This window comes from Thermovibrio guaymasensis (assembly GCF_003633715.1).
Taxonomy (GTDB): domain Bacteria; phylum Aquificota; class Aquificia; order Desulfurobacteriales; family Desulfurobacteriaceae; genus Thermovibrio; species Thermovibrio guaymasensis.
In genome coordinates, this window is the sequence record NZ_RBIE01000001.1 from 1 (window position 1) to 56,098 (window position 56,098).

Annotated in this window: 59 protein-coding genes and 2 tRNA genes (1 of these 61 cut by a window edge); 38 read left to right on the top strand and 23 right to left on the bottom strand. The window is 44.8% G+C overall.

Translation table 11 applies throughout. From position 1 onward, the window contains the following. From C7457_RS00005 to rpoC, 11 genes are all read left to right on the top strand, one after another. Positions 1-92 (top strand): EF-Tu C-terminal domain-related protein (locus C7457_RS00005; RefSeq protein ID WP_144444011.1); only part of this gene is annotated, 92 nt, incomplete at its 5' end. Between the two features lie 17 nt (positions 93-109). Then, a complete protein-coding gene (rpmG, locus tag C7457_RS00010) occupies positions 110-274 on the top strand; it encodes a 50S ribosomal protein L33 (protein WP_121169299.1) in 165 nt (54 codons plus the stop codon). Positions 275-295: 21 nt separating this feature from the next. Beyond that, positions 296-371 (top strand) — tRNA-Trp (locus C7457_RS00015). A gap of 89 nt (positions 372-460) precedes the next feature. Continuing rightward, positions 461-643, top strand: a complete 183-nt coding sequence (gene secE / locus C7457_RS00020) for a preprotein translocase subunit SecE (RefSeq protein ID WP_121169300.1) — start codon at positions 461-463, stop codon at positions 641-643. A gap of 10 nt (positions 644-653) precedes the next feature. After that, positions 654-1,394, top strand: coding sequence for a transcription termination/antitermination protein NusG (gene nusG / locus C7457_RS00025; RefSeq protein WP_121169301.1), 741 nt, complete (start codon positions 654-656; stop codon positions 1,392-1,394). Positions 1,395-1,407: 13 nt separating this feature from the next. Beyond that, on the top strand, positions 1,408-1,833 hold the full coding sequence (gene rplK, locus C7457_RS00030; RefSeq protein WP_121169302.1) for a 50S ribosomal protein L11: 426 nt from the start codon (positions 1,408-1,410) through the stop codon (positions 1,831-1,833). 58 nt (positions 1,834-1,891) lie between these two features. After that, on the top strand, positions 1,892-2,614 hold the full coding sequence (gene rplA, locus C7457_RS00035) for a 50S ribosomal protein L1 (RefSeq protein WP_121169303.1): 723 nt from the start codon (positions 1,892-1,894) through the stop codon (positions 2,612-2,614). A gap of 184 nt (positions 2,615-2,798) precedes the next feature. Continuing rightward, positions 2,799-3,338 (top strand): 50S ribosomal protein L10, encoded by a 540-nt coding sequence (gene rplJ / locus C7457_RS00040; protein WP_121169304.1) that lies wholly within the window; start codon positions 2,799-2,801, stop codon positions 3,336-3,338. A 39-nt stretch (positions 3,339-3,377) separates the two neighbouring features. Beyond that, positions 3,378-3,755 carry a 50S ribosomal protein L7/L12 gene (rplL, locus tag C7457_RS00045; protein WP_121170621.1) on the top strand — a complete coding sequence of 126 codons (378 nt, stop codon included), beginning with the start codon at positions 3,378-3,380 and terminating at the stop codon, positions 3,753-3,755. Between the two features lie 114 nt (positions 3,756-3,869). Then, a complete protein-coding gene (gene rpoB / locus C7457_RS00050; RefSeq protein ID WP_121169305.1) occupies positions 3,870-8,204 on the top strand; it encodes a DNA-directed RNA polymerase subunit beta in 4,335 nt (1,444 codons plus the stop codon). Positions 8,205-8,258: 54 nt separating this feature from the next. Beyond that, positions 8,259-12,680, top strand: coding sequence for a DNA-directed RNA polymerase subunit beta' (gene rpoC / locus C7457_RS00055; RefSeq protein WP_121169306.1), 4,422 nt, complete (start codon positions 8,259-8,261; stop codon positions 12,678-12,680). 96 nt (positions 12,681-12,776) lie between these two features. On the opposite strand, the gene gatA is transcribed toward rpoC, so the two are convergent. The 3 genes from gatA to C7457_RS00070 are packed head-to-tail and all read right to left on the bottom strand — an operon-like array spanning position 12,777 to position 14,857. Then, a complete protein-coding gene (gatA, locus tag C7457_RS00060; protein WP_121169308.1) occupies positions 12,777-14,240 on the bottom strand; it encodes an Asp-tRNA(Asn)/Glu-tRNA(Gln) amidotransferase subunit GatA in 1,464 nt (487 codons plus the stop codon). A 9-nt stretch (positions 14,241-14,249) separates the two neighbouring features. Beyond that, positions 14,250-14,540 carry an Asp-tRNA(Asn)/Glu-tRNA(Gln) amidotransferase subunit GatC gene (gene gatC / locus C7457_RS00065; protein ID WP_121169310.1) on the bottom strand — a complete coding sequence of 97 codons (291 nt, stop codon included), beginning with the start codon at positions 14,538-14,540 and terminating at the stop codon, positions 14,250-14,252. After that, the gene (locus C7457_RS00070) at positions 14,537-14,857 is read right to left on the bottom strand and encodes a cyclic-phosphate processing receiver domain-containing protein (protein WP_121169311.1); all 321 of its coding nucleotides are present in this window, start codon (positions 14,855-14,857) and stop codon (positions 14,537-14,539) included. The genes gatC and C7457_RS00070 overlap by 4 nt, the downstream gene beginning before the upstream one ends. Positions 14,858-14,883: 26 nt before the next feature. Between C7457_RS00070 and C7457_RS00075 the strand changes: the two genes are divergently transcribed. From C7457_RS00075 to C7457_RS00120, 10 genes are all read left to right on the top strand, one after another. After that, positions 14,884-15,090: a thiamine biosynthesis protein ThiS gene (locus C7457_RS00075; RefSeq protein ID WP_121170623.1), complete on the top strand. Its 207-nt coding sequence runs from the start codon at positions 14,884-14,886 to the stop codon at positions 15,088-15,090. Between the two features lie 3 nt (positions 15,091-15,093). Further along, a complete protein-coding gene (gene ruvX, locus C7457_RS00080; protein WP_245939549.1) occupies positions 15,094-15,519 on the top strand; it encodes a Holliday junction resolvase RuvX in 426 nt (141 codons plus the stop codon). Positions 15,520-15,724: 205 nt separating this feature from the next. Beyond that, the gene (gene mnmA, locus C7457_RS00085) at positions 15,725-16,774 is read left to right on the top strand and encodes a tRNA 2-thiouridine(34) synthase MnmA (RefSeq protein WP_121169312.1); all 1,050 of its coding nucleotides are present in this window, start codon (positions 15,725-15,727) and stop codon (positions 16,772-16,774) included. Continuing rightward, entirely contained in the window at positions 16,759-17,196 is a 438-nt protein-coding gene (locus tag C7457_RS00090) for a F0F1 ATP synthase subunit B (RefSeq protein ID WP_121169314.1), read from the top strand. Before mnmA ends, C7457_RS00090 begins: the two co-directional genes overlap by 16 nt. An 8-nt stretch (positions 17,197-17,204) precedes the next feature. Then, positions 17,205-17,678 carry a F0F1 ATP synthase subunit B gene (gene atpF, locus C7457_RS00095; protein ID WP_121169316.1) on the top strand — a complete coding sequence of 158 codons (474 nt, stop codon included), beginning with the start codon at positions 17,205-17,207 and terminating at the stop codon, positions 17,676-17,678. Positions 17,679-17,692: 14 nt separating this feature from the next. Continuing rightward, complete coding sequence (gene atpH / locus C7457_RS00100) at positions 17,693-18,226, top strand: ATP synthase F1 subunit delta (protein ID WP_121169317.1); 534 nt, start codon at positions 17,693-17,695, stop codon at positions 18,224-18,226. A gap of 27 nt (positions 18,227-18,253) precedes the next feature. Further along, positions 18,254-19,762 (top strand): F0F1 ATP synthase subunit alpha, encoded by a 1,509-nt coding sequence (atpA, locus tag C7457_RS00105; protein ID WP_121169319.1) that lies wholly within the window; start codon positions 18,254-18,256, stop codon positions 19,760-19,762. A 14-nt stretch (positions 19,763-19,776) separates the two neighbouring features. Further along, complete coding sequence (gene atpG, locus C7457_RS00110) at positions 19,777-20,637, top strand: ATP synthase F1 subunit gamma (protein ID WP_121169320.1); 861 nt, start codon at positions 19,777-19,779, stop codon at positions 20,635-20,637. 14 nt (positions 20,638-20,651) lie between these two features. Further along, positions 20,652-22,091 carry a F0F1 ATP synthase subunit beta gene (gene atpD, locus C7457_RS00115; RefSeq protein ID WP_121169321.1) on the top strand — a complete coding sequence of 480 codons (1,440 nt, stop codon included), beginning with the start codon at positions 20,652-20,654 and terminating at the stop codon, positions 22,089-22,091. 13 nt (positions 22,092-22,104) lie between these two features. Continuing rightward, the gene (locus tag C7457_RS00120; RefSeq protein WP_121169323.1) at positions 22,105-22,530 is read left to right on the top strand and encodes a FoF1 ATP synthase subunit delta/epsilon; all 426 of its coding nucleotides are present in this window, start codon (positions 22,105-22,107) and stop codon (positions 22,528-22,530) included. Here C7457_RS00120 and C7457_RS00125 read toward each other — a convergent pair. Further along, positions 22,527-22,856, bottom strand: a complete 330-nt coding sequence (locus tag C7457_RS00125; RefSeq protein ID WP_121169324.1) for a hypothetical protein — start codon at positions 22,854-22,856, stop codon at positions 22,527-22,529. The genes C7457_RS00120 and C7457_RS00125 overlap by 4 nt on opposite strands. 40 nt (positions 22,857-22,896) lie before the next feature. On the opposite strand from C7457_RS00125, the gene C7457_RS00130 reads away from it, so the two are divergent. From C7457_RS00130 to thrB, 8 genes are all read left to right on the top strand, one after another. Next, positions 22,897-24,192 carry an APC family permease gene (locus C7457_RS00130; protein WP_121169326.1) on the top strand — a complete coding sequence of 432 codons (1,296 nt, stop codon included), beginning with the start codon at positions 22,897-22,899 and terminating at the stop codon, positions 24,190-24,192. A gap of 38 nt (positions 24,193-24,230) precedes the next feature. Further along, positions 24,231-24,306: transfer RNA gene (locus tag C7457_RS00135), tRNA-Gly, on the top strand. A 28-nt stretch (positions 24,307-24,334) separates the two neighbouring features. Continuing rightward, positions 24,335-25,069, top strand: coding sequence for an energy transducer TonB (locus C7457_RS00140; RefSeq protein ID WP_121169327.1), 735 nt, complete (start codon positions 24,335-24,337; stop codon positions 25,067-25,069). Beyond that, on the top strand, positions 25,056-25,667 hold the full coding sequence (locus C7457_RS00145; RefSeq protein WP_121169329.1) for a lysophospholipid acyltransferase family protein: 612 nt from the start codon (positions 25,056-25,058) through the stop codon (positions 25,665-25,667). The genes C7457_RS00140 and C7457_RS00145 overlap by 14 nt, the downstream gene beginning before the upstream one ends. A gap of 1 nt (position 25,668) precedes the next feature. Beyond that, entirely contained in the window at positions 25,669-26,436 is a 768-nt protein-coding gene (locus tag C7457_RS00150; protein WP_121169331.1) for an SAM hydrolase/SAM-dependent halogenase family protein, read from the top strand. Between the two features lie 9 nt (positions 26,437-26,445). Continuing rightward, the gene (gene mnmG, locus C7457_RS00155) at positions 26,446-28,353 is read left to right on the top strand and encodes a tRNA uridine-5-carboxymethylaminomethyl(34) synthesis enzyme MnmG (RefSeq protein WP_121169333.1); all 1,908 of its coding nucleotides are present in this window, start codon (positions 26,446-26,448) and stop codon (positions 28,351-28,353) included. Further along, on the top strand, positions 28,340-28,957 hold the full coding sequence (gene rsmG / locus C7457_RS00160; protein ID WP_121169334.1) for a 16S rRNA (guanine(527)-N(7))-methyltransferase RsmG: 618 nt from the start codon (positions 28,340-28,342) through the stop codon (positions 28,955-28,957). The genes mnmG and rsmG overlap by 14 nt, the downstream gene beginning before the upstream one ends. 34 nt (positions 28,958-28,991) lie before the next feature. Further along, on the top strand, positions 28,992-29,885 hold the full coding sequence (thrB, locus tag C7457_RS00165) for a homoserine kinase (RefSeq protein ID WP_121169336.1): 894 nt from the start codon (positions 28,992-28,994) through the stop codon (positions 29,883-29,885). Here the strand turns inward: thrB and C7457_RS00170 are convergent. From C7457_RS00170 to C7457_RS00190, 5 genes are all read right to left on the bottom strand, one after another. Next, positions 29,882-30,655, bottom strand: coding sequence for a metal ABC transporter ATP-binding protein (locus C7457_RS00170; RefSeq protein WP_121169338.1), 774 nt, complete (start codon positions 30,653-30,655; stop codon positions 29,882-29,884). The genes thrB and C7457_RS00170 overlap by 4 nt on opposite strands. After that, a complete protein-coding gene (locus tag C7457_RS00175) occupies positions 30,655-31,560 on the bottom strand; it encodes a DsbA family protein (RefSeq protein WP_121169340.1) in 906 nt (301 codons plus the stop codon). Before C7457_RS00175 ends, C7457_RS00170 begins: the two co-directional genes overlap by 1 nt. Positions 31,561-31,659: 99 nt before the next feature. Beyond that, the gene (ppdK, locus tag C7457_RS00180; protein ID WP_121169342.1) at positions 31,660-34,347 is read right to left on the bottom strand and encodes a pyruvate, phosphate dikinase; all 2,688 of its coding nucleotides are present in this window, start codon (positions 34,345-34,347) and stop codon (positions 31,660-31,662) included. 13 nt (positions 34,348-34,360) lie between these two features. Continuing rightward, entirely contained in the window at positions 34,361-36,427 is a 2,067-nt protein-coding gene (glyS, locus tag C7457_RS00185) for a glycine--tRNA ligase subunit beta (protein WP_121169343.1), read from the bottom strand. Further along, on the bottom strand, positions 36,402-37,274 hold the full coding sequence (locus C7457_RS00190) for a glycine--tRNA ligase subunit alpha (RefSeq protein ID WP_121169345.1): 873 nt from the start codon (positions 37,272-37,274) through the stop codon (positions 36,402-36,404). Before C7457_RS00190 ends, glyS begins: the two co-directional genes overlap by 26 nt. A 97-nt stretch (positions 37,275-37,371) precedes the next feature. Between C7457_RS00190 and queC the strand changes: the two genes are divergently transcribed. The 4 genes from queC to C7457_RS00210 are packed head-to-tail and all read left to right on the top strand — an operon-like array spanning position 37,372 to position 41,677. Then, complete coding sequence (gene queC, locus C7457_RS00195; protein WP_121169347.1) at positions 37,372-38,079, top strand: 7-cyano-7-deazaguanine synthase QueC; 708 nt, start codon at positions 37,372-37,374, stop codon at positions 38,077-38,079. Beyond that, the gene (gene selD, locus C7457_RS00200; protein ID WP_121169349.1) at positions 38,072-39,109 is read left to right on the top strand and encodes a selenide, water dikinase SelD; all 1,038 of its coding nucleotides are present in this window, start codon (positions 38,072-38,074) and stop codon (positions 39,107-39,109) included. Before queC ends, selD begins: the two co-directional genes overlap by 8 nt. A 10-nt stretch (positions 39,110-39,119) precedes the next feature. Next, entirely contained in the window at positions 39,120-40,418 is a 1,299-nt protein-coding gene (gene rimO, locus C7457_RS00205) for a 30S ribosomal protein S12 methylthiotransferase RimO (protein WP_121169351.1), read from the top strand. Between the two features lie 44 nt (positions 40,419-40,462). After that, positions 40,463-41,677: a homocysteine biosynthesis protein gene (locus C7457_RS00210; RefSeq protein WP_121169352.1), complete on the top strand. Its 1,215-nt coding sequence runs from the start codon at positions 40,463-40,465 to the stop codon at positions 41,675-41,677. A gap of 8 nt (positions 41,678-41,685) precedes the next feature. Here C7457_RS00210 and C7457_RS00215 read toward each other — a convergent pair whose 3' ends face one another. From C7457_RS00215 to C7457_RS00235, 5 genes are read right to left on the bottom strand one after another with little or no spacing between them, the layout of a single operon-like run. Beyond that, the gene (locus C7457_RS00215) at positions 41,686-42,381 is read right to left on the bottom strand and encodes an ankyrin repeat domain-containing protein (protein ID WP_121169354.1); all 696 of its coding nucleotides are present in this window, start codon (positions 42,379-42,381) and stop codon (positions 41,686-41,688) included. Beyond that, on the bottom strand, positions 42,347-45,550 hold the full coding sequence (gene mfd, locus C7457_RS00220; RefSeq protein ID WP_121169356.1) for a transcription-repair coupling factor: 3,204 nt from the start codon (positions 45,548-45,550) through the stop codon (positions 42,347-42,349). The genes C7457_RS00215 and mfd overlap by 35 nt, the downstream gene beginning before the upstream one ends. A gap of 4 nt (positions 45,551-45,554) precedes the next feature. Further along, positions 45,555-45,797 (bottom strand): hypothetical protein, encoded by a 243-nt coding sequence (locus C7457_RS00225; protein ID WP_121169357.1) that lies wholly within the window; start codon positions 45,795-45,797, stop codon positions 45,555-45,557. A 1-nt stretch (position 45,798) separates the two neighbouring features. After that, entirely contained in the window at positions 45,799-46,641 is an 843-nt protein-coding gene (accD, locus tag C7457_RS00230; protein WP_121169359.1) for an acetyl-CoA carboxylase, carboxyltransferase subunit beta, read from the bottom strand. 4 nt (positions 46,642-46,645) lie between these two features. Next, the gene (locus C7457_RS00235; RefSeq protein WP_121169361.1) at positions 46,646-46,957 is read right to left on the bottom strand and encodes an ArsR/SmtB family transcription factor; all 312 of its coding nucleotides are present in this window, start codon (positions 46,955-46,957) and stop codon (positions 46,646-46,648) included. Between the two features lie 164 nt (positions 46,958-47,121). Here C7457_RS00235 and C7457_RS00240 point away from each other — a divergent pair, with 164 nt between their 5' ends. Then, positions 47,122-47,502, top strand: coding sequence for a Rid family detoxifying hydrolase (locus C7457_RS00240; protein WP_121169363.1), 381 nt, complete (start codon positions 47,122-47,124; stop codon positions 47,500-47,502). Further along, positions 47,481-48,326 carry a 16S rRNA (cytidine(1402)-2'-O)-methyltransferase gene (gene rsmI / locus C7457_RS00245; protein ID WP_121169365.1) on the top strand — a complete coding sequence of 282 codons (846 nt, stop codon included), beginning with the start codon at positions 47,481-47,483 and terminating at the stop codon, positions 48,324-48,326. The genes C7457_RS00240 and rsmI overlap by 22 nt, the downstream gene beginning before the upstream one ends. Before the next feature lie 20 nt (positions 48,327-48,346). Here rsmI and C7457_RS00250 read toward each other — a convergent pair whose 3' ends face one another. From C7457_RS00250 to C7457_RS00285, 8 genes are read right to left on the bottom strand one after another with little or no spacing between them, the layout of a single operon-like run. After that, the gene (locus C7457_RS00250; protein WP_121169367.1) at positions 48,347-48,874 is read right to left on the bottom strand and encodes an S-adenosylmethionine decarboxylase family protein; all 528 of its coding nucleotides are present in this window, start codon (positions 48,872-48,874) and stop codon (positions 48,347-48,349) included. A gap of 24 nt (positions 48,875-48,898) precedes the next feature. After that, positions 48,899-49,351: a 50S ribosomal protein L9 gene (gene rplI / locus C7457_RS00255; RefSeq protein ID WP_121169368.1), complete on the bottom strand. Its 453-nt coding sequence runs from the start codon at positions 49,349-49,351 to the stop codon at positions 48,899-48,901. Continuing rightward, the gene (locus tag C7457_RS00260) at positions 49,332-50,123 is read right to left on the bottom strand and encodes a hypothetical protein (RefSeq protein WP_121169370.1); all 792 of its coding nucleotides are present in this window, start codon (positions 50,121-50,123) and stop codon (positions 49,332-49,334) included. The genes rplI and C7457_RS00260 overlap by 20 nt, the downstream gene beginning before the upstream one ends. Positions 50,124-50,128: 5 nt before the next feature. Beyond that, complete coding sequence (rpsR, locus tag C7457_RS00265) at positions 50,129-50,368, bottom strand: 30S ribosomal protein S18 (RefSeq protein WP_121169371.1); 240 nt, start codon at positions 50,366-50,368, stop codon at positions 50,129-50,131. A gap of 11 nt (positions 50,369-50,379) precedes the next feature. Beyond that, the gene (locus tag C7457_RS00270) at positions 50,380-50,757 is read right to left on the bottom strand and encodes a single-stranded DNA-binding protein (RefSeq protein ID WP_121169373.1); all 378 of its coding nucleotides are present in this window, start codon (positions 50,755-50,757) and stop codon (positions 50,380-50,382) included. After that, the gene (rpsF, locus tag C7457_RS00275) at positions 50,757-51,140 is read right to left on the bottom strand and encodes a 30S ribosomal protein S6 (RefSeq protein ID WP_121169374.1); all 384 of its coding nucleotides are present in this window, start codon (positions 51,138-51,140) and stop codon (positions 50,757-50,759) included. Before rpsF ends, C7457_RS00270 begins: the two co-directional genes overlap by 1 nt. A 1-nt stretch (position 51,141) precedes the next feature. Next, positions 51,142-51,717, bottom strand: a complete 576-nt coding sequence (gene pth, locus C7457_RS00280) for an aminoacyl-tRNA hydrolase (protein WP_121169375.1) — start codon at positions 51,715-51,717, stop codon at positions 51,142-51,144. Then, entirely contained in the window at positions 51,717-52,310 is a 594-nt protein-coding gene (locus C7457_RS00285; RefSeq protein WP_121169376.1) for a 50S ribosomal protein L25, read from the bottom strand. Before C7457_RS00285 ends, pth begins: the two co-directional genes overlap by 1 nt. Before the next feature lie 227 nt (positions 52,311-52,537). On the opposite strand from C7457_RS00285, the gene C7457_RS00290 reads away from it, so the two are divergent. The 3 genes from C7457_RS00290 (at position 52,538) to C7457_RS00300 (ending at position 55,601) form a co-directional block, all read left to right on the top strand. After that, positions 52,538-52,744, top strand: a complete 207-nt coding sequence (locus C7457_RS00290; RefSeq protein ID WP_121169378.1) for a cold-shock protein — start codon at positions 52,538-52,540, stop codon at positions 52,742-52,744. Between the two features lie 93 nt (positions 52,745-52,837). Beyond that, the gene (locus C7457_RS00295; protein ID WP_121169379.1) at positions 52,838-54,094 is read left to right on the top strand and encodes a DEAD/DEAH box helicase; all 1,257 of its coding nucleotides are present in this window, start codon (positions 52,838-52,840) and stop codon (positions 54,092-54,094) included. Between the two features lie 187 nt (positions 54,095-54,281). Continuing rightward, positions 54,282-55,601 carry an HD-GYP domain-containing protein gene (locus C7457_RS00300; protein ID WP_121169380.1) on the top strand — a complete coding sequence of 440 codons (1,320 nt, stop codon included), beginning with the start codon at positions 54,282-54,284 and terminating at the stop codon, positions 55,599-55,601. Here the strand turns inward: C7457_RS00300 and C7457_RS00305 are convergent. Then, a protein-coding gene (locus C7457_RS00305) for an acetyl-CoA carboxylase carboxyltransferase subunit alpha (RefSeq protein ID WP_121169382.1) crosses the window boundary here: on the bottom strand, positions 55,588-56,098 show its 3' portion. The gene runs 416 nt beyond the window's last position; the window shows 511 of its 927 coding nt (coding positions 417-927); its start codon lies off the right edge, out of view; it ends in the stop codon at positions 55,588-55,590. The two genes, C7457_RS00300 and C7457_RS00305, sit on opposite strands and share 14 nt — an antisense overlap.

Below are 56,098 nucleotides of genomic sequence, written 5' to 3' on the forward strand. Positions count from 1 at the left end.
AGCCGGTAGCTATAGAGGAAGGATTAAGGTTTGCTATCCGTGAGGGTGGAAGGACAGTAGGTGCTGGTGTTGTTACTGAAATTCTTGACTAATTAATGGGAGAGAGGAGATGGCAAAGAAAGGACCCCGTGAAGTAATACAGCTTGCCTGTACTGAGTGTAAGAGAAGGAACTACTCTACAACAAAGAATAAGAGGAATACTCCGGACAGACTTGAACTGAGGAAGTACTGTCCTTGGTGCAATAAACATACCTTGCACAGAGAGGTGAAGTAGGCTATATTTTCTACTGTAGGTAGGCCAGTAGCCCAATTGGTAGGGCTCCGGACTCCAAATCCGGCGGTTGGGGGTTCGAGTCCCTCCTGGCCTGCCACTTATTTTTTCCTTTTAAAAAAAGAAAAAATTTGTTAAAATCCATCCATCAATTCTAAAAATCCCCTGAAAATTTAAAGAGGTTTTACTATGTCTCCTTTTCAATTTTTAAAGGAAGTAAGAGAGGAACTCAGTAGGGTTACGTGGCCAGGTAAAGAAGAGGTAATAGAGGCGACCTTCGGTGTAGTCGTTTTCTGTGCTTTTGTTGCAGTTTACTTCTGGGTACTTGATCTGTTCTTCTCTAATGTCCTTGAGTTAATAATCGCAAAGTAAGGAGAAACCGATGGCAGAGAAAAAGTGGTACAGCCTTCACGTTCAGTCAGGCTTTGAGCACAGGGTAAAGGCTAATATAATGAAGGCTCTTAAAGAGGCAGGTCTTGAGGATAAGGTTGAGGAGATTTTCATTCCGGCAGTTGAGAAGGTTGTTTTTAAGGTAAAAGGTAAGGAAAAGGGGGAGCTCCCTTTAAGAGCTGAGGAACCAAAGGTTTTTGAAGTAGAAGGTGAGGATGGAAAGAAGGTCGTTTTTAGAGTTGAGGATGGAAAAGTTTGGGTTGAAGAGTGTCAGTGTGAGAAGAAGAAGTGTGAGCCGGAGAAACCTATAGAGAAGATAGGACAGAAGATAAAGTGTCCTGAAAATAAAGTTGAGGCTAAAATTGAGCTCCGCGACCGTCTTTACCCAGGCTACATCTTTATAAAGGCTGACCTTAACGAAGACCTTCAGGGGATAATAAGGAGAGTTCCTAGGGTTTTAGGCTTTGTAAGTGCAGGTGGAAGGCCCGTTATCGTTCCTGAGAGAGAGATTCAGGCAATTAGGGAGAGGATTAAGAAGGGAGTTCCGAAAGTTAGGAAGCTTAAGTACGATATCGGAGACAAGGTTAAAATCAAAGAGGGGCCATTTATTGGCTTTGAAGGGACAATTTCAGAGATTGACCCTGAGCATGGAAAGCTTATAGTTTTGGTGAACATTTTTGATAGGCAAACTCCGGTTGAACTTGAGTTTGACCAAGTAGAGAAAATAAGTTAATTCGGAGGAAGTCATGGCAAAGAAGGTAGTAGCTGAAGTAAAGCTGCAGCTACCTGCCGGAGAGGCCACTCCAGCGCCACCAGTAGGACCGGCTCTCGGTCAGCACGGCGTTAACATTATGGAGTTCGTTAAGGCCTTCAACGCGGCAACTGCAGACAAGAAAGGTTTAGTAATTCCTGTAATTATCACAATCTACGCAGATCGTTCCTTTGACTTCGTCCTCAAAACTCCACCGGCTTCAGTTCTCATCAAGAAGGCTGCCGGTATTGAGAAGGGAGCTCACATGCCAAAGAGGGAGTGGGTAGGACAGATTACAAAGGAGCAGCTCAGGCAGATTGCAGAGACAAAGATGCCTGACCTTAACTGTTACGACATTGAAACTGCAATGAAGATCATTAAGGGAACCGCTGAGAACATGGGAGTTAAGGTAGTTGACTAATCCTTTAAACCTACCACCGGTAGAGGTGGAAGGCTAAAAAGCCGACGGGAGGTAAGAGATGCCAAAGCACGGAAAGAAGTATATGAACGCTCTAGCTCTGGTTGACAGGAAAAAGCTCTATCCACTTAAGGAAGCTTTAGAGCTTGTTAAGAAGATGGCTGACGTTACAAAGAGGAACTTTGACCAAACTGTTGAAATGGCCGTAAGGTTAAACGTTGATCCGAAGTACCAAGACCAAATGGTTAGGGGAAGCGTTGTTCTGCCCCACGGTTTAGGAAAGGAGAGGAAAGTAGCTGTAATTGCTCAAGGTGAGAAGTTGAACGAGGCTAAGGAGGCCGGCGCTGATTTCGTAGGTGGTGATGACCTTATTCAGAAAATTCAGCAGGGTTGGTTAGACTTTGACGTCCTAATTGCTACTCCTGACATGATGGGTAAGGTCGGTAGACTTGGTAGAATCCTCGGTCCAAGGGGATTGATGCCTAACCCGAAGACGGGAACTGTTACTTTTGACGTAGCTAAAGCAGTAAAAGAAGCAAAGAGCGGTAAGGTAGACTTTAAGGTTGAAAAAGCTGGTATCGTTCACGCTCCGATAGGAAAGGTTTCTTTTGACGCTGAAAAACTCTATGAGAACGCAGTAGCCCTTATGAAGGCAATCTTGGCTGCTAAACCTTCAGGTGCTAAAGGACAGTACATTAAGACGATTGCTGTAGCTGCAACGATGGATCCTGGTGTTAAAGTTGACGTTTTTGATGCAGTTAACGCTGCACAGCAAGCAGAATAGGGTTGACACTTAGGAAAATTTCCATAGAATTACCGCCAGCGTTTACTGGCCGGTTGAAGAGGGTAGGTGCATAGGCTTAAACGCTCGTAAGAGCGGCCTACTGAGACCGGGAGAGATTCATTCCCGCCAACCTATGCCCTCCCTCTTCAAAGAACCGCCTTAAACCCCCAAAGGAGGGAGTCCGTTGAAAACGAGGAAATATAAAGAACAGATAGCAAAGGAACTTAAGGAGAAGTTTGAAAAGGCTTCCCTTGTTGTCCTTACAAACTTTCAAGGTATGACTGTTGCTGAAACAAACCAGTTAAGGCGTAAGCTAAGGGAAGCAGGTGCCGAATATAAGGTAGTAAAGAACACCCTTATGAGGTATGCATACCCTGGAACTCCTGTTGAGCAGATTAAGGACGCCTTTGTAGGACCTACAGGAATTGTCTTTGCATATGAGGATATCGTTTCTGCTGCCAAAGCTCTCAAGGAGTTCATGAAGGGAGAAGGTAAGGAGGAGCCTAAACTCAAGTTTAAGGCAGCCGTTGTTGAGGGTAAGGTTGCTGACTTTGAAATGATTAATCAGCTTGCTGAACTTCCATCAAGGGAAGAGCTCCTCGGTCAGCTTGCCTTTACCCTTAAGTACCCTGTTAACGCTATGGCGTGGAGCCTTGAAAACCTATTTACAAAGCTTGTTGCAGTCCTTGAAAACGTTAAGTCTGAAAAAGAAGGAGCAGCTTAAAAACTTTAAAAATATTAAGGAGGAAGTAAGATGGCTGAAATCACAAAAGAGCAGATCATTGAAGCTATCAAGAACATGACTGTACTTGAGCTAGTTGACCTCATCAACGCTATTAAAGAGGAGTTTGGCGTTTCAGACATGCCTGTAGTTGCCGCAGGTGCTGTTGCAGCTCCAGGTGCTGCTGGTGGAGCGGCTGCTGAGGAGAAGACTGAGTTTGACGTTATCCTCAAGTCTCCAGGTGCTAAGAAGATCAACGTTATTAAGGTTGTAAGAGAGATTACAGGACTTGGCCTTAAGGAAGCTAAGGAGCTTGTAGATAACGCTCCAAAGCCAGTTAAGGAAGGGGTTTCCAAGGAAGAAGCTGAGGAGATCAAAAAGAAGCTTGAAGAGGCTGGAGCCGAAGTAGAAATTAAGTAACCACTTGAAATTTTGCCTAGAAGGTAATATAATTTATCAGCTGGGAGACTGCCTTATGGGGTAGTCTCCCTTCTGCTATTTAACCCCAAAAAACTCTCGCAGGAAGAGGAGACTATGGGAAAAGTTCAAAAAACCACCCCCACGCCACAAAAAGAAAGAATAACTACCTTCCCAAGAAAAAGTTTCGCAAAAAGGGAAGAGATTTATCCGGTTCCAGACCTTCTTCAGTTTCCCTTTGAGTCTTACGAAAGGTTCTTACAGTTAAACAAAGCTCCCCATGAAAGGGAAAATGTAGGTCTTGAGTCTGCATTTAGACAGGCTTTCCCGATTATTGATGAATCAACGGGAGTTGAGATTCACTATAAAGGATACGAAATCGGTGACTGGTACTGTAAGTGTGGAAGGTTTCAGGGGCTTGGCGGAAAAGGAGTTGTCTGCCCCAAGTGTGGAATGGAAGTTGTGTTCAGACCTAAGTACACTCCCGATGAGTGTAAGGAGAGGGGAATTACTTACAGTGCTCCTTTAAGGGTTCTCTTTGAGCTACACGTATGGCAAAAGGATCCAAAGACGGGAGAGAAGATAGCTCCAATCATCAAAGAAAATAAGATGTACTTTGGGGAAATTCCCCTTATGACCGATAGGGCCACCTTCATAATCAACGGAACCGAGAAGGTGGTCGTAAGTCAGCTCCACCGTTCTCCAGGTCTGTTCTTTAAAAACGAAGTTTCAAAGACAACCCAGGTTGCAAGGATTATTGATATAGCAAGCATTATCCCTGCAATGGGATCCTGGCTTGAGTTTGAAATTCCTTACAACGATATTCTCTACGCAAAGATAGATAGGAAGAGAAGGTTTATCGGTACTTACCTTCTTAGGGCTTTTGGCCTTAAGACTGATGAAGAGATATTGAGCGTCTTCTACGGTGATGCTATAGAGACTCTCAGGGTGGAGAATGGCGAAATAGTTGACGCTGAAACTGGAGAGGTTAAGAAACCTGAGGAACTTACAGATTATTACCTGGTTTCAGACGTAGTTGATCCTGAAACTGGAGAGGTTATTCAGGAGGCCTACGAGGAGCTCTCAACGAGTTCAAGGAAACTTCCTGAAGGAGCCGAGTTTAAAGCAATAAGTAAGAAGAAGACTCCATACGGAGCCGTAATAGTTAATACCCTTAGAAAAGAGAAAAGGGATAGGGTTCGCGAGAAGATAGAGGACCCTCTCATTGCCGCTTACGTTGAGATCTTCAGGAAGGTTCGTCCTGGGGATACTGCAACTGTTGAAGGAGCGAGGAAGCTCTTTGAATCAATGTTCTTCAGCACTAAGAACTACGACCTATCAAGGGTTGGTAGGGCCAAAATTAACGAAAAGGTCTATCCAAAGGAGAAGTTAGAAAAATTAACCAAAGAAGACCTTAAACAGATAGAGTGGTTACCTCCTCTAAGGCTTGCAGAGGACATCCTTAACGAAGAAGGAGACATCGTTGTTCCTAAGGGAACCTTAATAACCCCTGAAGTTGCCCTTAAACTTGCCGCTCAGGATAAGGAAGAGTTTAAAGTAGAGCCAGATTACGATGATGCTGGAAGGATTCTCCACAAGGCGGATATTGTAGGTGCAGTTAAGGCTTTAATGGAAGTTCATGCTGAAATCCGTCCCTACGACGACATTGACCACCTCGGAAACAGAAGGGTAAGGGGTGTTGGAGAGCTTGCAGAGATAGCCTTTAAATCGGGACTCTTTAAGCTTGAAAAAGCGGTAAAGGAGAAGTTGGCAGTTGCAGATATTGATTCTGTAATGCCTCAGGACTTAATAAATCCAAGGACTGCCCTCAATCCCCTTAAGGAGTTCTTCACTTTAACCTCCCTTTGCCAGTTTATGGACCAGACGAACCCCCTTGCCGAGACGACCCACAAGAGGAGGCTTTCTGCTCTAGGTCCTGGTGGACTAACGAGGGAAAGGGCAGGATTTGAGGTCCGTGACGTTCACCCCTCACACTACGGAAGGATCTGTCCAATTGAGACTCCCGAAGGCCAGAACATCGGTCTTATTAACTCACTTACAACTTACGGAAGGATTAACTGGCTCGGCTTTTTAGAGACTCCTTATAGGAAAGTTGTTAACGGAAAGGTTACTGATGAAATCGTTTACATGACTGCCGACGAGGAGGAGAACTACGTAATAGCTCAGGCTAACGCTCCTGTTGATGAGAACGGCTACATTAAGTCTGATACTGTAATGGCCCGCCATAAGGCGGAGTTTAAGCTGGTTAAGAGGGAAGAAGTCCAGTTCATGGACGTTTCTCCAAAGCAGGTATTTTCCGTTTCTTCTTCGTTAATTCCATTCCTTGAGCACGACGACGCAAACAGGGCCCTTATGGGTTCTAACATGCAGCGTCAGGCAGTTCCGCTCATTAAGACAGAGGCTCCCTTTGTTGCAACTGGAATGGAGAAAGAGGTTGCACTCTACAGCCGTAGTGCTGTAGTTGCCAAGCGTTCAGGTGTTGTAGAGAGCGTTACTGCAGACAAGATAATTGTCAAGGTTGATCCAGAGGAGATTGAGGAGAGCGGTCTTTCTGTTGATACCGGATTTGACGTTTACAACCTCAAGAAGTTCCAGAAGTCAAACCAGAAAACCTGTATAAACCAGAGGCCAATAGTTAAGAAGGGTCAGAGGGTTAAGAGAGGTCAGATTATCGCCGACGGACCTTCAATGGAAAATGGAGAGCTGGCCCTCGGTAAGAACGTCCTTGTAGCCTTCATGCCGTGGAGAGGTTACAACTTTGAGGACGCCATCTTAGTTAGCGAAAGGCTCTTGAAGGACGACGTCTATACCTCTATACACATTCAGGAGTTTGAGTGTGAAGCAGTAGAGACGAAGTTAGGAAAAGAGGAAATTACCAGAGACATTCCTAATGTTTCTGAGTCGGCCCTTAGGCACCTTGATGAGTCTGGAATAGTTAGGATTGGAACTTACGTTAAGCCTGGAGATATTCTCGTCGGAAAGGTTACTCCTAAAGGTGAGCAGGTCTTAACTCCTGAGGAGAAACTCCTTCAGGCAATCTTTGGAGAGAAGGCTAAAGGAGTTAAGGATACCTCCTTAAGGGTTCCCCACGGAGTTGAGGGAGTTGTAATTGACGTAAAGATCCTCTCTAGGAAAGGAGAGGAGAAGGATCCTAGAACTCAGCTTATTGAGGCTGAAGAGAAGGCAAAGCTTGAGAGGGAAAAGCAGGAAGAGATTAACCTTATTAAAAAGGACAGGGATAGGAAGGCGGCTGAGCTTATTCTCGGTAAGAGGGTAAGAGAGGACGTTTACGATGCTGCTGGAAACCTCTTAATCTCCGCTGGTGAGGAAATTACAGAGGATAAAGTTGATGAGCTTGTCTTCTTTGCCCTCAGGAAGCCTTCAATAATTGACGATGAGAAAGTAGTTGAGGAGCTTAAGAAGATTAGGCTCAGGGCCGTTGATAAGATTGCCTTAGTGGAGAACATCTACGAAGAGAAGAAGGCAGCAATTGAGATGGGTCATGAGCTGCCGGCAGGCGTTAACAAGAAGGTTAAGGTTTACATAGCCACAAAGCGTAAGCTGACGATCGGTGATAAGATGTCAGGTCGCCACGGAAACAAAGGTGTTATTTCCCAAATTAGGCCTGTTGAGGATATGCCCTTCCTTGAGGATGGAACTCCTGTAGACATTGTTCTTAACCCTCTCGGCGTTCCCTCACGTATGAACGTTGGACAGATACTTGAAGTTCACCTTGGGCTTGCTGCTAAAGAGCTTGGAAAGAAGATAGAGAGGTTGATGAAAGAAGGTTTAGATAAGGTTCGTCAGGAGATTAAGGCTATCTACAACGATGAGAGGATTAACAAGCTGATTGATAGCCTTTCTGATGATGAGCTTAGAGAGGTTGCTAAGAAACTCTCTAAGGGAATCAGGTTTGAGTCTCCGATATTTGACGGAGCTACAGAGGAGGAGATTAAAGCTCTACTTAAGAGGGCAGGGCTTCCTGAAACAGGACAGCTTACCCTCTACGATGGATTAACCGGAGAGCCTTTTGACCAGGACGTTACAGTTGGTTATATGTACATGCTCAAGCTAATTCACCTTGCTGACGATAAGATTCACGCCCGTTCAACGGGTCCTTACTCCCTCATTACACAGCAGCCTCTCGGTGGTAAGGCTCAGTTTGGAGGACAGAGGTTCGGTGAGATGGAGGTGTGGGCACTTGAAGCTTACGGTGCAGCCTACACCCTCCAGGAGATGCTAACCGTCAAGTCTGACGATGTTGAAGGACGTTCAAGAGTTTACGAGGCAATTGTTAAAGGTAAGTACTCCTTTGAGCCGGGACTTCCTGAGTCCTTCAACGTTCTTGTTAGAGAACTCAAAGCTCTCGCCCTTGACGTTAAGTTCATAAAGGAGCTTGAGGAAGAAGAGGGCGAAGGAGAGGTTAACTAAGAACTTTTCGGGGGCTTTGTCCCCCTTTTAAACCCCCCTTAGGAGGAGCTCAAAGTGAGCAAAAGAGAAATCGTTTTTAGTGAAGAGCCGAAAACTTTTGACTTTGATGCAATTGAGATAGGTCTTGCTTCTCCCGAAAAGATTAGGGAGTGGTCTTACGGTGAGGTTAAGCTTCCTGAGACTTTAAACTACAGGACTTTAAAGCCTGAGAAGGACGGTCTCTTCTGTGCGAGGATTTTCGGTCCTGTAAGGGACTGGGAGTGTCTGTGTGGAAAGTACAGGGGTTCTAAGTACGCAGGAGTTATCTGTGATAGATGTGGTGTTGAGGTAACCCTTTCAAAGGAAAGGAGAAGAAGGTTCGGTCATATAGAGCTTGCTGCTCCCTGTACACATATATGGTACGTAAAATCTGTTCCAAGTAAGATAGGAGCTCTTTTAGGGCTCTCCGTAAGGGAAGTTGAAAGGGTTGTTTACTTTGAAAGCTACATCGTTCTTGACCCTGGAGATGAGGAGGAAACAGGCCTCAAGAAGTTCCAGCTCCTTACTGAAGAGGAGTACAGGGAAAAGGTTGAGGAGCTCGGAGAAGAGGCCTTTGAGGTTGGAATAGGTGCTAAAGGTATAAAGGAAGCCCTTAAGAGGGTTGACCTTGAGGAGCTTGCCGAGGAGCTGAGAGAAGAGATTAGAATGTACTCCGGTGAGATTTCCTCAATTAACGCTGACCTTCAGAAGAAGCTCCCTAACGTCTTTAAGGCGGCAGTTGAGACCCTTTCCTACTACACAGGTCTATCTGAAGACACGATTATAGGTATCGTTAAGAACGTTTTAGTTGTAGTTACAGATCCAGGGGATTCTGGACTTGAGAAAGGCCAAATCATTGAGTATAACGACTTTAAGAAGCTTAAAGAGAAGTTCAACATAGAGGTAGAAAAGGGCGGTAAGGCTCTTGACTGGTACGTTGACTTCCTAGTTGAACAGGGAAAGATTCAGAGTAAAGAGCTTGTAAAAGAAGAGATTAGGAGGGCTACGAGGAAGGATACAACAGAGGCAAAGCTTAAGAAGTTAGTTAGAAGGTTAAAGATTGTTGAGTCCTTCCTTGGCTCAGATAACAAGCCGGAGTGGATGGTCCTTGAGGTTCTTCCCGTTCTTCCTCCAGAGCTCCGTCCCTTAGTTCCTCTTGAGGGGGGAAGGTTTGCAACTAGTGACCTTAACGACCTCTACAGGAGAGTTATAAACAGGAATAACCGTTTAAAGAGGCTCCTTGAGCTTGATGCGCCTGAGATAATCGTTAGGAACGAAATGAGGATGCTCCAGGAGGCAGTAGATACCCTCATAGATAACGGCAGGAGGGGAAGGCCGGTTAAGTCCTCAAAAGGACATCCTCTTAAGTCCCTCTCTGACGTTTTAAGGGGTAAGCAGGGAAGGTTCAGGCAGAACCTTTTAGGTAAGAGGGTTGACTACTCTGGTCGTGCCGTAATCGTTGTTGGTCCAGAGCTTAAAATGCACCAGTGTGGCCTTCCTAAGATTATGGCACTTGAGCTCTTTAAGCCCTTTGTTTACAGGCGCCTTGAAGAGAAGGGTTACGCCAATACGATTAAACTTGCAAAGAAGATGGTTGAGAAGCAGGAGCCTGAGGTTTGGGAGTGTCTTGAGGAGGTTATTAAGGAACACCCAGTTCTCCTTAACAGGGCTCCTACACTTCACAGGGTTTCTATTCAGGCATTTGAACCTGTTTTAGTTGAAGGTAAGGCTATTCAGCTTCACCCTCTTGTGTGTACTGCTTTCAACGCCGACTTTGACGGCGACCAGATGGCGGTTCACGTTCCGCTCTCTCTGGAGGCACAGTTAGAAGCCTATACCCTGATGCTTTCAACTCAGAACATTCTTTCTCCTGCCCACGGTAAGCCTCTAGCAGTTCCATCTCAGGATATGGTTCTTGGCCTTTACTACATGACCCTTGAAAAACCTGGTGCAAAGGGTGAAGGTAAAGAGTTTGCTGACTTTGATCAGGTTCTAAAGGCCCTTGAGCTTGGAGAGATAGAGCTCCACGCCCGCATAAAGGTAAGGGTACCTGCCAATAAGACTGAAAGTGGAAAAGAGGAAGTAGTTACTACAACTGCAGGAAGGGTAAAGTTCAACACCTTACTTCCTGAGAACTATCCTTTTGTAAACAAGGTAATGACAAAGAAAGCAGTTGCTGCCCTCATTGCAGATGTCCATAAGAAGTTAGGTAACGAAGTAACTATTGACATGCTAGACAGATTAAAGGAGGCCGGTTTCGTTCAGGCTACCCTTGGTGGTCTCTCAATTGCTATTGACGACCTCCACATTCCACCTACTAAGAAAGAGCTCATTGAGAAGGCAAGGAAAGAGGTCCTTGAGATTGAAGAGGGCTACAGGAAAGGCCTCCTTTCAAAGGATGAGCGTTACAACAAGATAGTTGATATCTGGACGAGGGTTACCGAGCAGCTTACAAAGGACATGATGGATTACATGAGGAGCCACGATATTAACTCTAGGGGAAGGTTGCCAAACGACGGTACTTTTAACCCTGTGTTCATGATGCTTTCCTCAGGAGCCCGTGGTAGCCAGACGCAGATTCGTCAGCTTGCCGGAATGAGGGGTCTTATGGCTAAACCTTCCGGTGAGATTATTGAGACCCCGATTATCTCCAACTTCCGTGAAGGACTAACGGTTCTTGAGTACTTCATCTCAACCCACGGAGCTAGGAAAGGTCTGGCCGACACAGCTCTTAAGACTGCAGATGCCGGTTACCTTACGAGGAGGCTTGCCGACGTTGCTCAGGACGTAATTATCACGATGGAAGACTGTGGTTGTGAGGACGGAATAGAAGTTTCAGCCCTAATGGAAGCCGGTGAAGTTGTAATTCCCCTTTCTAAGAGAATTGCAGGCCGCTACGCCGCCGAAGATGTGGTTGATCCAATAACTGGAGAAGTTTTAGTAAGGAAGAATGAGGAAATTACGGAAGATATAGCTCAGAGAATTGAAGACCTTGGTATAGAAAGTGTTAAGATACGTTCAGTTCTTACCTGTAGAGCTCCATTTGGAGTATGTTCAAAGTGTTACGGTAGAGACCTTGCAAGACAAAGACCAGTCCAGCTTGGAGAGGCTATCGGTATTATTGCAGCCCAGTCAATCGGTGAGCCCGGTACTCAGCTTACGATGCGTACCTTTCACATCGGTGGTATTGCTATGAGGGGTGCTGAGGCTTCTGAGTACAGGGCAAAGCACGATGGAGTTGTAAAGATTATCAATGCCAACACAATTACCGACTCTGAAGGTAGAGTTATCGTTATAAACAGGGCTGGGAAGATAGCCGTTATTGACGAAAAGACCGGGAAACACCTTGAAAGGTACGATATTCCTTACGCTGCGGTCCTTAAAGTTAAAGATGGTGATAAGGTAGTAAAAGGACAGATACTTGCAGAATGGGATCCTCATGCCATTCCGATACTTGCCCTAAGGAGTGGAATCGTAAGGTTTAAGGACGTTATCCCCGGCGTTACAGTCTCTGAGACGGAGCCTGTTGTCCTTGAGTACAGGACTCTTCCTTACGAGCCTACCATTGAGCTCCTTAACGATGAAGGGGAAGTCGTTGACTTCTACCCGCTACCCGTTGGTGCAAGGATCATGGTTGAAGAGGGTCAGAGGGTTGAGATTGGAGCTCAGCTTGCGAGACTTCCGAGGAAAATCGGAGGAACAAAGGACATTACAGGAGGTCTTCCAAGGGTTGCTGAGCTCTTTGAGGCCAGGAGGCCTAAGGATGCAGCAATCCTTGCAGAGATCAGCGGTAAAGTCTACGTAGAGACAGAGAGGAACAAGATAATAATTACAATCGTTGACCCTGAAACAGGGGTTAAGAGGGAGTACGAAGTTCCAAAGGGTAAGTACATCTACGTAAGGACTGGAGACTACGTTAAAGCCGGTGAACCTCTAACCGACGGACAGTTCAACCCTCACGATATACTCAACATCCTTGGAGAGAGGGCAGTTGCAAGGTTCCTCCTTGACGAGATTCAGTCGGTTTACCGCGCTCAGGGTGTTGACATTAACGATAAGCACTTTGAAGTAATTATTAAGAAGATGCTCTCTAAGGTTAGGATTGAGGACTCTGGAGATTCTAACTACCTCGTTGAGGAAGTTGTTGACAGGGATGAGTTTGAAAGGGTAAGGGAGCAGCTCTTTAAGGAGGGTAAGAGGCCTCCAAAGGCAAGGCCGGTCCTTACAGGTATCACAAAGGCCGCCCTCTCTACACCTTCATTCATCTCTGCAGCCTCCTTCCAAGAGACTACAAGGGTTCTCTCTGAGGCTGCAATTGCAGGTAAGAGGGATTACTTAAGGGGCCTCAAGGAGAACGTTATTATCGGTAGGCTAATTCCCGCTGGAACCGGAAGAAAAGAGTATAGAAAGGTTACCTGGGACTACTGCGAGAAGGAAGAACAGGGAGTTAGCGAATAACCGAGAAGTTTGAAGCTAAATTCAGCCCCGCCTCGCGCGGGGCTTTTTTATTTTATAGTGAACCTGCACGGAAGGAAGAGTACGGGGCGAGTATAGTTAAAGGGATGGAGTAAGGTTAAGGGAGAGCTCCTTTTCTACTGTGTGGGCAACTTTTAGAATTGTTTCTTCATCAAAAGCTTTTCCGATTAGCTGGAGTCCAATTGGAAGGTTCTTACTATCAAATCCGCAGGGAATAGATATCGCCGGAAGTCCTGCAAGGTTCACGGCAATCGTGAAGATGTCTGAGAGGTACATCTTTATAGGGTCGTCCGTCTTCTCTCCTATTTTGAATGCGGTTTCTGGAGTTACTGGGGTAATGAGGAAGTCTACCTCCTCAAAGGCCTTTTGGAAGCCCTGGTAAATTAGAGTTCTAACTTTTTGAGCCTTTAAGTAGTAGGCGTCGTAGTATCCGGCGCTTAGAGTGTAGGTTCCTATCATTATTCTCCTTTTAACTTCGTTTCCAAAACCTTCAGCCCGGGTCTTCTTGTACATGTCTATCAAGTCTTTGTAGTCTTTTGCTCTGTAGGTGTACCTTACTCCGTCAAACCTTCCCAAGTTTGAAGAGGCCTCTGCTGGGGCAATTATGTAGTAGGTCTCTACTGCGTACTTCGTATTAGGTAGGGAAACTTCAACTATTTCAACTCCGAGGGATTCCAGCTTCTTTACTGCGCTTAAAACGGCCTCTTTAACTTCAGGATCAACTCCCTCTATGAAGTACTCCTTTGGTAGACCTGCTTTAAGGCCTTTTACCTCCCCGTTAAGAGCCTCAAGGAAGTTGGGAACCGGAACTTTTGCTGAAGTTGCATCCTTTGAGTCCTGACCTGAGATAAGGTTTAAAAGGTATGTTGCATCCTCTACGTTCTTGGTTATAGGGCCTATCTGGTCAAGTGAGGATGCAAAGGCGGTAAGTCCATATCTTGATACCCTGCCGTAAGTCGGTTTTAGACCTACAACTCCGCAGAACGCAGCCGGCTGTCTGATTGAACCTCCGGTGTCTGAACCTAAAGAAGCAATGGCAGAGCGGGCGGAAACTGCTGCGGCGCTACCTCCCGAAGAACCTCCAGGAACCCTTTCTAAGTCCCAGGGGTTTTTTGTAGGGCCGAAGTATGAAGTCTCGGTTGAGGAACCCATTGCGAACTCGTCAAGGTTGTTCTTACCTACAAATATTGCTCCTCTTTCCCTTAACCTTTTAACGACTGTAGCATCGTAGGGAGATACGAAATTCTCAAGCATCTTTGAGGCGCAGGTCATCCTTACGCCTTCAACGTTTATGTTGTCCTTTATTGAGATTGGGATTCCAAAGAACTCCGGCACTTCATCTTCATTGAGTCTTGTAAGTTCTTCATCAAGGATTTCAGCCTTTTTGCGGGCTTTCTCTTCAAAAACGGTTATGTAGGCGTTGAGCTTAGATTCTGTCTCCTCTATTCTTTTAAGGAGCTCCTCCAAAACCTCGCTAGGCTTAACCTCTTTTTTCTTTATAAGTGTGTGGAGCTCTGTCAAACTCTTATTTATAAGTTCCATTTCCTCCTCCTATTTCTTAACAACTTTTGGAACTATGAAGTACTCACCGTCGGTTTCAGGTGCGTTCATAAAAACTTTTTCCCTTGGTAAAGACACAGATGGGACGTCTTCCCTGAGTACATTTTCAGGTGGAATAACGCTGAACTTCGGGTCAATTCCCTCTGTGTCAAGCTCGTTTAACTTCTCAACGAAGGAAAGAATTTCTGACAGCTCCTTCCTAAACTTTTCAACTTCTTCTTCCTTTAATTCAATTCTTGCAAGGTGGGCGATGTGTAGAACTTCCTCTCTACTCAGCTTCATCTCCTACTCCTTAAATAGGCTTTTATCCTCCTTCCGACCTCTTCAATCTCGTATCTCATGATAGGGTCGGAGGAGTGGCTAACAATTTTAACATCAGGGTTAAGTTCAACCTCTCCGGTGTATACTGCCTCTTCAAGCCACTTAATGAAGTCTATTCCGTTTCCTCCAAAGTAAGAGTACTCCTCAAGGTAGTTATCAAGGTCAAGGACTTCTATCTCCTTCCCGTATCTCTTTACTAAATCTTTTAGCTGATTTACCGTCTTAACTCCTGTGTAACCTGGGGGTGGTTCTCTCCAGTCATCAAGGTATACTTTCAATGAAAACCTCCTTAAGGGAGTTAACCGTGGGAAAAATTTTAGTTGAACTTGAAGGAAAAGAAAGGGAAGTTGAGTTTAAAGGGAAGAGGATAAGGGTTGATAGGTTGCTTGACCTCCTTAACATCTACCCTGAGACGGCGGTTGTAGTAAAGGGGAAAGAGCTCCTTTGTGATGACGACCTCCTATCGGACGGGGAGAGAGTTAAGGTAGTAGTAGCAACCTCAAAGGGGTAGAAAATGAGGGTAATGGCCCTTGATGTCGGTTTTAAAAGGATAGGAGTGGCCATTTCAGACCCTCTGGGCCTTACAGCTTCACCCTACACCATTATACATAGGAAGAGTAATAGGGAGACTTTTAAGGAGCTCTTAAGGATAATTGATGAAAAGGGAGTTGGAAAAATAGTTGTAGGGATTCCTGTTAATAGGGAAGGGAAAGTTACTCAGATCGGCCAGAAGATAAAGAAATTTGCCTCAAAACTTGAAGAATTCTTAAAGGAAGAGGGAAGAAAAGTTGAGATAACCTTCTGGGATGAAGCTTACTCTACAAAGGAGGCTCAAGAGATCGCAAGGAGCTTGGGAAAGAAGAAAGAGGAACTTGACGACTACGCGGCAGCTCTAATTCTAAGGGAGTTCCTTGAACAATTGCAGTCTAAAGGGCAGTAGCATAGATTAATAATCCCTAACTTTACCTCCTTATGGGGTTGACAAAACCGATATTGATAACTATTATTATTAACAGACACCCCCTATCCCCCTCCCTCCTCCCCATAAGTCTTTAAGGGGCGCCTCAGGCGCCCCTTCTTTTTTTCTCTCTTGGGAAAGTTCTATAAAATTCTGCACTAATAAATTGAGAAATTAGGTTATAAGTATGGGAAAGAGAGTTTTACTTGGGTTCAGCGGCGGAGTTGATAGCTTTTACAGTGCCTATCTACTGAGAGAGAAGAGTTTTGACGTCCACTTGATTTACTTTAAGCTCCTTAAAACGGCAAATCCAGAGAGGGTTAGAAAGAGTGCTGAACTCCTTAAACTTCCTCTAACAGTTATAGACCTATCAGATGAGTTTAGAAAGGCGGTAATAGATTACTTCATCCGTTACTACAAGTTGGGTCTAACTCCGAACCCCTGTGCAGTGTGTAATAGGGAAATAAAGTTAAAGTACCTGTACAGGTTGATGAAGGAGCTCTCCTTTGACTTTATTGCAACCGGCCACTACGCAAGGGTAGTTTACGTTCCGGAGTTTAGGAGGAACCTAATTTCAAGGGGAGTAGATAGGAGGAAGGAGCAGTCTTACTTCCTTTCCCTTGTAGAGAGAGAAGTTTTTGATTCTTTACTCCTCCCTTTAGGTGATTTTACTAAAGAAGAAGTTGTAAAGAGGGCAAAAGAGCTAGGGTTTGAGTATAGGGGGGAGAGTCAGGATATATGCTTTATTCCTGGAGAGTATACAGAGTTCCTTAAAAGGTTCATAAAGCCAAGACCCGGTTACTTTAGGCTCAGAGATGGAACCGTTCTTGGAAGGCACAAAGGCCTCTTTTACTACACCGTTGGTCAAAGGAGAGGACTTGGAATTCCCTATAAACATTCCCTCTACGTCCTAGAACTCTTACCGGAGGAGAATGCTGTAGTTGTTGGAAGTAAGGAAGAGATTCTGAAGGATGAGATTTTAGTTTGGAAGTTAAACTGGCACGTAAAACCTGAAGAACTTGTGGGTAGAGAAATTGAAGTTCAGATAAGGTATAGGGCGAAACCGGTAAAAGTTAGAGAATTAAAGTATTTAAATTCTGACTTTTATTGTGTAAAATTAGCGGCGAAAGTAGAAGCTCCTGCTCCGGGGCAGGTCTGCGCCTTTTACAACGGAGATCTGCTTATCGGAGGGGGAGAAATTACAAGGGAAGGAGCCGGGAGATGGAAGGAAGCATAGTATCAATAGACTGGACGCTGGCCGTCCAAGCAGTCAACTTCCTGGTTTTTATGGTTTTAATTAACAAGTTCCTCTTTAAGCCCCTCCTTGAGCTTATGGAGGAGAGAGAGAGGGAAGTTGGGGCTGTTTACTCTGAAGTTGAAGCTTTGAAAGAGAAGGCAAATTCCCTCTTTTCACAGGTTGAGGAGCTCCTAGCAAGGGCAAAGGAAGAGGCTAAAGCGAAAATTGATGAGGCCGTAAGGGAAGCAAGAGAGGAGAGGGAAAAGATACTTTCTGAAGCTCAAGAAGAAGCTCTCAAGAAGGTAGAGAAGGCTAAGGAAGAGATTTGGAAGTCCTTTGAGGAAGAGAAGGCTAAGCTTGAGAAGGAAGCTGAAAGGATAGCAGAGGAGATAGTTAAGAAAATTCTTGGAAAAGTTGCTTAGGGGGAGATATGGAACACGGAGGACACCTTCTATTTTGGAAGACCGTAAACACTATAATCCTCTTCGCAATCCTCTATTGGCTTCTTAGGAAACCTGTTTCAAACTTTATTTCAAACGGTATTGATTCAATAGTTAATAAGTTTGAAAAGGCAAAGAAAGAAAAAGAAGAAGCTTTAAACTTGCTTAAAGAAGCTGAGAAGAAGCTAGAAGAGGCTAAAGAGGAAGCTCAGAGGATAGTTTCCTACGCTGAAGAAGTGGCTCAGAGGGAGAAGGAACAGATAATAAGTGATGCGAAGCAGACTGCCGAAAGGGTTATAAAGATGGCAGACGAGGAGATTGAAAAGGAAGCTTACAAGGCCAAAGAGGAGCTTAAGAAGTTTGCAGTTCAGAAGGCAATTGAGATTGCCGAAGGAAGGATAAAGTCGTCTATTACTCCTGAGCTCAATAAAAAACTTATAGAGTCAAGTCTTGAAAAGCTTTAGGAGGGGTCAAGTAGATGAGACCGGAAGTTAGAATCGCCAGAAGGTACGCTAAAGCCCTGGCAGAGGTTTTACCAGACGAGAAGTTGGAGAAAGTTTTAAAGGAGGTTGAAGCTCTCCTTCAGTTCTTTGACGAGAAGGCTCTAAAGTACTTTAAGAGCCCCGTTGTGCCGGTTGAGAAGAAGAGAGTTCTCCTTGAGCAGGTCCTTTTAAAGGTTGAAGTTACTGACGAGCTAAAGAAAATCCTCCTCTTGATGGCTCGGAGAAACAGGTTAGGCCTTCTAAAGGACTTCAAAGAGGAGTTTGAGAGCTTCGTAAACTCTAGACTCGGTATCGTAAAGGCAGAGATTACTTCAGCCTCTGAACTTGACCAAGAGACTCTGGACAAGATAGCGAAGAAGATAGAGGAGCTCTTCGGTAAGAGAGCAGAGATAGTTGTAAAACTTGACCCCTCCATAATAGGTGGTTTCATAGTTAAAGTCGCCGATAAAGTCCTTGATGCTTCAATAAAGACTCAGCTGGAAAACTTAAAGAAAGCTATTGCAGATTAACATAAAAACAGATAGCGAGGTGGAAAGATGCAACTGAGGGCAGAAGAGATTTCAGAGTTAATAAGGAAGCAGATTGAAGAGTTTGAATCCTCTGTAAAGCTTGATGAAACGGGAATCGTTATCAAGGTCGGTGACGGAGTCGCAAGGGTTTACGGTCTTGAGAACGTTGAATTTGGAGAAGTTGTAGAGTTTGAAGATGGCACGGAAGGTGTTGCTTTTAACCTTGAAGAGGACAACGTAGGTGTTGTTCTCCTTGGTGAAGGAAGAGGTATCGTTGAAGGAGGAAAGGCTAAGAGGACTGGAAGAATCCTTGACATGCCTGTTGGTGACGGCCTCATTGGAAGGGTTCTTGACCCTCTAGGAAATCCGATAGATGGAAAGGGAGACATTGAGTACGTTGAAAGAAGAGCAGTTGAGCGTATTGCTCCTGGAATTGTTACGAGAAAGCCGGTTCATGAACCTCTCCAAACGGGTATTAAAGCTATAGACGCCCTGATTCCAATCGGAAGGGGACAGAGAGAGCTTATCATTGGTGACAGGCAAACCGGTAAAACAACCATTGCCGTAGATACAATCCTCAACCAGAAGAGGGAAGGGGTTATCTGCGTCTACTGTGCAGTAGGCCAGAAGCGTTCAACTGTTGCCCAGACTGTTCAGCTCTTAAAAGAGCTTGGCGCTATGGATTACACAATAGTTATTTCTGCTACTGCATCTGACCCTGCTGCCCTCCAGTACCTTGCTCCTTACGCAGCCTGTACTGTTGCCGAGTACTTTAGGGATACAGGAAGGGCAGCTCTCATAGTTTATGACGATCTCTCAAAGCAGGCAGTAGCCTACCGTGAAATGTCACTCCTCCTCAGGCGTCCACCTGGAAGGGAGGCTTACCCTGGAGACGTCTTCTACCTTCACTCAAGGCTCCTTGAAAGGGCAGCAAAGCTTAACGATGAGCTTGGAGCAGGTTCTCTTACAGCTCTTCCAATAGTTGAAACGAAGGCTGGAGACATTTCAGCTTACATTCCAACAAACGTAATTTCAATTACGGACGGACAGATCTTCCTTGAAACAGACCTCTTCTACAAGGGTCAAAGGCCAGCCATTAACGTTGGTCTTTCTGTTTCAAGGGTCGGTGGTGCTGCTCAGATTAAGGCTATGAAGCAGGTTGCAGGTAAGCTGAGACTTGAGCTTGCAAGGTATAGGGAACTTGAAGCCTTTGCCCAATTTGCTTCCGACCTTGACCCTGCTACAAGGGCACAGCTTGAGAGGGGTAGGAGGTTAATGGAGCTCCTCAAGCAGCCTCCTCACAAGCCAATTCCCGTTGAAAAGCAGATTGTTGCTTTCTTTGCTGCTATTAACGGCTACCTTGATGACCTTCCTGTTGAGGCAGTTACGAAGTTTGAGTGGGAGCTCTACGCATTTATGGATGCTAAGTACTCTGACGTTCTAAACGAGATTCTTGAGAAGAAGCAGCTTGACGATGAGCTTACGGAGAAGCTCCACAAGGCTATTAAGGAGTTTAAGGCCACCTTCACCGCTTAATTGGAGAGGTAAAAATGCCTGGAATGAGAGAAATTAAAGCTAAGATAAAGAGCCTTAAGGGGACTAAGCGGATTACTGCCGCTATGAAGGCAGTGTCCGCTGCTAAACTCCGTAAGGCTCAGGATGAGCTCTTTAACGTTCGCCCTTACGCTGAAGTAATGAAGGGGATAACAGAAGGGCTCTACTTGAGGGAAAACCCAGCCATCCACTCAATCTTTAAGGTAAGGCCTGTTAAGAGGATAGAGCTTGTCGTTATCTCTTCCGATAAGGGACTCTGTGGTGCCTTTAATGCAAATATAATAAGGAACGTTAACAGATTTGCCCGTCAGAAGATAGAAGAGGGCGTTGAAGTCAGCTTAACTACCGTCGGTAATAAGGCGACTCAGTTCTTTACGAAGTACTCTGATTTAAATGTGAGGAAATCTATTAAGGATATCTTTAGGCGTATAGGCCTTCCTCTAGCTCAGGAGATAGCTTACGACCTTTACCTCGGCTATACTTCTGAGTACTTTGATGAGGTTTTCCTCGTATATAACAAGTTCTACAACGCCTTAAAGCAGGAAGTTACTTTTGAAAAGATTATGCCCCTTTCTGTAGAGGTTGAGGAGGGAACTCCCGTAGCTGAGTATACGGTAGGTCCCGATGAGAAGGTAGTTGAAGAGGCAGTTAAGGCGTACGTTTCCGCCGCTGTTCTAAGGGCCCTTAAGGAGTCTGAGACTTCTGAACATGCAGCTAGAATGACAGCAATGGATAACGCTACGAAGAACGCAGAGGATCTAATTAGGAAGTTGACTATCTCCTTTAACAAAGCACGTCAGGCTGCAATCACTAAGGAGCTCATTGAAATTACAACTGCAATAGAGGCAATGAAATAATTGGGAGGATAGATATGGCTGAGCACAAAGGTAAGATTGTTCAGATAGTTGGTCCGGTTATAGACGTTGAGTTCCCCGACGGAAAGCTCCCAGAGATCTACCACGCCCTTAAAGTTCCCAACGTCAAGCAGATTACTTGGGACGGTAAGATTGAAGAAGGTGACCTTATGCTTGAGGTTCACCAGCACTTAGGAGAGAACAGGGTAAGGTGTGTTGCCTTCGGTGCTACTGAAGGTTTAAAGAGGGGAATGGAGGTTATTGATACCGGTGATTACCTGAAGGTTCCTGTAGGTCACGCTACAAGGGGTAGGATTTTCAACGTTGTAGGAAAGCCCATTGACGGCCAAGGGCCAGTTGAGGCTGAAGAATACTGGCCTATCCACAGACCTGCTCCGCCTCTTACAGAGCAGAAGACCGTCGCTGAGATCTTTGAGACGGGAATTAAGGTTATTGACCTTCTAGAGCCTTACGCAAAGGGTGGTAAGACGGGACTCTTCGGTGGTGCTGGAGTTGGAAAGACGGTTCTCCTTATGGAGCTAATCCACAACGTTGCTATGAAGCACGGTGGTTTCTCTGTATTTGCCGGAGTTGGAGAAAGGACCAGGGAAGGAACAGACCTCTGGCTTGAGATGAAGGAGTCCGGAGTTCTTGAGAATACAGTTCTCGTATACGGTCAGATGAACGAGCCTCCTGGAAACAGGTGGCGTGTTGCGATGACCGGCGTTACCATGGCCGAGTACTTTAGGGACGTTGAAGGCCGTGATATGATGTTCTTCGTTGACAACATGTTCCGTTTCATTCAGGCAGGTTCAGAGGTTTCAGCTCTACTTGGAAGGATTCCTTCTGAGGTTGGTTACCAGCCGACTCTAGCAACTGAGGTAGGAGCAATTCAGGAGAGGATTACTTCAACTAATAAAGGTTCTATTACATCTGTTCAGGCTATTTACGTTCCTGCTGACGACTTTACAGACCCAGCTCCGTTTACTCTCTTTGCTCACCTTGACGCTACAACTGTTCTTTCAAGGGCACTTGCAGAGCAAGGTATCTACCCAGCCGTTGACCCACTTGAGTCAACCTCCCGTATGCTTGACCCCCACATCGTAGGTGAAAGGCACTATAAGGTTGCAAGGGAAGTTCAAAGATACCTCCAGAGGTATAAGGAGCTCCTAGAGATCATCGCTATTCTCGGTATGGAGGAGCTCAGCGAAGAGGACAAGCTCGTTGTCCACAGGGCAAGGAGGATTCAGCTCTTCCTCACACAGCCGTTCCACGTTGCTGAGGTCTTTACAGGAATGCCCGGTAAGTACGTTACAGTTGAGGAGACGATTCGCGGTTTTGAGATGATCGTTAACGGAGAGCTTGATCACCTTCCAGAACAGGCCTTCTACATGGTTGGAACAATTGATGAGGCGATTGAAAAGGGTGAGAAGTTAATGAAGGAAGCCAAGAAATAAGGGAGAAAGGTAGATGGCTACCGTGAAAGGAATTCCTACAACTATGAAGTTTCAGCTGGCTTCGGCCACAGGTAAGCACTACGAGTTTGAAGTAAGAGAAGTCTACATTGAAACGGAGGATGGAGACCTAGGAGTCTTACCTGGCCACCAGCCTGAGTTCTACTCTGTAGGTGCGGGCTTTGTTGTCTGCAGAACGGCTGACGGACAGGAAGTAAAGAAGCTCCTCTACTCCGGTTTTGTTCAGGTTGAACCTGACGTTGTTAGGATCGGAGTTCAGGAGATTTATGAGCCGGGAGAAGTTAACGTAGAGCTCCTTGAAGAGGAAGTTAGTCAGCTTAAGGAGAAACTAACTTCACTCTCAGAAGAGGAAGAAGAAGCTAGGTCTCAGATAGAAAGGGAAATTAGAAGGAAGGAAGAGCTAATCAAGAAGGCCCGCTAAGGGCCTTCTTTCTTTAATTTCCAAATAAGAATTCCTATTCCTACCGAAAGTCCCATCAAGATAATAATTACCAGGGTAAACAAGGGAGGGTAGCTCTTTTGGGGTATCTTGCTAACCGGTTTGGGGATTTCCTCCTTACTGAGGTGTGGCCTTATCTCGTAAATTTTCCCTGAGGCGGTTTTAATCTTAACGACTTCTATAACTTTGTCTCCTTCCTGTTTGTAGACTATCCAGGCCTCAATTGGCCTATCTTCCTTTACTTCCTGCGAGTAGGAAGGAACAAATAAAATAAGAGGTATTAGAATTGCAAGTATCAGCTTTTTCATGACCACCTCCTAATTAGAAATTATTACAAATGGAAGAGACATGGAAAAGGGGAAACTTACCTTCTGGCAAGCTGTTGCACTAGCTGTTGGGACGATGATCGGAGCAAGTATTTTTTCAATCTTTGGGGAGGGAGTGAAGGTTGCAGGGAACGGTCTACCTATTGCTTTCTTTATAAGCGGTATCTATGCCCTTATGGTAGCCTACTCCTACGCTCATATGGGAAGTAAACTGATTTCAAACGCCGGTCCTATTGCATTCATTGAGAGAGGATTTGGAAGTTCTCCTGTAGTAGGTTCCCTTTCAATCTTAATGTGGTTTAGTTACGTTATTTCAATAGCTCTCTTTTCAATAAGTTTTGCCGGTTATTTCCTTCCCTTGATTCATCTAAATTATCTACTGGCTTATACAACGGTTGAGGTTCTCGTTGTTGCCCTTTTCGGGGCTCTTAATTACTTTGGTGGAACGAGGGCCGTTGGAAAGTTTGAGTTCTGGATAGTTTTAACGAAAGTATTAATACTTCTGGTTTTCATAGTTGCCGGCCTTTGGGTTCTACATCCTGAATACTTAAAACCTCACCCCTCTCCTGAGTACTTTAAGGGAATTTTAACGGCTTCTGTTGTTTTCTTTCTCTCCTACACGGGCTTCGGCCTTATAACAAACGTTAGTGAGAACGTAGTTAATCCGTCAAAAACTATCCCTAGAGCAATTTATGCGAGTATTTCCATAGTTATGACTATTTACGTCTTTGTAAGTATTGCAGCTTTAGGGGCCCTCCCTGCAGAAGAGATAGAAAAGTACGCAGAGAACGCACTTGCAGTTGCAGCAAGGCCTGCCTTGGGAGATTTCGGTTTCCTCCTTTTGAGCCTCGGAGCCCTCGTAAGCATAATCTCAGCCCTAAACGCAACTATATATACGGGTGCAAATGCAGCCTACGCCTTGATGAAGGAAGGGTTTATTCCCTTTCCTGAAAAGTTGGTAAGGAAGGAGTGGATGAGCGAGCATACAGGTTTGTACCTTACCTGCAGTTTAGGGCTCTTATTTACCCTCTTTTTTAACGTAACTTCAGTTGCTTCAATGATTAGCCTCATAACAACAGTTCTTTACCTTGGTGTAATTCTCTCCCACCTGAGGCTCTGTGAGGAGGTTGGAGGTAAGAGGGGAATTATATTTTTCAACTTAATTGTTATAACTTTTGTAGCGGTTGAGATTCTCATCTACCAGTACAGGATGAGCATAACTACCGGACTTATTTTTACTGCATCCTTCCTCCTTGAGCTTCTCTACTATGGGAGGAGGAGGAGCTCCCCGATTATTAGACACGTTAGGGGTTGCTGATAGTTGGTGGGATGACTAATATATATTAACTGAAAAGGGCGGGCGTAGCTCAGTTGGTAGAGCATCAGCTTCCCAAGCTGAGGGTCGCGGGTTCAAGTCCCGTCGCCCGCTCCATTTAACTTAAACTACAAAAAGGAAAGAATTGGGGAGACTGCTAAGGGTTGATTTCGTTTCTTTTTTACTATCCCTGTTAATCCACTTTACTTTCCTTTCTATTTTTTCCTTTAAAGAGGTTCTTTCCTCAAAAACTTATCAGATAGTTGACGTAGTTCCTATCTCTTTCGACACAAAGGTTGAGTCAGATTTTATCGGAGTAAAGTCCGTTAAAGGAAATTCAAAGGACGGGGGAAGTAGAAGGAGTTCAACGGTTCCTGAAGGAAAGCGCTCGCTGTGGCGGAACCAGAGTTTAAACCGGGTGAAAGTAAAGGCCCAGGAAAGGGGAGAGATAGAGAGAGGTGTAGAGGAAGGTTCTGTTGGCAGACTCGGGAGTTACACCTGGAAACGGTTAACTACCGGTAAGGGCGGTAGGCTCATTTCGCTCTCAGTTGATATACCTGGGAGTAAGAGCTCCAAAAGACTTTCATCTGTTTCTTACGATAAGTTGGTTCCCTACCTAATAAAAGTAAGGGATAGGATAATGAGGAACTGGGTTCCACCTTACTACAAGAGTGCAGGCGACAGGAGAAGAGTTGTAGTCTCCCTTAAGGTAAACAGAGAAGGTTCAATAAGTGAAATAAACATAATAAAATTTTCACCCGATATAGCTTTTAACCGCTCTGCAGTAAGGGCAATTTATGCTAGTGAACCTTTCGGTAAATTCCCAGAGGGTACAAAGGTAAACCAGGTGAAGATAAAGGTAAACTTTGAGGTTAGATAAGGTAGGAGCTCTTTTAACAGTCTCAAGGTTCCTTCTAAAGACTTTAAAGGTTAATGTTGATTTCCTATCTCCTCCCCGTTTTCCTTCAATAGTTGCCTTTTGGCACGGTAGGATGTTCCTCCTTCCCTTTACCCTCAGGAAGTACTCTGAGAAGGTTTCAATCCTTATCAGTCGCCACAGAGATGGAGAGCTTGTAGCCCAACTTGTTGAAAGGTTAGGTTTTAAAACTGTTAGGGGGTCAACCGGTAAGGGGAAGGGAGGAGCTAAGGCTTTTCTTAAGATGCTAGAGCTCCTTGAAGAAGGTTATTCGGTAGCTATAACGCCTGACGGCCCCCGAGGACCTAAGGAAGTTGTTAAGCCGGGGATAGTGAAGCTTTCCATGAAGTCTGGAGTTCCAATTTATCCTTTAACTTTTGGCTGTAGTAAGTATAAAAAGTTGAACTCCTGGGATGAATTTGTCGTTCCCTATCCTTTTTCAAAGTGCAGGGTGATTCTTGGGGAGCCAATAAGTCCTAGCGATTTTAAAAGTGAAGAGGAAATGAGGAGAGCTTTAGAGGTGAGTTTGAAGGATTTAACAAGGCAGGCAGAAGGGGGATGAGATGAAGGGTCTAATTGCAATTCTTTCTGACTTTGGACTGAAGGACCACTACGTTGGAACTATTCACGGGATAATAAAGGATGTAGCCCCTGAAGCGGAAGTTGTTGATATAACTCACTATGTTAGGCCTTTTGACATTGTAGATGGAGCCCTTAAGCTTAAGTGGTCCTATAAGTATTTCCCTGTTGGAACGATATTTCTATGTTTAGTTGACCCTGATCCGATGGCGATTCCAGTCATTGTCTCAACCGAGAAGTACTTTCTTGTCTGTCCTAACAACGGAATAGGAAGTTTAATGTTTGAGGAAGAACCACCTGAAGCTGTTTATAAGATTACTGCAGAGCACTACTTTATTGAGGGAAAGGGAAACTTTAGAGGTAGGAACCAGCTTACTCCCATTGCGGCGGAGCTCTCAAGGCTCCAGTCAGCAGTTCACCTTGGAGAGGAAATTGACCTTAAGCTCTTAAAGAGGTTTAAACTTCCTGATCCAAAGCCTCTCGGTAACGGTACCTATGAGGCGATAGTTATAGACGTTGACTACTTTGGAAATTTGATTTTGAACTTAACGTATAATGGGAAACTTCCAAAGAGCGTTGAGGTTAACGGGGTTAAGATTGAGAGGTCATCAGAAGGTTTTGGAGGTTTCCAAAAGGGAGAGCTCTTTATAAGCGTTCACCCTGAAAACCATATTCAGATAGTTGCCTATATGGCCAGTGCGGCTAAACTTTTAAAGGCCACCAGAGGCGCAAAAGTAAAGGTTAGCTTTTAGGGAGTAGCCGTGTGGGACGAAGTCTTTGACGTAATAGTTGTAGGAGCGGGGCACGCCGGTTGTGAGGCAGCGCTTGCGGCTGCAAGGATGGGCTGTAAGACCGCCCTCTTTACGGTTAACGTAGACAAGATTGCTGAAATGTCCTGTAACCCTTCCATCGGGGGTGTCGCAAAGGGGACGGTTGTTAGGGAGATAGACGCCCTCGGTGGTGAAATGGCAAAGAACATTGATGAGACCGGGATACAGTTTAGGATACTTAACAAAAAGAAAGGGCCTGCTGTTAGGGCCCCAAGGGCTCAGGCGGACAAGGAGGAGTACAGAAATAGGATGCGCCGGGTTATTGAAAGTACTCCCGGTTTGCAGGTAATCCAGCAGATAGTTGACGACATAATAGTTGAGGATGGAAGAGTAAGGGGGGTTTTAACCCACATAGGGGCACGCTACGGTGCAAAGGCGGTGGTGGTTACCGCCGGAACTTTCCTCAGGGGAAAAATCTTTATAGGGTTTAACGAGTTTGAAGGGGGGAGGATGTGGGAGCCCCCCGCTAATAAGCTTTCTGAGTTTTACGAGAGGCACGGTTTTAGGGTGAGCAGACTGAAAACCGGAACGCCGACCAGAATTGACGGAAGGACTATAGACTTTTCAAAGATGGAAAGGCAGGATGGGGATGAACCTCCTCCTTTCTTCTCCTACTGGACAGAGCCAAGGGAAGTAGAGCAGCTTCCTTGCTGGTTAACCTATACAACTCCGGAGACCCACAGGATAATAAGGGAGAACCTGCACCGTTCCCCTATGTACGGGGAGAGGAGGCTTATCAGCGGTGTAGGGGTAAGGTATTGTCCTTCAATAGAGGACAAAATTGTTAAGTTCCCAGATAAGGAGCGTCACCACGTTTTCGTTGAGCCTGAAGGAAGGAATACAGTAGAGTTTTACCCTAACGGAACTTCAACTAGCCTTCCTTACGACGTTCAGGTGGCCATAATCCGTTCTATTCCTGGCCTTGAGAATGCAGAAATAGTAAGACCGGCCTACGCTATAGAGTACGACTTTATTGATCCCCGTCACCTCTACCCAACCCTTGAGACAAAGATAGTTAAGGGGTTGTTTAATGCTGGGCAGGTTAACGGAACAACAGGTTATGAGGAGGCTGCAGGTCAGGGGATTGTTGCTGGGATAAACGCTGCCCTTTATGCCCTTGGTAAAGGTGAAAGGTTCGTCCTAGGGAGAGACGAGGCTTACATAGGAGTTATGATTGATGATCTAGTAAATAGAGGAGTTAAGGAGCCTTACCGCCTCTTTACCTCAAGGGCCGAGTATAGGCTACTCCTCAGGTACGATAACGCCGATTACCGACTTGCGAAGTACGGTTATAAGTTTAGACTACTCACGAGGGAACAGTACGAAAGGGTTAAGAGGAAGTACGAAACTGTTAGGGTCTTCATTAATAAGCTCAAAGAAATTAAGTTGAAGCCCAATGAGGTTAATCCAATCCTTAAAAAGGAGGGCTCAACTCCCGTTAAGGAGAGTAAGAGTGCCTATGAGCTCTTAAAAAGGCCTGAGGTTAAACTTGAGGATATCCTTAACCTAATTCCCCTAGATCTAGACGTGGAGGACGAGAAACTTCTAAAGGAAATTCTTGAAGAGGTAGAGATAGAGGTTAAGTACGAAGGGTACATAAAGAGGCAGCTTGAAGAGGTTAAGAAGTTTAGGAAGTTGGAGAACATAAAGATCCCTGAGGACTTTGACTACGATCTTGTTCCGATTTCTGTTGAGGAGAGACAGAAGCTAAAGGAGATGAGGCCTCTTACTTTAGGTCAAGCTGCAAGACTTGAAGGGATAAGGCTTGCTTCCATTCCTATTTTGGCCATTTACATTGAGAAGTGGAGGAAGGGGGAGCTTAAGGGTGGAAAGGCTTAGAGAGCTCTGCAGGTTAAACGGAATTGAGCTAAAAGAAGAGCACTACGAGAAGTTAGAGAAGTTTAAGGAGCTCTTAAAGAAGTGGGGAAGGAGGATAAACCTTACTTCACTTTTAGAGGATAGGGAAATAGAGGAGAAACACTTCTTTGACTCTCTCCTCGGTTTAAAGGCTTTTAAAGAGGTTGGTATAGAGGTGGAGGGAGTTCCTATCTGCGACGTCGGTTCGGGAGGAGGTTTTCCCGGAATTCCCCTTTCTGTGGTCCTTGAAACTTCCCCCTTTACTCTGGTTGAACCGAGGAAGAAGAGGTGCGTCTTCTTAGAAGAGGTTAAGAGACAGCTAAAGCTTAAAAACGTAACTGTTGAGTGTAAGAGGATAGAGGAAGTTGACGGCGACTTTAAGCTCTTAACTATGAGGGCAGTTGAAGACCCAGAGGATGCTGTGGAGATAACAAAACACCTCTTGGAGAAGGGGTCGGTCTTATGCATCTATAGGGGAAGGGAGAGTTTTGGGGGGGAGCTCCCCGGCTACAGGGTTAGTGAGGTAACAGTAAGACCAAAGGGAGTTGATTTTATTCGCCGTTTCCTCTTCGTTGAGAAAATCTAATACAATTTCTCTATCCTGAATAGAAGGAGAGAAAATGGAGTTTAAAGTATCTGTTCCTGCATCTACGAGTAACTTAGGTCCAGGTTTTGACGCCCTTGGCCTTGCTCTTAAGCTCTACAACGACTTTATAGTTGAGCCCTCAGACTTTTACTCTGTAGAGATAGAGGGAGAGGGGGCTGATACACTTCCAAAGGATGAGAAGAACCTCTTTTTAAGGGCTTATCGCTCTACTATGGAGTACTTGGGTAAGAGCCAACCAATTAAAGTTAAACAGGTTAACAGAATACCTTTAGGTAGAGGGCTCGGAAGTTCGGCAACTGCAATAGTAGGGGGAATTTTAGCTGCAGAGAGGATTTCAGGAAAGGAGCTTTCCCTTCCGGAAGTTATAGATGTAGCCTTTAAGTTTGAACCTCACCCGGATAACGTCCTTCCAGCCTACACTGGCGGTTTTGTGGTTGCTGCAACGAACGGGGACCTTACCTACGTAAAGCTTAACTGGCCTGAAGAGCTGAAAGTAATAATTGTTGTTCCTGAGCTTTTCCTATCTACTGAGGAGTCTCGGTCGGTTCTCCCTGATAGTTACTCAAGGGAAGACGTAATCTTTAACATCCAGAGGGTAGCCCTTCTACTTGGAGCCCTCCAGAAGAAGGACTTTGGCCTCCTAAAGGAGGCTGTGAAGGATAGGATTCACCAGCCCTACAGGTGTGACCTTATTCCCTCATTCTGGGAAGTTCTCTCTGAAGGCTACAAGGCTGGGGCTTACGCAGTTTACCTCTCTGGAGCTGGAAGCTGTATTGGAGCCCTTGCCGACAAGAACTTTGATGAAATTGGAAGGGCAATGTGTAACGTCTTTGACTCCTTGGGGATAGAGAGCAGGTATTTAGTTTTGGACGTTGATGAAGAGGGAGCGAAAATAGAGGATATTTAGTGTTTATCCCATATTAGGAATATCGGGCCTGCCTCCGTGCGGGCTATCTCTACTTCTATTTCGTAGATCTCTGAAAGGAGCGCCGGGTTTAAGATCTCTTCCTTATTACCTATGAAGAATTTCCCTCCGTATCCTAGGAGAATTACCTTATCAATGTACTGCCATACTGTGCTTATTTCGTGGGTTACCATGCAGATTCCAAATCCCTTCTCCTTGTGGAGCCTGTCAAGGAGCTTAAGGATCTTCCTGGAACTCTTTAAGTCAACTCCGTTTGTAGGTTCGTCAAGGAAAATGTAGTGGGGAGAGCTGACCAGGGCCCTTGCTATTAAGACTTTCCTCTGCTGACCTCCGGAGAGCTGGTTAAACTTCCTGTTCTTTAGTGGGGAGAGTTCCAAGACTTTAAGCCACCTGTTTACCTCCTCTACTTCCTCCTTTCCGATTTTCTGGAACCTTCCAAGCCTTGGAAATAGACCTGACAGTACCAGTTCAAAAACTGTTGATGGGAATGAGCGGGAGTAGTTCTCCATCTGTGGAACGTAGCTTAGGTACTTCCTCTCTTCACACCAGCTTGTACAGTTTTTACCGTGGATTAGGATTCTTCCTGAGATAGGTTTTATGATTCCAAGAAGCGTTTTTATTAAGGTGCTCTTTCCGGTGCCGTTGGGACCTACTACAACCCAGAACTCTCCCTCTTTCATGTGAAAGGAGAGCCCAGATACTAGGGGCTCTCCGTATCCTATCGTTAAGTTCTCTACTTTAACTCCTTCCATCACTTCATCTTGAGCACTTGATCTATAGGTTTAAACCCGACAATTATGTAGCCTTTGTCCTTTTCACCCTCTGGAATGTAAATTATGCTGGGAGTCGCATGGACTCCTTTTTTAACTAAGTCGCTCTTAAGCTGGTTAAAGAAAGTTTTAAGCTGTTCCTGATCTCTCTTTGAGAGTTTCAGTTCTTTATTTTTTAGTTCCTTCATGTAAGCTCTAAAGTCTCCGTTCCCCATCTTGTAGAGCTCTTTAAAAGCCTCAGTAGTTCCTTTCTCCCTTGCCAGTTGGGTGTAGTAGAGTAGACCTTTAATTGAATTCTCTCCGTGAATTGGGAAAGGTATCATGTGAATTTCAACTCCGTTTTCCTTAGCGACTTCCTCTATTTGATTAAAGTGGCTGTAGCAGAACGGGCAGAAGACGTCCCAAACTATGTAGATTTTCCTATCAGATTTGCCGATTACGTGGGGAACGTTCATTTCACTTAGTTTCTTATCAATTTCCTTTACCCATGAAAGGTCAACTTTCAACTGCTTTTCTGGATTTTTCGGCCTTATGGGCTTAATGTGTATCTCTTTTCCTTTTTCACTAACCTGGAATACCTCTAAAGTTAAGTATCTATCGTCGGGAGATAGGAAAATATACCTTTTTATTTCCCTTGAGTTGGGTTTATCAATTAAGGTTACTTCAAAGGCTTTAAACCCTGGAACTTTTACTCCCTCGGCCGGTTTAACTTCCTTTACTTCAATCCCTCTAACTTTTAATGGCTCTAGGAGGGCTCTTACTATTTTCTCTTCTTTACTTCCTACCTTCTCCTTCTTACTCTTTACTGTTCTGTTTTCGGTTTGGGTAGCCTTTGAGCAGGAGGTAAGCAGTAGGGGAATAACAAGTGCGGCGGTCAGAAGCCTCATTTTTCCCTCCAGAATTTATTTCACTTATTCTAAGCCTTTCCCAAAAATTAAAAAAGGGGGCGCGGGGCCCCCCTTTCCTTAAAATTATAGTAAATACCTTTAAAGTTCTCCCTTCTTCTGCCTGATTTTGGCCTGAGCAGCTGCAAGCCTTGCTATTGGAACTCTGAAGGGAGATGGACTTACGTACTGAACTCCTACTTTCTGGAAGAAATTTATGGAGCGTGGGTCTCCTCCGTGCTCGCCACATACACCGGTCTTCATTCCCGGTCTTGTTCTGTTTCCAAGCTCAATAGCAGTCTCTATCAGCCTTCCAACGCCGTTTTCGTCAATGTGCATAAACGGGTCACCTTTGAGAATTTCAAGCTCAATGTACTTACCTATGAACTTTCCGGCATCGTCCCTTGAAAGGCCAAAGGTCATCTGGGTTAGGTCGTTTGTTCCGAAGGAGAAGTACTCTGCATAGCGGGCAAGCTGATCTGCTATTAGAGCAGCCCTAGGTACCTCTACCATAGTTCCAACTTGGTATGGAACTTCTACTCCAGTTTCAAGGAACACTTCAGCTGCTACCCTGTCTATGAGTTTCTTGAGCTCTTTAAGTTCCCTATCGTCTGCAATGAGGGGTAGCATTATTTCAGGTAGAACTTCAATTCCGTTCTTCTTACACTCGCAGGCGGCTTCAAGGATTGCCCTAACCTGCATCTCGTAGATTTCTGGGAATGTGATTCCTAACCTTGAACCTCTCAGTCCAAGCATAGGGTTAACTTCTTCAAGCTCCTCAGCCCTCTTCTTTATCTCTTCAACTGGAAGTCCCATCTCCTGAGCAGTTCTCTGGAACTCCTCTTCAGTCTTTGGTAAGAACTCGTGGAGTGGTGGGTCTAGGAGCCTTATGTTGACGGGAAGGCCGTTCATAACCTCAAAGATTGCGATAAAGTCGTTCTTCTGCATTGGAAGGAGCTTTTCAAGGGCTCTCTTCCTCTCCTCCTCAGTTTTGGCAAGGATCATTTCCCTAACTACTGGGATTCTCTCCTCTTTGAAGAACATGTGTTCTGTCCTACATAGTCCTATACCTTCAGCTCCAAACTCCCTTCCCTGTTTTGCATCTTCTGGAGTATCTGCGTTAACCCTAACTTTGAGGTCCCTAATCTCATCTGCCCACTTCATTAACTCTTCAAATTCGCCGGAAATTTGGGCTGGAATTGTCTTTAGCTCTCCGTGGAAAACTTCACCTGTTGATCCATCAAGAGTTATAACCTCTCCCTTCTTAACTACAACGTCTCCGACTCTAAATTCCTCTTTATCGTAGTCAACGTAGATTGACTCGGCACCTACTATGCAGGTTTTACCCATTCCCCTTGCAACAACGGCTGCATGGGAAGTCATTCCTCCCCTTGCCGTTAAGATTCCTTCAGCTGCATGCATTCCGTGGATGTCCTCAGGGGAAGTCTCGTGGCGGACGAGTATTACCTTCTCTCCCTTCTCGGCCAGTTCAACTGCCTCGTCTGCGTTAAAAACAACTTTACCGCTGACAGCTCCAGGAGCAGCCGGAAGTCCCCTTGCTATTAACCTTCCTTCCTCTATTGCCCTCTTCCTTTCCTCCTCGTCAAGCATAGGGTGGAGGAGCTGATTGATGAGGGTCGGATCTATCCTTAGTAGAGCTTCCTCCTTGCTGATTAGCCCTTCCTTAACAAGGTCTACTGCTATCTTTACTGCTGCCCTTGCAGTTCTCTTACCTGCTCTTGTCTGGAGCATCCAGAGACGGCCGTTCTCAATTGTGAACTCTATATCCTGCATATCTTTGTAGTGTTTTTCTAAGATGTCTCTTACTTTGAGAAGCTGCTGGTAGACCTCTGGAAACTCCTCTTCTAGTGAGACCTGTTCAGGGCTTGTCTTCTGGGCTTTTGTGAGTGGTTGTGGAGTTCTGATTCCTGCAACAACGTCTTCACCTTGGGCGTTCTTGAGGTACTCTCCGTAGAAGACGTTCTCTCCAGTTGAAGGGTTCCTTGTAAAGGCAACGCCTGTTCCGGAGGTGTCACCCATGTTTCCGAAGACCATTGCTACTATGTTTACAGCAGTTCCGTAGTCTTCAGGTATCTTGTTAATTTCCCTGTACTTTATTGCCCTTGGGTTGTTCCAGGAGTCAAAGACCGCCTTTATTGCCATTTTAAGTTGTTCGTAGGGGTCTTGAGGGAACTCCCTTCCGGTTTCCTTTTTAACAAGCTCTTTGTATCTCTTTACAACATCCTTAAGGTCTTCTGCTGTGAGGTCAACGTCGGCTTTTGCTCCAACTTCCCTCTTCTTGGCCTCTAGTATTTCCTCAAACTTTTCGTGAGGGATTCCCATTACAACGTTTCCGAACATCTGAATGAAACGGCGGTAAGAGTCCCAAGCAAACCTTTCGTTTCCTGTAGACTCTGCAAGTCCTTTTACAGTTTCATCGTTAAGGCCAAGGTTTAAAATCGTGTCCATCATTCCGGGCATTGAGACTGGAGCTCCAGAACGGACGGAGACTAGGAGAGGGTTTCTCTTGTCCCCAAACTTCTTTCCCATCTCCTCTTCAATTTTCTTCATTCCCTCTAGAACCTGTTCCCACATTCCTTCGGGGAACTTCTGGCCCAGCTCAAAGTACTCTTTACATACCTCTGTTGTTATCGTTATTCCAGGTGGAACCGGAAGCCCCAAGTTTGTCATTTCGGCAAGGTTTGCTCCCTTGCCACCGAGGAGAAGTTTCATGTCGGCACTTCCTTCAGCCTTTCCACCGCCGAAGTAGTAAACCATCTTTTTAGGCATAGCCGCGCCCCCTTTAAAAAACGAGTTTTGAGAAGTCAATCAATTTAGTGAGTTCGTCTGATATGGTTTTAAGAAGGCTTAACCTTCTAATCCTTACAGTTTCATCCTTGTCCATAACCATAACGTTGTCAAAGAAAGCGTTAACCTCAGGTTTTAGCTCTTTAATGAGGATTAGAGCTCCTCTGTAGTCCTTTTTAGAGATCTTATCTTCTATCTCTCCTTTAAGCTGGCTAAACTTTTCGTAGAGGTTCTTTTCGTAATTCCCAACAGGAGTAAATTCTTTAGGTTCAAAGCCTTCAGGAATTATGTTAACGACCCTTCTCATCGTAATTAAAACTTCCTCAAACTCCGGATTGGCCCTCAGGGACTCAACTGCTTTCGCCCTTAAAAGGGCATCGTAGGGGTCGTTAACGACGGATAGAACTGCTTCAACGGTATCGGGCTTAAAGCCCCTTTCTCTGAGGACTCCCCTTAACCTCTCCTTTACGAAGGAGAGGGTTTCTACAGGTGTATCCGAACTGAGCTCTACTCCCTGTTCTCTGTAAAGCTCCTCAGCCCTTTCAATGACTCTCTTAAGGTCCAGAAAGAGCTCCCTCTCAATTAGAGTCTGAATTAGTCCTAAAGCGTTCCTCCTTAGGGCAAACGGGTCGGCTGAACCGGTTGGTTTTAGACCTGCACCTATAAAGCCTGTTAGGTTATCAATTTTCTCTGCTATTGAAAGTGAAATCCCCGTAGGAGTTTGGGCTAACCTATCTCCTGAGAAGCGGGGAAGGTAGTGCTCCTCTATTGCAAGGGCTACCTCTTCCCTCTCCCCGTCAAGGAGGGCGTAGTACTTACCCATTACTCCCTGAAGTTCGGGAAACTCGTTAACCATCTCCGTTAGAAGGTCTGCCTTGCACAGGTAGGCTGCTCTTGTTGTATCGTCCTTTACGTTAAATCTGAGCTCATCTGAAATAAAAGGAGCAAGGCTTTCAAGTCTGACCGTCTTTTCAAGCATGTTTCCGAGTTTTTCGTGGAAGACTATTCCCTCAAGCTGTGGTACTCTCTCTTCAAGCTTCTTCTTCCTGTCCTCGTTAAAGAAGAATAGGGCATCCTTTAACCTAGCCCTTAAGACCTTTTCGTATCCTAGCCTTACGACTGTTTCATCAGGTGGCTTTAAGTTTGAGACTCCGATAAAGTAGTTCTTCAGGTTACCACTCTCATCAACAATTGAGAAGAACTTCTGGTGCTCCTTCATTACTGTAATTGGAACCTCTTTAGGTAAAGAGAGGAACTCCTCTTCAAATGAGCCTAGAATCGGGTATGGAAATTCTGTAAGGTTTGCGTTCTCTTCAAGGAGCTCCTCATCTTCAAGGAGCTTCCCGCCTACAGTTCTTGCCAAGTCTTTTGCCCTGTCAACTATTAAGGCTTTTCTCTTCTCTATATCGGCAATCACAAACCTATCTTCAAGCTCGGTTATGAAGTCGTAAGGGTTATCAACTGTGAAGGGTTCAGGTGATAGGAACCTGTGGCCGAAGGAGAGGTTGGAGCTCCTTATACCGTCTACTTCAAAATCTACCGTTTCACTTCCGTAGAGGGCTATAATCCACCTTATAGGCCTTCCGAACCTAATTTTCTTATCTGCCCAGCGCATACTCTTTTTAAATGGAATTGAGAGGATTAGCTGAGGGAGGACTTCCCTTAAAACCTCTACTGCATCCTTTCCCTTTATGAGCTTCTTTACTGCAACGTACTGTCCCTTTTTCCCTTTAGGGTTTTCAACTACTATTAGGTCCTCTACTCCCACTCCCTTTGAGCGGGCAAACCCCTCTGCGGCCTTTGTAGGTTTTCCTTCTTTAAAGGCTGCTTTAACTGAAGGACCTACAAAGAGCTCTTCCCTGTCCGGCTGTTTCTCTGGAACGTCGTAAGCTAGAACTATCAGCCTCCTTGGAGTCCCGAAAGTCTCAATGGAGGAAGGGGTAAGGTAGTTCTCTTTTAGTTTTTCGCCTAGCTTACTTTTTAAGTACTCAAGAGCCGGCTCTATGAATGATGCCGGGAGCTCCTCGGTCCCTATCTCAAGAAGTAACCCTTTCGCTTTCACCTTTACCCTCTTTTAGCTCTAAATACTTATTTGCACATTTGCTTGCAAGCCTTCTAACCCTTCCTATAAACGCCTGCCTTTCTGCCACAGAAATTGCACCTCTTGCATCAAGGAGGTTAAAGACGTGGGAACACTTGAGGCAGTAATCGTAGGCCGGGAGGACCAAGTTCTCCTCAACCAGCCTGGAGCTCTCCCTTTCAAACATGTTGAAGAGCTCAAAGAGCATCTTTGTGTCTGCCTCTTCAAAGTTGTAGATTGACCACTGGCGCTCATTCTCCCTGTAGAGGTCTCCGTACTTTACTCCTTTTGTCCACTCTATGTCGTAAACGCTGTCAACTCCCTGTATGTAGGTAGCTATACGCTCTAAGCCGTAGGTAATTTCAACGGATACCGGGTCTAGCGTAATTCCTCCCGCCTGCTGAAAGTATGTAAACTGTGTAATCTCCATTCCGTCAAGCCATACTTCCCATCCAAGTCCCCAGGCTCCCAGAGTTGGGGATTCCCAGTCATCCTCAACGAACCTTACATCGTGCTCCTTAAGGTTGATTCCCAAGGCTTCCAGACTTCCTAGGTAGAGCTCCTGGGAGTTTTCGGGAGAGGGTTTTAGGATGACTTGAAACTGGAAGTAGTGCTGGAGCCTGTTGGGGTTTTCACCGTAGCGCCCGTCAGCGGGCCGGCGGCATGGTTGAACGTAGGCTACTTTCCAAGGTTCCTTTCCAAGGACCTTTAGGAAAGTAAATGGGTGCATCGTTCCTGCACCCTGCTCAACGTCGTAGGGTGATGCTATTATGCATCCCTTTGACGCCCAGTAGTTCTGAAGTGTAAAGATTATTTCCTGGAAGGTCAACTTGCCTCTCCTTTTAGGCCTATTGTTCGGCGTAATTTTAATTAAAAATCTTTCATTGAGAAAGGTTATTATTAAAGTGAGAAATCTGGAGGAAACTATGGAAAGGGCGGTTGTTATATTTTCCGGAGGTCTTGATTCAACTACTGCCCTCTACTGGGCAAAGAGGGAGTTCAAGGAAGTTTATGCCATAACTTTCGTTTACGGCCAGCGCCACAGTATTGAAGTTGAAATGGCAAAGGTAACGGCAAAGAACGCCGGAGTTAAAGAGCACCTTATATATGAAGTTGACCTGTCAAAGATAGGTTCATCTGCCCTAACAGACTTCTCAATAGAGGTTCCTCAGCCAAGGAGCGTTGAGGAGATTAAGGAAAGGGGAGTTCCTGTTACTTATGTTCCCTTTAGAAACGGGATTTTTATATCTATAGCTGCAGCTTACGCTGAAAGTAAAGGAACTACTCACCTTGTTGGAGGTTGGAACGTAGTTGATTACTCCGGGTATCCCGACTGTCGTCCTGAGTTTTTAGAGGCTATGGAGAGGGCCCTTGACCTTGGAACCAAGCTGGGAGCTGAAGGGAATAAGTGGCACATTCACGCTCCCTTAATTAACCTTACGAAAGCTGAGATAATCAAGCTGGGGCTTGAGCTTGGAGCCGATTACTCCTATTCAGTTTCCTGCTATAGGGGTGGAGAAGTTCCGTGCGGTAAGTGTGATAGTTGTCTTTTAAGGGCAAAGGGCTGGGCTGAGGTAGGTCAGGAGGACCACCTCATAAAGAGGTTAAAAGAGGAGGGTAAGATAGTTGAGTAAGAAGTTTAAACTCACTCAAACTGTTAGGGCTTCCGGCTGAGGGGCTAAACTTAGCCCGGTCGGGCTTTCCAGAGCTCTTGAAGGTATAGAGTTCTTCAAAGATTCTAACTTGATTATAGGAATAGAGACCTGTGAGGATGCGGGAGTCTACAAGATAACAGATACTCTTGCTCTCGTTCAGACTGCAGACTTTATTACTCCCGTTGTTGATGACCCTTACGTTTACGGCCAGATAGCCGTTGCAAATGCCCTTTCAGACGTTTACGCTATGGGAGCAAAGCCCTTAACTGCAGTTAACCTTGTTATGTTTGACACGTGTAAAGTTCCGTTTGACTATCTGAAGGAGATTATAAAAGGAGGAGCCGATAAGCTTAGGGAAGCTGAAGTTACCCTAGTTGGCGGCCACACTGTTGAGGATTTAGAGACAAAGTACGGTCTGTGTGTTGTTGGAACGGTTCATCCGGAGAGGATAGTTAGGAACTCTACTGCAAGGCCAGGAGATGTTCTAATATACACAAAGCCCCTGGGTATTGGAGTTTTGACAACAGCTATAAAGGCGGATATGGCCTCAGAGGAGGAAGTTAAAGAGGTTAGTAGGGTTATGTCAACTTTAAATAGAGCTGCGAGTGAGGCTATGGTTGAAGTTGGCGTTAGTGCTTGTACTGACGTTACAGGCTTCGGCTTTTTGGGACACCTCTTTGAGATGGTTAAGTTTAGTGGCGTTTCAGCCACTATCTATTCAGATAGGATTCCCCTTTTAAAGGGGGCTAAGGAATACGCTTCAATGGGGCTCCTTCCGGCTGCAACTTATGAGAACGTTGAGTACGTTGGTAGTTCAGTCTCGTTTCCAGAAGGTTTTGATGAGGACTTAAAGCTTCTCCTTTACGACCCCCAGACCTCAGGAGGCCTTTTGATTTCTGTTCCTGAAGAGAGGAAGGGAGAGCTCCTATCCCTTTTGAAAGAGAGGGGAGTTGAGTGGGCAAGTGAAGTTGGTAAGATTGAAGAAGGAGAGGGCATTAAAGTAGTTTAGGAGAGGATTTGTGAAGAAGAGAGTTGCCGTTATTAGCCTTGGATGTCCTAAGAACTGGGTTGATACTGAGACTATAGTTGGCCTTTTGAAGGCTACGGGAGAAGTCACGTTTGTTAGCGATTTAAAGGAGGCAGACGTAATCCTTGTGAATACCTGCGGTTTTATTCAGCCTGCAAAGGAAGAGTCAATAGATGAGATCTTAAACGCCATTGAGGAGAAGAAGGAAAACCCTGAGAAAAAGGTCGTTGTTGCCGGCTGTCTCTACGAAAGGTATAAGGAAGAGCTGAAGAAGGAACTTCCTGAGGTAGACGCCTTTATAGGTGTAAATGAGCTCCTTGAAAGTGTAGAAAGGATACTGAATAGGAAAGTTGCCTTTAGAAAACCTTACCTTTTGAGGGAAATTCTAACTCCAAACCACCTTGCTTATCTGAAAATATCTGAGGGCTGTTCAAACGCCTGCACTTACTGTGCAATTCCCTTAATAAGGGGACCTTTAAGGAGTAGGCCTATTGATGAGGTCCTTGATGAGGCAAAGAGGCTGGCCGATTTGGGAGTTAAGGAGCTCTACGTTATAGCCCAGGATACTACGGCATACCTCTACGATAGGAGAGAGAGGGAAGGCCTTTTAAAGCTCCTTAAAGAGCTTGAGAAGATAAAGGGTATAGAGTGGATTAGGCTAATGTACACCTATCCTTCCCACATAACTGATGATCTCATTGACTACATGGCCTCTTCGGAGAAGCTGGTTAAGTACATAGACGTTCCCCTCCAGCACGTTAACGATAAGGTTCTCTCCTCAATGGGAAGGAAGTACACAAGGAGGCAGGCTGAGGAGCTGATAGAGAAGTTGAGGAAAAGAGTTCCCGGCATAGCTATAAGGACGACTTTTATAGTCGGCTTTCCCACTGAGGGAGAAAGGGAGTTTGAAGAGCTCCACTCATTCTTGAAGGATTATGAGTTTGACTGGGCAGGGTTCTTCAAGTACTCAAGGGAGGATGGGACGGTAGCCTACAGGCTTGGAGACCTTCCGGAGGAAGTTAAGAAGTCAAGGTTAGAGCTCCTTGAGGAGACCCAGTTCTGGATTTACGAGAAAAGGAATAGGGAACTGATAGGTAAGGAAGTTCAGCTAATAGTTGACTCTTCCACCTCAGAGCTTCCAGGCTACAGTGAGGCAAGAAGTTACAGGAACGCCTACGAGATAGACGGAATAGTTTACCTAAAGGGCCACTTTAGGCCTGGCCGGTTTGTTAGGGCAAAGGTAACTGAGCTTGCAAGTAACGTTGACCTTATTGCTGAACCGGTTAAGTAGTAGGCCTATACTTTATTCATAACACCAAAGGCGGAGAGAGTTTGATGGCAGAGCAGTTTAAGGTTGTTAAGACCTACGAGGAGATAAACGAGAAGATTAGGAAGGGAGAGGCGGTTGTAGTTACTGCTGAGGAGATGATAGAGATAGTTGAAGAGCTCGGCGTAGTGAAGGCAGCTCAGGAAGTTGACGTGGTTACAACTGGAACCTTCGGGGCAATGTGTTCCTCTGGGGCCTTCCTAAACGTTGGCCACACGAAGCCTAGGATGAAAATGGAGGAAATCTACCTAAACGGAGTTCCTGCATACGGAGGAATTGCCGCCGTTGACCTCTACATCGGTGCTACCGCCTTACCGGAGAACGACCCGAGGAATGAGGTCTACCCTGGAAAGTTTGAGTACGGGGGAGCTCACGTTATAGAGGAGCTGATAGCAGGTGAGGATATAGAGCTTGAAGCCTACGCCTACGGGACAGATTGCTACCCTAGGAGGGAAGTAAGGAAGCTTATAAACATTAAGACAATAAACGATGCAATACTGTGTAGTCCCAGGAACGCTTACCAAAACTATAACGTTGCAGTTAACAAGTCTTCAAGGACTGTTTACACCTACATGGGAACTTTAAAGCCGAACTTTGGAAATGCTACCTACTCAGGAGCAGGTCAGCTTTCCCCCCTTATGAACGACCCCTTTTTTGAAACGATAGGAGTTGGAACGAGGATCTTCTTAGGAGGTGGTGTAGGGTACGTGGCCTTCCACGGAACGCAACACTCCCCATTTGGAGTTAAGAGGAGTAAGAAGGGTCAACCTATGGAGGGGGCGGGAACTCTAATGGTTGTTGGAGATATGAAGAAGATGAGCACAGACTTTATAAAGGCAGCCTCAATTCTCGGTTACGGCGTTTCAATGTTTGTGGGGATTGGCATTCCAATTCCTATCTTAAACGAGAGGATTGCCTACTACACCTCAGTGAGGGATTATGAGATATTCGCTCCTGTAATGGACTACTCCGTTGACTACCCTTCAGGGAACGCCAAGCCCTTAAAGTACGTAAGCTACGGGGAGCTCCGGAGAGGGTATATAGAGCTTAACGGGAAGAAAGTCCCAACCTCCCCGGTCTCCTCATACTACAAGGCTAGGGAGATTGCCAACATTCTCAAGGAGTGGATAAAGAGCGGAAAGTTTGAGATAAGTAAACCTGCTGAAACGTTACCGGCTCCTGAGCCCAACGTAAAAATTGAATACGACGAGAGGAAAGGTTGACTAAAGGGTCATTGATTGGCCCTCTTAAGGTATTTTGTAATTAACCTTGCAACTGGATAGTTCTTAACCTCATTTGCAAGTTGGAGGGGAGTTTTTCCCCTTTTGTTTTTAATCGTTGGGTCTGCTCCGTTCTCAAGTAGGACTTTTGCGGTTGGGGCTGTTCCGAAGGTTGTTCCGCAGTAGTGAAGAGGGGTATTTCCGTAGTTATCCTTAGCGTTAACGTCAGCTCCGTTCTCTATTAGGAGCTTGGCAATTTTTGGCCTGTTATAGATTGCTGCAAGGTGTAGTGGAGTATAGCCGTAGTTATCCTTGGCGTTAACCTCTGCTCCGTTCTTTATTAAGAACTTTGCTACTTTGTAACTTCCACTTATAACGGCTTGATGTAGGGGAGTTATGCCGAAGAAGTCTTTGGCGTTAACGTTAGCTCCATGCTTAACTAGGAACTTGGCAAACTCTACGTTGTCGTTGTTTACTGCGTAGAAAAGAGGGGTCTGGTTAAACTTATTCCTAAAGTCCACAGGTATTTTGCCACTGGCTATGAGCTCTTCAGCCTTTTTAAAGTCTCCACTTCTGAGGGAGAGGAAGAACTCCCTCTTTACTTTCCTGTCAACTTTTAACTGTTGAACTCCTTTAGGAGTTCCTGCAATGGCTGGAGCTCCAAGGACAATATTAGCGGCTAGAAGAACTGTTAGTACTCTCTTCATTTTTCAGCTCCTCGACTATTTTTAGTAGTTCATCAAGGTCTTTTACTTCGGTGTACAGCTTTCTATCTGGTGTGAAGGTTGCTCCCCTTTCCTTAACGAACTGGACGAGCCTTTCTGGTGAAGCGGAAGTTTCCTGTCCGAAAACTATTATAGCCTTTCCCGTAGGAGAAACGGAAATTTCCTTTATTCCAAGTTCCTTAGCCATTCTCTTTAGCTTCATAGTCTTAAACAGGTTTACCAGAGGATCAGGTAGAGCTCCCCTAACTCTCTCAATTTCCTTCATAACCTCTTCGGGCTCTTTAGATGAGGCCAGCTGGGAGTAGAGCTTTACTTTCTCCCTGCTGTCCTCAACGAAATCGTCGGGAATGAAGGCCTCAAAGGGCAGGTTGAGTTTTACATCCTCTTCCTCCTTCTCCTCCTCAATGACTTCTTTAAAGAGCTTTGTGTAGAGCTCCAGTCCAATACTCTCTACAAAACCGCTCTGTTTAGGACCAAGTAGGGTTCCTGCTCCCCTTATCTCAAGGTCTTTAAGGGCAAGCTGGAAACCTCCTCCAAGGGGAGCTAACTTCTTCATTGCCTCAAGCCTCTTGACCGCTTCTGGAGTTAGCTTGGCCTTCGGCGAGGTTAAAAGGTAGCAGTAGCCCTTCTCAACGCCCCTTCCTACTCTTCCCTTTAACTGGTAGAGCTGGGAGAGTCCGAAGTTCTCAGCCCCTATAACTATGAGAGTATTTGCCGAGGGAACGTCAAGTCCAGATTCAACTATGGAAGTTGAGACGAGGATGTCAATTTTCCCTTCAAAGAAGGAGTGCATTATCTTTTCAATCTCTGAGGGCTTCATCTGTCCATGGACAATCTCAACCTTTGCCTGTGAGAAGAAGGAGAGAACCTTTTCTTTCAATAGGGGGAGCTCGGAGATATCGTTGTGGACTAAAAATACTTGGCCTTTTCTGTTTAACTCTCTCTCTATTGCTCCTTTAAGAACTTCATCAGTGTACTTTGTTACAACTACTTTTGTTCCTCTCCTTCCAGGCGGTGGAGTTTCAATTACAGAGATATCCCTGAAACCTGAAAGTGCAGAGTAGAGGGTTCTTGGTATTGGAGTTGCTGAAAGGTATAGGACGTCAATGTTGCTCTTTAACTTTGTCAACTTCTCCTTTGTCTTTACTCCAAACCGGTGCTCCTCATCTATTATTAAAAGCCCAAGGTCTTTAAATTCAACGTCGTCCTGGACAAGCCTGTGGGTTCCTATGATAATGTCAATTTCTCCCCTCTTTAACCTATCAATTATCTCCTTCTGCTCCTTTTTAGTTCTAAACCTTGAAAGCATTTCAATTTCTACGGGAAAGCCTTTAAACCTCTTTTTAAAAGTTCTGTAGTGCTGGTCTGCAAGGACTGTTGTGGGAGCTATTACTGCAACCTGCTTCCCTGAAGTTACGGCCTTCATGGCCGCCCTCATTGCAACTTCTGTCTTTCCAAAGCCTACGTCTCCACACAGGAGCCTATCCATAGGTTTTTCAGACTCCATGTCCCTGTAGACGTCTTTAACTGCCTTAGCCTGGTCTGAGGTGAGTTTGTAGGGAAATCTCCTTTCAAACTCCCTTATTATTTGAGGGTCTCCGCTTAACCTCTCTCCTACTGCAGTCTTCCTCTCTTTGTAGAGCTGGGCGAGCTCCTGTGCAAACTTTGCCATTGAGGCTTTAATTTTCCTCTCAAGGTTTTTCCAAGAGGTTCCACCGAGCCTGTCAAGTTTAGGCCTCTTTCCCCTATAGCCTGAGTACTTATAGATCCTGTCTATCTGGGTAAATGGAGCGTATAACTTCTCCCCGCCTGCGTACTCAATTTCTATAAAGTCAAACCTTTTCCCGCCTATTTCCCTGCTTACTATTCCCTGAAATATTCCTATTCCGTAGTCCCTGTGAACTACTAGTTCTCCAGGTTCCAGGGAAGAGATATCTTCCTGTTTCTTCACGTCAAACTGAATTTGACTTTCAGTTAGCCAAGCAACTTTCCTCTCTTCAAACTTGAAGCCGCCGGAAGATATTCCCTTTTCGCTATCTACCTCTGCTCCGGCAAGTTTTAGCTCCTTTTCGGCTTCCTCCTTTAAGGTGGAGCTCTGGTAGATTAGCCTTACTCTGTAACCTGAGAGGCTTTTTGAGATTTCCTTTAAGTTTTCCTCGTCAACTGACGGGAGTGGTTTTACTCCGAAGTCAATTCCGCCCTTTACTGGCTTTTCGTAGATGTAGAAGAGGACTTCAGGCTTAACCTCAGATATAAACTCTTCAGGCTTTGAAGAAGGTATACCTTCTCTCTTTAAGAGCTGGTATCCCTCTTTAACCTGCTTTAGGAAGTTCTCTCCCTGGATTCTAACCTGTTCGTTCTCTACAACTACTGCCTTTAAATCTCCAACGTACTCTGTTATTGGAACTAGCTTGAAAACGCGAGGTAGCAGTTTCTCTGCACCGCTTAACTCTCCCAGGAGGAGGTGTCTCTCTGCAAGTTCTGGGTAGAGCTCCTCTATCGGTTTTAACAGCTTCCTATCCTGTGGAAGTTCAAGGAGTGGAACGAGGGTAAATTCCTCAACTTCTTCACCGTTAACCTTTAACCCTTCAACTTCATCTCCAAAGAAGTATACTTCAACCTCTTCATCGGGAGTAACGATGTTGAGGAAGTCCCCCTTTAAGGAAAACTCTCCGACTTCAGGTTCGCTTTCTATTCTCCTAAAGCCCATAGCCGTTAACCTATGGGCAATCTCAGAGTACTCAACTTCACTGCCTTTTTTAAAGGTTATGGAAAACTCTATCAACGCTTCAGGAGGAATTGTCTTATGAAATAGGGAAGTTGGTGTTAAGACTATAAACTCAAAGTTCTCGTTAAGAGACCTGTATAGGGATTTTAGCCTCCTGTACTGGGAAGAGGAGAGAGGAGAGGAAACGTCAAGGGGAGGAACGTCAAGTGCGGGAATGTAGAGGGATTTAAGCTTAAGTCTGTTTAGATCTTCCGTTAAGGCTTTAGCGTTCTGCTCTGTTGGAAGGATTATCAGTGAAGGAGAAATGATTTTCTTTATCTCTTTAAATAGAAAGGCTTTTGACCCTCCTGGAAGGCCGTAACAGGAAGGCTTTTTACCCTCTTTTAAAGAACCGCTTAGGATTTTAATACTTCTTTCAAACATTTACTTACTTAGATTCCAGTAGTTTAGCCTCTCTCTGCATTAGTCTGTTAAAGAGGGTATCCCAGAAGATAGTCATATCTCCAGAAGAGCGTTCCCTAAAGTAGGTTACTGCATCTTCAAGTTCTCCTTTTAGGAGCTCAAAGAAGTTATCGTTCATCAGTCCCTTATCAATTTTATCTGGGTTGTAGAGGAAGAAGTCAGCAACGACCGTCCTTGCGAGTCTTTCTACCTTACTTTTGGATTCCATTTTAACCTCCAAATAGGGAAAGAAGATTGGATATTACTCCCTTAAGTTTCTTCCTTTCAACTACCATATCTATAAGTCCGTGTTCAAGTAAGAACTCTGAGCTTTGAAATCCTTTTGGTAGCTTCTGCCTTATTGTTTGTTCAATTACCCGGGGGCCGGCGAAACCTATAAGAGCCTTAGGCTCTGCAATAATCACGTCCCCAAGGAAAGCAAAGCTTGCCGATACTCCACCCATTGTTGGGTGGGTTAGTACAGAGATGTACGGCACCCCCCTTTCCTCAAGGCGCGTAAGGGCGGCTGAGGTCTTTGCCATCTGCATTAGGGAGACTATCCCTTCCTGCATCCTTGCTCCTCCACTGGCTGTTACGCAGATGAAGGGAATTCCCTCTTCAGCCGCCCTTTCTATGTTTCTAGTTACCTTCTCGCCGGCCACCCGGCCCATACTACCGCCCATGAATCGGAAGTCAAAACAGCTGACGAGGGCTTCCCGTCCGCCGATCTTCCCTCTTGCATTGACAACAGAATCCTTAAGACCCGTCTTTTCCTGGGCCTCCTCTATCCTCTGGGTGTAAGGTTTCCTATCTTTAAATTCCAGTATGTCTTCCGGTTCAAGTTCTGTGTCAAGCTCTATGAAGTTTCCGTTGTCAAAGAGCATGTAAAGTCTGTCCCTTGCCGGAACGGGGAAGTGGTATCCGCACTTTGGACATACCCATAGGGAGCTCTCAAGCTCTCCTTTAAAGAGGAGCGATTTACACTCCTGGCACTTTATCCAAAGACCGGTAGGTAAGTTAGAGCTCCCTTTAGGCTCCTCTAACCTCTTTTTCCTGAAGAGCTTTTCAAGCATTTAGTTAACCCCTAAAGCACGCGATTTGAGGGAGGAGGTTTAAAAGCTCTCTAAAGGCTTCAGACGATATCGTGTAATAAACTTTATTCCCCTTCCTCGTCTTTGCAACTATCCCTTTGTACCTGAGGGTCCTTAAGTGCTGGGAGAGGGAAGATTGAGAGATTCCTAGTTCTTGCTCAAGGTCTGTTACGCACATAGGCTTTTCCTTAAGGGTAAATAGGATTTTGAGCCTTACAGGTGAAGCTAAGGCTTTTAGGCATTCGGCTCCTTCTTCAATCCTCTCATCGTCAAGTATGATTTTCTCCTTCTCAGCCATAGTTCCTCCTTAATGGCTTTTTATGTAAATTTTATCTTTCTATAGTTAAAAATACAATATTTAAAATATAAGATATACAGAATTGAAACTTAAAATTGTTCATTGGCTAATATAGAATTAACAAAGTATACTTTCAAGAGGATTATTTAATTAGGAGGTTCTGAATGAAGGTTATAGAAACGAAGGGAGCTCCCTCCCCCGTTGGTCCCTACTCCCAGGGAATACTTTATGGAAACCTAATATTCACTTCTGGCCAGATAGGAATTGACCCTGAAAGCGGTAAGCTTGTAGAAGGTTTTAAAGAACAGGCTTTAAGGGCTTTAAACAACTTAAAGGCAGTTGTTGAAGCTGCAGGAGGGAGCAAGTGTAGTATTGTAAAGGTTACCGTCTACGTTACCGATTTGGAAAAATTTAAAGAATTTAACGATATTTATGAGGAGTTCTTTAGGAACTGCCCCTTTAAGCCTACGCGGGTAACGGTTGGGGTTAAAGAACTACCTCTGGGAGCTTACGTGGAGGTTGAATGCATAGCGGTAAGGGGTTAGGGGAGCTCTACGTTGTTGCTACTCCCATAGGAAACCTTAAGGATATTACGCTAAGGGCTCTTGAAGTTCTTAAGGAAGTTCCGGTTATTGCCTGTGAGGATACGAGGAGGGCCCTAAAGCTCCTCAGCCATTTCCAGATTTCGGGTAAAAAGCTCATTCCTTACCACGAGCACAACGAAAAAGAATCGGCTGAAAAGGTTGTTAAACTTCTAAAAGACGGAACATCCGTTGCTCTCATATCGGATGCGGGAACTCCTACTATAAGTGATCCAGGTTACAGGCTCGTTAGGAGGGCGTGGGAGGAAGGGATAAGGGTTGTTCCCGTTCCAGGCCCCTCTGCAGTTATAGCTGCCCTTTCAGCTTCAGGCTTTCCGACGGATAAGTTTCTCTTCTTCGGTTTCCTTCCAAGAAAGGAGGCGAAACTAAAAGAGGCGTTAAAGGAGATCGTATCTTACCCTTTTACCGTTGTTGCCTATGAATCACCCCACAGAGTTGAGAGGACCCTTGAAGTCCTTTCAGAAGTATCTCCCAGTAGACCCATAGTTGTTGCTAGGGAACTTACGAAGTTGAATGAGGAGTTTATTAGGGGTAAGCCTGGAGAAGTTTTGGAAAAGCTGGTTGAAGGAGAGAAAGTAAGGGGCGAGTTTGTTTTACTTTTTCCTCCTTCAAAGGAGGAAAAGAGAGAGGTTAACGTTGAGGAGCTATTGAGTGAACTTAAAAGAGAAGGGCTTTCAATGAAAGAGGCTGTTAAGAAGTTAAGGGAAGAACTGAAGCTCCCTAAGAGGGAAGTTTACTCAAAGGCTTTGAAAATTTTTAAAGGATAGGGGGCAGTTGCCCCCTAAACTTATTTTTCAATAGACGGTTTACAGGGTATAAGCTCTCCGTTTTTGTACTCGTAAGCTTTGATTATACAAGGACCGCCTATGTACCTCTCAACGTCAACGAAGGAGGCATAGTCAACTTTAAACCACTTTATCGTAAGTTCAAATGCGTCCATTGGGTTAAAGTCCTTGCAGCTGTAAGCGTCAAGGCTGAAGAATTTCTCCTCAGGCCATGTGTGAATTGTACAGTGGCTCTCAAGCCAGATTGAAACTCCTGAAACACCACTGTCTTCGGTAGCCCTTCTCTTTAAGGTTTCCTCCATAAACTCTAAGGTTTTACTCTTAACGTTTTCTTCAGAGAGCTTCTTAACGAACTGTTCAAGCTCTGACTGGGCAAAGGGAAAACGGGCTACGATTGGAGGGTATACCAGCGTCATATCAAGCTTTCTGGCAAGCTCCTCCATGTAATCGTAGATAGGTTGAATGGCGTTTATACAGCTTATATCTGAAACGGTTGCGTCCATCATTATGTGTCTTCCAACAAATTCCATGGTAACCTCCAAAAAAAGGGTTACTTACCTCTTGAGAGGTACTACATCAACTGTCACTGTTGCTTCAATGTCCTTAAACAGGTGAATTTTTACCTCGTAAGTTCCGGTCTCTCTAATTGGCTTTTCAAGGATAATCTGTTTCTTCTCAATGTCTTCAAATCCTGCTTTGTGGAGGGCTTTTTCAATCTGTGATGTTGTAACTGAACCAAAGAGTTTACCCTCTTCTCCGGCTTCGTGTTCAATGGTAACTCTGGTTGTGTTTAGCTTCTCTGCTAGTTCCTTAAACCTTGCAATCTGCCTTTCAGCTTTCTTTCTCAAGGACTGGAGCTCATTCCTAACCCTTGCAACGTTTGACTTTGTTGCAGGTAGAGCAATTCCGCTAGGAATTAAGTAGTTCCTTGCGTATCCATCCTTAACTTTTACGATATCTCCAACTTTGCCGAGGTTTTCCATATCCTTAAGTAGAATTACTTCCATCTTCTCCTCCTTCATTTAGTTTTCTGAAGTTTAACCAGTTGTCAAGGAAGCCAAGAATAACTGCTGCCGTTAAAAATCCAAGAGGAAAAATAACTACTGTGATTAGAATTATCAACCTGATTAAGGGAGATACTCTGTTTATCAGGTAGAGCATTATGGGAATTCCCTGTCCGGCAAACAGCGATAGGGTTGCTATTAGTCCGTTTATTACTAATTCCCTATAGAAAAAGTCTGGTATTAAACTGAGAGCTCCAAGGACGAGGAACAGTGGGACGGGCCAAAAACCGAAATTGATCTTTAAGAAGATTTCCCCTTTCCTGATTGTTAGAAGGGCTATTCCGTAAGTGGCTTCTGAAAAGAGAAGTGCTGTGAAGAAGTAAACTCCCCACCTGTAGGCGTAGAAGGGGAAATCCTTGACCTCCGGAGGGAGGCCGAGTAGGAGCTCCTCAACAACTGCCGCAGAAAATAGAATAACTGTAGCGATTAAAAGGGAAAGCTCAGGTTTCTTGTACCGCCTGCTAAATAGAACTCCGATAACTTGAAAAGGAAGGACTTCAAAAGGAGCTCTTAGGCTGTAGAGAGCAAGGATTCCAAGCGAAGTTACTGAGGTTAATAAGGCTAAAAGGGTATTCTCTCTTATTGAAATAAGTAAAAGTGCCGGAATAAATAAAGAGAGCCCCGCAGAGAGTAGTACCCACTGGGAGCTCTCTGCCGTTATTCCGGTTAGAACCGTTATAAGCCCATAAATCGCCGAAGCTTTTAAACCTTTCATCGCCCTTAGTCAATCTTTACGAATGGTAAGAGGGCGAGGTGCCTTGCTCTCTTAACCGCCCTTGCAAGCTGCCTTTGATGCTTTGAGCAAACTCCCGAAATTCTCCTTGGAATAATCCTTCCCCTTTCAGAGATAAAGGACTTCAGAAGATCAACGTTCTTATAGTCAATTTTCTCTATCTTTTCAGCACAGAACTTGCAGTACTTCTTCCTCCTTATGAACCTTCTCTGCTGAATATTTGCCATGGCTTACCTCCTTAAAATTCAATGTCATCAATTTCTTCAAGCTCTTCTGAAACTTCCCTCTTAGGGTCAAGGGCAACTACTCTATCAGCCCTTACCTCTATCTTACTCCTCTTCTCGCCCCTATCTGTTTCCCAGGTTGACTGCCTTAAGCTTCCTTCCACCAGAACTCTCGTTCCCTTGTTAAATCGGCTTACAGCTCTATCGGCAGCTTCACCCCAGATAACAACGTCTATAAATAGGGTTTCCTCCTTCCAGTTACCATTCCTATCCCTATAGGGACGGTTAACTGCAATTCTAATGCGACTGAAGGGAGTTCCTCCCTGTGTGTGCTGTAGTTCCGGGTCAGCAACAAGTCTTCCGATTAGAAAGACCTTATTAAGGCTTGCCATTAAGCTTCTCCCTTATTCTCGTTTGCGCTAACTTCTGCCTTTTCCTCTCCTTTTTGTTCAAGCTTAGCCTTAAGCTCTTTAACTTCTGATGGCTTAAGCCTAAAGAGTAAGAACCTAATAACGTCTTCGTTTATCCTGAAGAAGTTTTCCATGTTCCTGACGAAGTTCCTATCGTTAGTCCTTATGTACTCAAGGACGTAAAAACCTTTATCGTAGTCGTTGATTGGGTAGGCAAGCTGTCTCTTACCCCACTTGTCAACCTTTAAAACTTCGCCACCGAACCTCTCAACCTGTGAGTTAACCTTCTCTATTGCTGCGCCTGTTTCCTCATCGCTCATAGTTGGTCTTAGTATGTAAACCATCTCGTAGTAGTACTCTCTCATCCTAAACCTCCGTATTGCATTTGTTTATGAGTTTTTGGTCAATCTCTCCCCTTCTAATTGCTTCAATAAGGCAGTTAGCAGCCCTTTTAACTGCCTTTTCAACTGCTGGGAGCTCATCCTCTTTAAAGGGAGAGAGGACAAAGTCAACTACCTCTTCTTTCCTTTTAGGCCTTCCGATTCCGATCCTTAACCTTGGGAACTCTTTGGTCCCGAGAGAGTTTATTACAGACTCAACTCCTCTGTGGCCGCCTGAACTTCCCTTCAACCTTAACCTTACATTCCCTAAAGGTAAGTCAAGGTCATCGTAAATAACGATGAGTTCAGACGGCTGAAGTTTGAAAAAGCGGTAAAACTGTCCTACCGCTTCTCCACTTCTGTTCATGTAGGTAAGGGGTTTTAAGAAAATCACTTTTCCTTTTGGCGTAGAGTATTCACCGTAGAGGGCCTTAAACTTTTCCCTTGAAAAGTCAAAGCCAAGTTCCCTTGCAACTTCGTCAAGAACCCACCATCCAACGTTGTGGCGGGTTCTTTCATACTCCTTACCGGGATTCCCCAAACCTACTACCAGCCTTAACATTACTCTTCCTTAGCCTCTTCCGTTCCCTCTTCTTCACCTGCGGTTTCTTCAGGTTCAGCAACTACGACTACTGTTTCATCTGGACTATCAACTAGTTTAGCTCCTTCAGGAAGAGGAATATCTCCAACGTGGAGAGCATCGCCGGCGTGTAAGTTTGAGATGTCAACTGTTATCTTCTCCGGAATCTCCTTTGGGAGAGTTTCAATTGTTATTTCCCTTTTGAGGATTTCAAGAACTCCTCCCTCTTCTGAAACGCCAACGGGAGTTCCTACAAACTCAAGCTCAACTGTTACTTCAATTGTTTCTCCAAAAGTTACTTCCTGGAAGTCAAGGTGAATAGGTACATCACCAAGCCAGTTGTACTGGATGTCTTTGAGGATACACATCCTCTCTTCACCATCAAGGTTGAGCTTGATTAGACCGTGGTGGTGCTTTAACCTCTTTACCTCTTTAGCAGGAACGGCAATGTGAGTTGCCTCTGGTCTTCCGCCTCCGTAAATAACGGCAGGCAGAAGGCCTTCCCTGCGTAACTTCTTGGCTACCTGTTTTCCGGTTTTCTCTCTCTTGGTAGCCTGCACTTCCAGTACTTTCATCTACTACCTCCTAATCTTGTTTTGCGGGAAAGCAGCCAATATTTACATTCCAAAAGGAAATTTGTCAAGAGTTTTTTAGGGTTGACAATTGAAAATGTTCTATATAAGATTCGTCTTGTAGGATTTAAGAAGGCAGCACGACGGAAACAGATAGCCCCAGAAGGCATGCCGTTTCTGCCTTCTGGGGCTTTTTAATTTTAAAGACTTTTAAAGAGAGGTAAGGACACATGGAGAAGCTCACAGGAACAGTTAAGTGGTTTGATTCAAAGAAAGGGTACGGCTTTATCACAGCCGACAGCGGACAGGACGTATTTGTCCACTACACCGGAATTCAAGGTGAAGGCTTTAAGACTCTTGAGGAAGGAGAGAGAGTTTCCTTCAGCATAACTGAGAGTGATAAGGGTCTTAAGGCAGTAAACGTAGAAAGGCTTTAAGTCTGAACTAAATTTAACTTAAAATTAGTTGCCACGGTTTCCGTCTGAAACGGCGGCGGAGCCGTGGCAATTTTTATTTAACAGGAGTGAGAAATGGAAGAGTTTAGCTTTAAACAGCTTGATGAGAAGGTTCAAAGGTCCCTTGAAGAGATGGGATTTGAGGAGCCTACGCCGATTCAAAAGGAAGCCATTCCGGTAGCTCTTAAAGGTGAGGACATCGTCGGTCAAGCTCAGACTGGAACGGGGAAAACTGCAGCCTTTGGGATTCCGATAATTGAAAGGATTAGCCCGAGAGAAAGGGGAGTTAAGGCTATTATCCTTACGCCAACTAGAGAACTGGCAATACAGGTTGCCCACGAGATCTCCTTGATGGGTAAGCATAAGGGGATTTCAGCCTATCCAATTTACGGCGGCGTTTCCATTGATAGGCAAGCTAGTATTCTGAGGAGAGGTAAAAATCAGGTAATAGTGGGAACTCCCGGAAGGGTTAAGGATCTAATAAACAGGGGAATTCTGAAGCTTGATAGGGTAAGGTTTGCTGTTCTTGATGAAGCAGACCAAATGCTTGATATGGGTTTTATTGAGGACATTGAGGAGATTTTGAGTAAGACTCCTAAAGAAAAGCAGACTATGCTCTTTTCAGCTACGATGCCCTATGAAATCAGGAAGTTAATAGATAACTACTTAAAGCCAGGTTATAAAACTGTAAAGGTTGGTAAGCAGCTCATTACACCTAAGGTTAAACAGAAGATCTACCTCGTTAGGAGTGAGGATAAGCTAAAAGCCCTTGAGAAGCTGCTTAAGGAGAATAGGGATACTTCAACTATCGTTTTCGTTAAGACGAAGAGGGATGCAGCAGAGATTGAAAAGGAGCTCCAGAAAAGGGGCATTAATGCTAGGGCCATACACGGTGATCTCTCTCAGAGGCAGAGAGAGACGGTTATGAGGTCATTTAAAGAAGGTAGAGTAAAAGTTCTTGTTGCAACTGATGTTGCTGCAAGGGGAATTGACATTAAGGATGTAGGTCTTGTTATCAACTATGAACTTCCCGAAAACCCTGAAAGTTACGTTCACAGGATCGGTAGAACAGGAAGGGCAGGCAAGGAAGGAACGGCAATCAGCCTTGTTGCTGAGAGTGAAAAGAGAAGGATGTACAGAATTAAAGGGCTGAAAGGAGTAAGGCCGGAAAGGTTCAAGATTAACGACCTTAAAGAACTTAAGGAGAGGTTTGATAGGAAGAGTCTCGAAAAAGTTCCCGAAAGGGTAAAAAAGTTTGCCAAGGAACTACTTTCAGAAAGGGATCCCGAGGAAGTTGTTTCTCTTTTAATTGATGAGCTCTTGAGGAGATAAACGTTCCTTTATTTGGGGAGCTCCCAACGGCTCCCCAAAAACTTTTCCAATTCCACTAGATAGGAATCCATCCCTTCAAATAAACTCAAGTTTTTTATAAACGAAGTTAACGTTTTTGCCTGTTGGCTTGCTGCAACTTTGTTCAAATTCTTTGCTAATATATATCTGCAAACCTATAGAGGAAGTTATGTTTGAGAAAACTTTGGATATTTCTCGGTTTTTGCTTGCGGTTTCCTCCACCAACAGTTTGGCAGACCCTGTTTTGAATAACCATAACTACCGTGTTGCTTATATCTCCTTTGTTTTATCCCGTAGGCTTACCTACGACAATGACTTTCTTTCAAACATTATTATTTCCGGTCTTCTACACGATATTGGCCTTTTGCTGTTTTCCTCTTCAGAGGATATTCTTATAATTAGAGCTCCTGAATCTGAGGAATTTAGCAAAAGGATACACCTTCATGCCGAAGTTGGGTACAGGCTTCTAAAGAACTTTCCCCTTTTTTCTAAAGTTGCTTTAGCCATTAAGTACCATCATACTCCTTTTAAGAAGTTTTTGGATTTTGGGCATAAGGTACCTTACGCTTCTCAAATTATTCATTTGGCAGATAGGATAGATGTTTTTGTTTCAGCTAAACTTGAAGGGAAAGAGCCTTATAAAGAAATACCTAATTTCTGTGTTGATCTTAAGGACTTTCTTTTGCGTTCAGCCTATAAAAGACTTTTAGACCCTAGATTGGTTAGGCTTTTTTTAAAGGAGATCTCTCCGAAAGAGGCTTTCTGGTTTGAGCTTTTCAATAAGGAATTTTTGAAGGAAAGTCTTAGGAGTTTCCTTGAGAACTATTCTATGAAACTTCCTTTTGAGGCTTTTTTCTCCCTTTCTCAAGTACTTGCTTACCTTATAGATTTTAAAAGTCCTTTTACTGCAACCCATTCTTCAGGAGTAGCTCAAGTTGCAACTTCCCTTGCTTCCCTCTTTAACTTCACTTCTCCGGATTTGAAGAAAATCAAGGTAGCAGGTTTACTTCATGATATCGGTAAAGTAGCCATTCCAAATGAAATTTTGGAAAAGCCTGGGAAATTAACTAGAGAGGAGATGTCTTTAATGAAATCTCACGTTTACTATACGTTTAAGATTCTTTCCCAGCTAGCTTTTGATGAAAACATAGTAGAGTGGGCTTCTTACCACCATGAAACTTTAGATGGGGAGGGATATCCTTTTAAGCTTAAAGCTAGGGAACTCCCTTTAGGTTCTAGGATTATGGCCGTTGCAGATGTCTTTACTGCTTTGATGGAGGACAGACCTTACAAGAAAGGGTTTCCACTTGGAAAGGCTTTGGAAATTTTAGACTCTTTAGCGCGGAAGAAAAAGTTAGATAAACGGGTAGTTAATGCTTTGAGAAATAACCTTGAGAAAGTAGAAGTTAGCAGGAAAACGGCCCAAAGTAGGGCCAGAGAGATCTACGATTCTTTGCGAAAACTAGTTAAGGAATTCACACGTTCCTAAACTTTCTATACCTCTCTTCAACTAATTCCTTGGGAGAAAGTCCTTTAAGTTCGTTAAGGGCTTTTGAGACGAATTCTTTGAAGTTCCTGAAAGTGGTTTCCCAGTCTCTGTGAGCGCCCTCTAAGGGTTCTGGAATTATTTCATCAACTATTCCCATTTCCTTAAGGTCTTTTGCTGTTAGTTTGAGGGCCTCTGAAGCCTCTTTAACTTTTTCCTGAGACTGCCACAGGATTGCTGCACAGCCTTCGGGGGAGATTACTGAGTAAACAGCGTTTTCAAACATTAAGAGCCTGTTTGCAACGCTGATTGCAAGGGCTCCTCCGCTTCCTCCCTCTCCGATAACAACACTAACAATGGGAACCTTCAGCTTTGCCATTTCAAAGAGGTTCCTTGCAATCGCCTCAGACTGACCGTGTTCCTCAGCCTCTATTCCGGGAAAAGCCCCCGGTGTATCAACAAGGGTAATTATCGGCTTTTTAAATTTCTCTGCAAGTTTC

Bases quoted from the DNA above. Each gene is read 5' to 3' on its own strand.
- rpmG (WP_121169299.1), top strand. From the start codon at position 110: ATGGCAAAGAAAGGACCCCGTGAAGTAATACAGCTTGCCTGTACTGAG.
- secE (WP_121169300.1), top strand. From the start codon at position 461: ATGTCTCCTTTTCAATTTTTAAAGGAAGTAAGAGAGGAACTCAGTAGG.
- nusG (WP_121169301.1), top strand. From the start codon at position 654: ATGGCAGAGAAAAAGTGGTACAGCCTTCACGTTCAGTCAGGCTTTGAG.
- rplK (WP_121169302.1), top strand. From the start codon at position 1,408: ATGGCAAAGAAGGTAGTAGCTGAAGTAAAGCTGCAGCTACCTGCCGGA.
- rplA (WP_121169303.1), top strand. From the start codon at position 1,892: ATGCCAAAGCACGGAAAGAAGTATATGAACGCTCTAGCTCTGGTTGAC.
- rpoB (WP_121169305.1), top strand. From the start codon at position 3,870: ATGGGAAAAGTTCAAAAAACCACCCCCACGCCACAAAAAGAAAGAATA.
- gatA (WP_121169308.1), bottom strand. From the start codon at position 14,240: ATGGAACTTATAAATAAGAGTTTGACAGAGCTCCACACACTTATAAAG.
- gatC (WP_121169310.1), bottom strand. From the start codon at position 14,540: ATGAAGCTGAGTAGAGAGGAAGTTCTACACATCGCCCACCTTGCAAGA.
- ruvX (WP_245939549.1), top strand. From the start codon at position 15,094: ATGAGGGTAATGGCCCTTGATGTCGGTTTTAAAAGGATAGGAGTGGCC.
- mnmA (WP_121169312.1), top strand. From the start codon at position 15,725: ATGGGAAAGAGAGTTTTACTTGGGTTCAGCGGCGGAGTTGATAGCTTT.
- C7457_RS00090 (WP_121169314.1), top strand. From the start codon at position 16,759: ATGGAAGGAAGCATAGTATCAATAGACTGGACGCTGGCCGTCCAAGCA.
- atpF (WP_121169316.1), top strand. From the start codon at position 17,205: ATGGAACACGGAGGACACCTTCTATTTTGGAAGACCGTAAACACTATA.
- atpH (WP_121169317.1), top strand. From the start codon at position 17,693: ATGAGACCGGAAGTTAGAATCGCCAGAAGGTACGCTAAAGCCCTGGCA.
- atpA (WP_121169319.1), top strand. From the start codon at position 18,254: ATGCAACTGAGGGCAGAAGAGATTTCAGAGTTAATAAGGAAGCAGATT.
- atpG (WP_121169320.1), top strand. From the start codon at position 19,777: ATGCCTGGAATGAGAGAAATTAAAGCTAAGATAAAGAGCCTTAAGGGG.
- atpD (WP_121169321.1), top strand. From the start codon at position 20,652: ATGGCTGAGCACAAAGGTAAGATTGTTCAGATAGTTGGTCCGGTTATA.
- C7457_RS00120 (WP_121169323.1), top strand. From the start codon at position 22,105: ATGGCTACCGTGAAAGGAATTCCTACAACTATGAAGTTTCAGCTGGCT.
- C7457_RS00125 (WP_121169324.1), bottom strand. From the start codon at position 22,856: ATGAAAAAGCTGATACTTGCAATTCTAATACCTCTTATTTTATTTGTT.
- C7457_RS00130 (WP_121169326.1), top strand. From the start codon at position 22,897: ATGGAAAAGGGGAAACTTACCTTCTGGCAAGCTGTTGCACTAGCTGTT.
- C7457_RS00150 (WP_121169331.1), top strand. From the start codon at position 25,669: ATGAAGGGTCTAATTGCAATTCTTTCTGACTTTGGACTGAAGGACCAC.
- thrB (WP_121169336.1), top strand. From the start codon at position 28,992: ATGGAGTTTAAAGTATCTGTTCCTGCATCTACGAGTAACTTAGGTCCA.
- C7457_RS00170 (WP_121169338.1), bottom strand. From the start codon at position 30,655: ATGGAAGGAGTTAAAGTAGAGAACTTAACGATAGGATACGGAGAGCCC.
- C7457_RS00175 (WP_121169340.1), bottom strand. From the start codon at position 31,560: ATGAGGCTTCTGACCGCCGCACTTGTTATTCCCCTACTGCTTACCTCC.
- ppdK (WP_121169342.1), bottom strand. From the start codon at position 34,347: ATGCCTAAAAAGATGGTTTACTACTTCGGCGGTGGAAAGGCTGAAGGA.
- queC (WP_121169347.1), top strand. From the start codon at position 37,372: ATGGAAAGGGCGGTTGTTATATTTTCCGGAGGTCTTGATTCAACTACT.
- C7457_RS00210 (WP_121169352.1), top strand. From the start codon at position 40,463: ATGGCAGAGCAGTTTAAGGTTGTTAAGACCTACGAGGAGATAAACGAG.
- C7457_RS00215 (WP_121169354.1), bottom strand. From the start codon at position 42,381: ATGAAGAGAGTACTAACAGTTCTTCTAGCCGCTAATATTGTCCTTGGA.
- mfd (WP_121169356.1), bottom strand. From the start codon at position 45,550: ATGTTTGAAAGAAGTATTAAAATCCTAAGCGGTTCTTTAAAAGAGGGT.
- C7457_RS00225 (WP_121169357.1), bottom strand. From the start codon at position 45,797: ATGGAATCCAAAAGTAAGGTAGAAAGACTCGCAAGGACGGTCGTTGCT.
- accD (WP_121169359.1), bottom strand. From the start codon at position 46,641: ATGCTTGAAAAGCTCTTCAGGAAAAAGAGGTTAGAGGAGCCTAAAGGG.
- C7457_RS00235 (WP_121169361.1), bottom strand. From the start codon at position 46,957: ATGGCTGAGAAGGAGAAAATCATACTTGACGATGAGAGGATTGAAGAA.
- C7457_RS00240 (WP_121169363.1), top strand. From the start codon at position 47,122: ATGAAGGTTATAGAAACGAAGGGAGCTCCCTCCCCCGTTGGTCCCTAC.
- rsmI (WP_121169365.1), top strand. From the start codon at position 47,481: ATGCATAGCGGTAAGGGGTTAGGGGAGCTCTACGTTGTTGCTACTCCC.
- C7457_RS00250 (WP_121169367.1), bottom strand. From the start codon at position 48,874: ATGGAATTTGTTGGAAGACACATAATGATGGACGCAACCGTTTCAGAT.
- rplI (WP_121169368.1), bottom strand. From the start codon at position 49,351: ATGGAAGTAATTCTACTTAAGGATATGGAAAACCTCGGCAAAGTTGGA.
- C7457_RS00260 (WP_121169370.1), bottom strand. From the start codon at position 50,123: ATGAAAGGTTTAAAAGCTTCGGCGATTTATGGGCTTATAACGGTTCTA.
- rpsR (WP_121169371.1), bottom strand. From the start codon at position 50,368: ATGGCAAATATTCAGCAGAGAAGGTTCATAAGGAGGAAGAAGTACTGC.
- C7457_RS00270 (WP_121169373.1), bottom strand. From the start codon at position 50,757: ATGGCAAGCCTTAATAAGGTCTTTCTAATCGGAAGACTTGTTGCTGAC.
- rpsF (WP_121169374.1), bottom strand. From the start codon at position 51,140: ATGAGAGAGTACTACTACGAGATGGTTTACATACTAAGACCAACTATG.
- pth (WP_121169375.1), bottom strand. From the start codon at position 51,717: ATGTTAAGGCTGGTAGTAGGTTTGGGGAATCCCGGTAAGGAGTATGAA.
- C7457_RS00285 (WP_121169376.1), bottom strand. From the start codon at position 52,310: ATGAAAGTACTGGAAGTGCAGGCTACCAAGAGAGAGAAAACCGGAAAA.
- C7457_RS00290 (WP_121169378.1), top strand. From the start codon at position 52,538: ATGGAGAAGCTCACAGGAACAGTTAAGTGGTTTGATTCAAAGAAAGGG.
- C7457_RS00295 (WP_121169379.1), top strand. From the start codon at position 52,838: ATGGAAGAGTTTAGCTTTAAACAGCTTGATGAGAAGGTTCAAAGGTCC.
- C7457_RS00300 (WP_121169380.1), top strand. From the start codon at position 54,282: ATGTTTGAGAAAACTTTGGATATTTCTCGGTTTTTGCTTGCGGTTTCC.